The sequence below is a fragment of the Capnocytophaga sp. oral taxon 380 str. F0488 genome (assembly GCF_000318255.2).
GTDB classification, from domain to species: Bacteria; Bacteroidota; Bacteroidia; order Flavobacteriales; family Flavobacteriaceae; genus Capnocytophaga; species Capnocytophaga ochracea.
The window spans coordinates 23,470-69,578 of sequence record NZ_KB291174.1; the positions used below are offsets into that span (position 1 = coordinate 23,470).

At 39.6% G+C, this 46,109-nt stretch carries 42 protein-coding genes and 1 tRNA gene; 23 read left to right on the forward strand and 20 right to left on the reverse strand.

Annotated features, from left to right (window positions below; all coding sequences use genetic code 11):
- The first annotated feature begins 327 nt into the window (after positions 1–327).
- The 3 genes from HMPREF9078_RS01330 to HMPREF9078_RS01340 all read left to right on the forward strand — a co-directional run bounded on the left by HMPREF9078_RS01330 (position 328) and on the right by HMPREF9078_RS01340 (position 1,978).
- Entirely contained in the window at positions 328–759 is a 432-nt protein-coding gene (locus HMPREF9078_RS01330; RefSeq protein ID WP_009418916.1) for a 2TM domain-containing protein, read from the forward strand.
- Between the two features lie 27 nt (positions 760–786).
- On the forward strand, positions 787–1,281 hold the full coding sequence (locus tag HMPREF9078_RS01335; protein WP_009418917.1) for a dihydrofolate reductase: 495 nt from the start codon (positions 787–789) through the stop codon (positions 1,279–1,281).
- 130 nt (positions 1,282–1,411) lie between these two features.
- On the forward strand, positions 1,412–1,978 hold the full coding sequence (locus tag HMPREF9078_RS01340; RefSeq protein ID WP_009418918.1) for a 1-acyl-sn-glycerol-3-phosphate acyltransferase: 567 nt from the start codon (positions 1,412–1,414) through the stop codon (positions 1,976–1,978).
- A 66-nt stretch (positions 1,979–2,044) separates the two neighbouring features.
- Here HMPREF9078_RS01340 and obgE read toward each other — a convergent pair whose 3' ends face one another.
- The 7 genes from obgE to HMPREF9078_RS01375 form a co-directional block, all read right to left on the reverse strand.
- The gene (obgE, locus tag HMPREF9078_RS01345) at positions 2,045–3,043 is read right to left on the reverse strand and encodes a GTPase ObgE (RefSeq protein ID WP_009418919.1); all 999 of its coding nucleotides are present in this window, start codon (positions 3,041–3,043) and stop codon (positions 2,045–2,047) included.
- A 6-nt stretch (positions 3,044–3,049) separates the two neighbouring features.
- Positions 3,050–4,174 carry an adenylate kinase gene (locus tag HMPREF9078_RS11445; RefSeq protein WP_009418920.1) on the reverse strand — a complete coding sequence of 375 codons (1,125 nt, stop codon included), beginning with the start codon at positions 4,172–4,174 and terminating at the stop codon, positions 3,050–3,052.
- An 18-nt stretch (positions 4,175–4,192) separates the two neighbouring features.
- The gene (locus HMPREF9078_RS01355; protein WP_009418921.1) at positions 4,193–4,507 is read right to left on the reverse strand and encodes a type II toxin-antitoxin system RelE/ParE family toxin; all 315 of its coding nucleotides are present in this window, start codon (positions 4,505–4,507) and stop codon (positions 4,193–4,195) included.
- Positions 4,491–4,733, reverse strand: a complete 243-nt coding sequence (locus HMPREF9078_RS01360) for an addiction module protein (protein WP_009418922.1) — start codon at positions 4,731–4,733, stop codon at positions 4,491–4,493. The genes HMPREF9078_RS01355 and HMPREF9078_RS01360 overlap by 17 nt, the downstream gene beginning before the upstream one ends.
- 122 nt (positions 4,734–4,855) lie before the next feature.
- Positions 4,856–5,539 (reverse strand): metal-dependent hydrolase, encoded by a 684-nt coding sequence (locus HMPREF9078_RS01365; RefSeq protein ID WP_002673809.1) that lies wholly within the window; start codon positions 5,537–5,539, stop codon positions 4,856–4,858.
- A 76-nt stretch (positions 5,540–5,615) separates the two neighbouring features.
- Positions 5,616–6,530, reverse strand: coding sequence for a 1,4-dihydroxy-2-naphthoate octaprenyltransferase (menA, locus tag HMPREF9078_RS01370; RefSeq protein WP_369797099.1), 915 nt, complete (start codon positions 6,528–6,530; stop codon positions 5,616–5,618).
- A gap of 550 nt (positions 6,531–7,080) precedes the next feature.
- Complete coding sequence (locus tag HMPREF9078_RS01375) at positions 7,081–8,877, reverse strand: chloride channel protein (protein ID WP_009418926.1); 1,797 nt, start codon at positions 8,875–8,877, stop codon at positions 7,081–7,083.
- A gap of 433 nt (positions 8,878–9,310) precedes the next feature.
- On the opposite strand from HMPREF9078_RS01375, the gene accD reads away from it, so the two are divergent.
- From accD to cls, 10 genes are all read left to right on the forward strand, one after another.
- Positions 9,311–10,168 (forward strand): acetyl-CoA carboxylase, carboxyltransferase subunit beta, encoded by an 858-nt coding sequence (accD, locus tag HMPREF9078_RS01380; protein ID WP_009410329.1) that lies wholly within the window; start codon positions 9,311–9,313, stop codon positions 10,166–10,168.
- 52 nt (positions 10,169–10,220) lie between these two features.
- Complete coding sequence (locus HMPREF9078_RS01385) at positions 10,221–10,460, forward strand: hypothetical protein (RefSeq protein WP_009417173.1); 240 nt, start codon at positions 10,221–10,223, stop codon at positions 10,458–10,460.
- The gene (locus HMPREF9078_RS01390) at positions 10,438–10,725 is read left to right on the forward strand and encodes a type II toxin-antitoxin system RelE/ParE family toxin (RefSeq protein ID WP_009417180.1); all 288 of its coding nucleotides are present in this window, start codon (positions 10,438–10,440) and stop codon (positions 10,723–10,725) included. Before HMPREF9078_RS01385 ends, HMPREF9078_RS01390 begins: the two co-directional genes overlap by 23 nt.
- A gap of 98 nt (positions 10,726–10,823) precedes the next feature.
- Complete coding sequence (locus HMPREF9078_RS01395) at positions 10,824–11,852, forward strand: diphosphomevalonate/mevalonate 3,5-bisphosphate decarboxylase family protein (RefSeq protein WP_009418928.1); 1,029 nt, start codon at positions 10,824–10,826, stop codon at positions 11,850–11,852.
- A gap of 97 nt (positions 11,853–11,949) precedes the next feature.
- Entirely contained in the window at positions 11,950–12,771 is an 822-nt protein-coding gene (locus HMPREF9078_RS01400; protein ID WP_009418929.1) for an SDR family oxidoreductase, read from the forward strand.
- 76 nt (positions 12,772–12,847) lie between these two features.
- Positions 12,848–13,501, forward strand: a complete 654-nt coding sequence (gene fsa, locus HMPREF9078_RS01405) for a fructose-6-phosphate aldolase (RefSeq protein WP_009418930.1) — start codon at positions 12,848–12,850, stop codon at positions 13,499–13,501.
- A 30-nt stretch (positions 13,502–13,531) separates the two neighbouring features.
- A complete protein-coding gene (locus HMPREF9078_RS01410; protein WP_009418931.1) occupies positions 13,532–14,362 on the forward strand; it encodes a 1,4-dihydroxy-2-naphthoyl-CoA synthase in 831 nt (276 codons plus the stop codon).
- 20 nt (positions 14,363–14,382) lie between these two features.
- Complete coding sequence (locus HMPREF9078_RS01415; protein WP_009417275.1) at positions 14,383–14,802, forward strand: phosphoheptose isomerase; 420 nt, start codon at positions 14,383–14,385, stop codon at positions 14,800–14,802.
- A gap of 109 nt (positions 14,803–14,911) precedes the next feature.
- Positions 14,912–15,685, forward strand: a complete 774-nt coding sequence (locus tag HMPREF9078_RS01420) for a (Fe-S)-binding protein (RefSeq protein WP_009418932.1) — start codon at positions 14,912–14,914, stop codon at positions 15,683–15,685.
- Complete coding sequence (gene cls, locus HMPREF9078_RS01425) at positions 15,682–17,133, forward strand: cardiolipin synthase (protein ID WP_009418933.1); 1,452 nt, start codon at positions 15,682–15,684, stop codon at positions 17,131–17,133. The genes HMPREF9078_RS01420 and cls overlap by 4 nt, the downstream gene beginning before the upstream one ends.
- A 33-nt stretch (positions 17,134–17,166) precedes the next feature.
- Here the strand turns inward: cls and HMPREF9078_RS01430 are convergent.
- The 10 genes from HMPREF9078_RS01430 to ribD all read right to left on the reverse strand — a co-directional run bounded on the left by HMPREF9078_RS01430 (position 17,167) and on the right by ribD (position 29,148).
- Positions 17,167–17,237: transfer RNA gene (locus HMPREF9078_RS01430), tRNA-Gln, on the reverse strand.
- 271 nt (positions 17,238–17,508) lie between these two features.
- Positions 17,509–18,030: a coiled-coil domain-containing protein gene (locus HMPREF9078_RS01435; protein WP_009418934.1), complete on the reverse strand. Its 522-nt coding sequence runs from the start codon at positions 18,028–18,030 to the stop codon at positions 17,509–17,511.
- Between the two features lie 57 nt (positions 18,031–18,087).
- Positions 18,088–19,731: an Ig-like domain-containing protein gene (locus tag HMPREF9078_RS01440; protein ID WP_009418935.1), complete on the reverse strand. Its 1,644-nt coding sequence runs from the start codon at positions 19,729–19,731 to the stop codon at positions 18,088–18,090.
- 665 nt (positions 19,732–20,396) lie between these two features.
- The gene (locus HMPREF9078_RS01445) at positions 20,397–21,572 is read right to left on the reverse strand and encodes a M50 family metallopeptidase (RefSeq protein ID WP_009418938.1); all 1,176 of its coding nucleotides are present in this window, start codon (positions 21,570–21,572) and stop codon (positions 20,397–20,399) included.
- On the reverse strand, positions 21,572–23,401 hold the full coding sequence (locus HMPREF9078_RS01450) for a prenyltransferase/squalene oxidase repeat-containing protein (RefSeq protein ID WP_009418939.1): 1,830 nt from the start codon (positions 23,399–23,401) through the stop codon (positions 21,572–21,574). The genes HMPREF9078_RS01445 and HMPREF9078_RS01450 overlap by 1 nt, the downstream gene beginning before the upstream one ends.
- 4 nt (positions 23,402–23,405) lie before the next feature.
- Entirely contained in the window at positions 23,406–24,572 is a 1,167-nt protein-coding gene (locus HMPREF9078_RS01455) for a hypothetical protein (protein WP_009418940.1), read from the reverse strand.
- Between the two features lie 57 nt (positions 24,573–24,629).
- Positions 24,630–24,896 carry a hypothetical protein gene (locus HMPREF9078_RS01460; RefSeq protein WP_009418941.1) on the reverse strand — a complete coding sequence of 89 codons (267 nt, stop codon included), beginning with the start codon at positions 24,894–24,896 and terminating at the stop codon, positions 24,630–24,632.
- Positions 24,897–25,210: 314 nt separating this feature from the next.
- Positions 25,211–26,365, reverse strand: a complete 1,155-nt coding sequence (locus HMPREF9078_RS01465) for a carboxypeptidase-like regulatory domain-containing protein (RefSeq protein WP_009418942.1) — start codon at positions 26,363–26,365, stop codon at positions 25,211–25,213.
- A 371-nt stretch (positions 26,366–26,736) separates the two neighbouring features.
- On the reverse strand, positions 26,737–27,651 hold the full coding sequence (locus tag HMPREF9078_RS01470; RefSeq protein ID WP_009418944.1) for a hypothetical protein: 915 nt from the start codon (positions 27,649–27,651) through the stop codon (positions 26,737–26,739).
- A 480-nt stretch (positions 27,652–28,131) separates the two neighbouring features.
- Entirely contained in the window at positions 28,132–29,148 is a 1,017-nt protein-coding gene (gene ribD, locus HMPREF9078_RS01475; protein ID WP_009418946.1) for a bifunctional diaminohydroxyphosphoribosylaminopyrimidine deaminase/5-amino-6-(5-phosphoribosylamino)uracil reductase RibD, read from the reverse strand.
- 471 nt (positions 29,149–29,619) lie between these two features.
- Between ribD and HMPREF9078_RS01480 the strand changes: the two genes are divergently transcribed.
- From HMPREF9078_RS01480 to HMPREF9078_RS01500, 5 genes are all read left to right on the forward strand, one after another.
- Positions 29,620–30,774 carry a 5-(carboxyamino)imidazole ribonucleotide synthase gene (locus HMPREF9078_RS01480; protein ID WP_009418947.1) on the forward strand — a complete coding sequence of 385 codons (1,155 nt, stop codon included), beginning with the start codon at positions 29,620–29,622 and terminating at the stop codon, positions 30,772–30,774.
- A 22-nt stretch (positions 30,775–30,796) separates the two neighbouring features.
- Positions 30,797–31,483 (forward strand): tRNA (guanosine(46)-N7)-methyltransferase TrmB, encoded by a 687-nt coding sequence (gene trmB, locus HMPREF9078_RS01485; protein WP_009418948.1) that lies wholly within the window; start codon positions 30,797–30,799, stop codon positions 31,481–31,483.
- A 359-nt stretch (positions 31,484–31,842) separates the two neighbouring features.
- On the forward strand, positions 31,843–32,958 hold the full coding sequence (locus HMPREF9078_RS01490) for a glycoside hydrolase family 6 protein (RefSeq protein WP_009418949.1): 1,116 nt from the start codon (positions 31,843–31,845) through the stop codon (positions 32,956–32,958).
- A gap of 22 nt (positions 32,959–32,980) precedes the next feature.
- Positions 32,981–33,751: an alpha/beta fold hydrolase gene (locus HMPREF9078_RS01495; RefSeq protein WP_083477070.1), complete on the forward strand. Its 771-nt coding sequence runs from the start codon at positions 32,981–32,983 to the stop codon at positions 33,749–33,751.
- On the forward strand, positions 33,736–34,083 hold the full coding sequence (locus HMPREF9078_RS01500) for a phage holin family protein (protein ID WP_009418951.1): 348 nt from the start codon (positions 33,736–33,738) through the stop codon (positions 34,081–34,083). Before HMPREF9078_RS01495 ends, HMPREF9078_RS01500 begins: the two co-directional genes overlap by 16 nt.
- Positions 34,084–34,138: 55 nt before the next feature.
- Here HMPREF9078_RS01500 and HMPREF9078_RS01505 read toward each other — a convergent pair whose 3' ends face one another.
- Positions 34,139–35,560: an ATP-dependent RecD-like DNA helicase gene (locus tag HMPREF9078_RS01505; RefSeq protein ID WP_009418952.1), complete on the reverse strand. Its 1,422-nt coding sequence runs from the start codon at positions 35,558–35,560 to the stop codon at positions 34,139–34,141.
- A 126-nt stretch (positions 35,561–35,686) separates the two neighbouring features.
- Between HMPREF9078_RS01505 and HMPREF9078_RS01510 the strand changes: the two genes are divergently transcribed.
- The 5 genes from HMPREF9078_RS01510 (at position 35,687) to HMPREF9078_RS01530 (ending at position 40,327) form a co-directional block, all read left to right on the forward strand.
- The gene (locus HMPREF9078_RS01510; protein WP_009418953.1) at positions 35,687–36,349 is read left to right on the forward strand and encodes a hypothetical protein; all 663 of its coding nucleotides are present in this window, start codon (positions 35,687–35,689) and stop codon (positions 36,347–36,349) included.
- On the forward strand, positions 36,324–37,166 hold the full coding sequence (locus tag HMPREF9078_RS01515; protein ID WP_009410305.1) for a DUF3822 family protein: 843 nt from the start codon (positions 36,324–36,326) through the stop codon (positions 37,164–37,166). The genes HMPREF9078_RS01510 and HMPREF9078_RS01515 overlap by 26 nt, the downstream gene beginning before the upstream one ends.
- A gap of 9 nt (positions 37,167–37,175) precedes the next feature.
- The gene (locus HMPREF9078_RS01520) at positions 37,176–37,883 is read left to right on the forward strand and encodes a hypothetical protein (RefSeq protein WP_009418954.1); all 708 of its coding nucleotides are present in this window, start codon (positions 37,176–37,178) and stop codon (positions 37,881–37,883) included.
- Positions 37,884–37,964: 81 nt separating this feature from the next.
- Positions 37,965–38,678 (forward strand): DUF4197 domain-containing protein, encoded by a 714-nt coding sequence (locus HMPREF9078_RS01525; protein WP_002673868.1) that lies wholly within the window; start codon positions 37,965–37,967, stop codon positions 38,676–38,678.
- A 332-nt stretch (positions 38,679–39,010) separates the two neighbouring features.
- Positions 39,011–40,327: a DUF389 domain-containing protein gene (locus HMPREF9078_RS01530; protein WP_009418955.1), complete on the forward strand. Its 1,317-nt coding sequence runs from the start codon at positions 39,011–39,013 to the stop codon at positions 40,325–40,327.
- A gap of 480 nt (positions 40,328–40,807) precedes the next feature.
- Here the strand turns inward: HMPREF9078_RS01530 and HMPREF9078_RS01535 are convergent, their stop codons facing one another.
- Both HMPREF9078_RS01535 and HMPREF9078_RS01540 read right to left on the reverse strand, forming a co-directional pair.
- A complete protein-coding gene (locus HMPREF9078_RS01535) occupies positions 40,808–42,271 on the reverse strand; it encodes a RagB/SusD family nutrient uptake outer membrane protein (protein ID WP_034542518.1) in 1,464 nt (487 codons plus the stop codon).
- 12 nt (positions 42,272–42,283) lie between these two features.
- On the reverse strand, positions 42,284–45,559 hold the full coding sequence (locus HMPREF9078_RS01540) for a SusC/RagA family TonB-linked outer membrane protein (protein WP_009418957.1): 3,276 nt from the start codon (positions 45,557–45,559) through the stop codon (positions 42,284–42,286).
- Between the last annotated feature and the right edge of the window lie 550 nt (positions 45,560–46,109).

Genomic DNA, 46,109 nt, shown 5'->3' on the forward strand with positions numbered 1-46,109 from the left:
TGTTAAAAACGGGGTTTCGAGGCGAAAGAAAAGGAAAAGGCATTAGGCCATAGGCCTTAGGTGCTAGGGGGGAGTATGACGAAAAAGGGAAGAAATGACGAATGACAAGGGACGAATGACGGAGGTAATGTGAGGTTATAGCGGCGACGGGTAGGCGTAGCACGGCTGGTAAATTAATTAGCAAATTTATGTGAGGTACACAGGCGTTTTATTAATAGCAGATGAACAGATGAAAAGTGACAAAAATAATATAAATAGTGTATAATTCTTTCGTGGATAGCATATTTTTCTTACTTTTGCACCAAAATCTTAAAAACAGATAATAGAATGGCAGACACTCAACTCACTCCCGAACAATATGAACTTTTCAAAAATGCTGAAAATCGCCTCAAGCAGAAACGATTGTTATATCTTCACTTCTTTGTCTTTGTGTTAGGCTCTATCTTTTTTGTGGTAGCCAATAAGGTATTAGACTACGGAGCGACCTATAATTGGTATTTATGGGCGGTACTCTTGTGGCTTTTCATCTGGCTGTGGCACGCTATGAATGTATTTGTATTGCATCGCTTCTTAGGAAAGGAATGGCAAGAAAAGCAACGCGAACAACTGATTGCAGCTCAACAGAAGAAACTTATAAAGATGGAAGTCGCAGTAGAAAAAGAGCTTGCTACACAAAAGGAACAAGCAAAACGGGAATTGGCAGCTGAACAGGCTGAGAAAGATAACGAGCAAACCAATACGTCGTCTACAAACTTTTAACTGTTCACTTTTCACTATTCACTAAATATGATAACTCTTATAGCTGCTGTTGCCGAGAATAATGCTATTGGCAAAGGAGACCAACTGTTATGGCATTTGCCTGAAGATTTTAAGCATTTCAAACGCCTCACGACGGGACACTGCATTATAATGGGACGGAAGACTTTCGAGACTTTCCCCAAACCTTTGCCTAAACGTACACATATTGTTATTACGCGCCAGAAAGGGTATGCGAAAGAGGGAGCTGTGGTGGTTTCTTCAGTTGAAGAGGCGATAGAAAAGGCTTTGACAATAGACTCTAACCCTTACGTGATAGGCGGTGGAGAAATCTATGCGCAAGCCCTCCCCTTTGCCGATGCGATAGAACTCACACGGGTACATCACACTTTTGCCGAAGCTGATGTATTCTTTCCTGAGTTTAACCGTGAAGAATGGGAGTTAGTAGCCTCTGAGCGTTTTGAAAAAGACGAACGGCACGCTTATGGGTTTACTTTTGAAAGATACGTTGTAACACGGTCGTAGCACGACGGGTAGCCGTAGCACGGCGGGCAGTCGTAGCACGACAGGCAATTTTGTAGTGATTATAATATACCAATACTGATTGTAAAATAGAAAATATTACGCGTAGAAGCGAGTTATAAATAGAATAAAAATGAAAAAATGGATTGGCTCCTTTGCTTTATGGATAATGGGGTGGAAGATAGAATTACAAGGTGATTTGAAAACTTTAAATCGCTGTGTGTTAGTAGTAGCACCACACACTACTAATTGGGAGTTTGTTTTGGGTATTTTGGCTTATTGGAAGATGGAAAAACCGATTAAACTCATTATAAAAGATGCGCATACTAAAGCGTGGTACGGCTGGTTAGTGCGCAAGTTAGGAGGGATTGGTATCAATCGTTCACAGCGCAATCACTTGATAGAATTTGTTACTGAACTCTTTAAGAAAGAAGACTTTAGCTTGGTAGTAACCCCTGAGGGCACGCGTTCTAAGGTGAACAAGTGGCGTATGGGCTTCTACCATATAGCTCTTTCTGCCCAAGTACCCATAGTTTTAGGTGCTGGTGATTTTAAGAAGAAAATGATATACATCGGGAAGACCATTAGCTTAGAGGACTTACAAACGCTCCCACAAGAGCAAATAATGGAGGAAATACAGAACTTTTATAAGGATATTACTCCTAAATACCCCGAGCAGTGGAACCCTAAAATTTATTGATGTGAAAGCAGTCGTTATAAGGAATTGAATAATATAAAAAGTCAGCTATAAAAGCTGACTTTTATATTATTGTATCATTTCCCAAAGTTTGTCTTTCAGTTGCTGAATACCTTTGCCCGATACCGACGAGATAAACAAGAAAGGCGTACCGCCTAATCCTGTTGCTACTTCTTGCCGAATGGCTTCGGTGAGCTCGTCGTCTAACATATCCGATTTTGAAATGGCTATGAGGCGGTCTTTGTCCAGTAGTTCAGGGTTGTATTCTTTGAGTTCGTTTAACAAGATATGATACTCAGCTATGATATCCTTGCTGTCAGCGGGAATGAGGAATAGCAATACCGAGTTGCGCTCTATATGTCGCAAGAAGTAATGCCCCAAGCCTTTGCCTTCGGCAGCTCCCTCTATAATCCCAGGTATATCGGCTACTACAAACGATTGGTAATCGCGGTTTTGCACAATACCCAAGTTAGGTTTGAGGGTTGTGAATGGATAGTCGCCTATTTTTGGCTTAGCAGAAGTAATTACCGATAGCAATGTAGATTTGCCCGCATTGGGGAAGCCTACAAAACCTACATCAGCTAATACTTTCAACTCTAAGAGCAACTCGCGTTCTTCACCAGGGAGACCTGGTTGGGCGTAGCGCGGGGTTTGGTTGGTAGCTGTGCGGAAATGCCAGTTGCCTAACCCACCTTTGCCACCGCGCAAAGCGATGATTTCTTGTCCATCTTCAGTAATTTCAAAGAGTACTTCCTCGGTTTCAGCATCTTTAACAATGGTTCCTAAGGGGACTTCCAAAGTGATATCTTTACCGTCGGCACCAAAACTACGGTTGGCTCCTCCGGCTTCTCCGTGTTCGGCACGAAAGTGCTGTTGGAACTTGAAGTGTATGAGTGTCCAAAGGTGTTTATTGCCACGCAAGATGATATGCCCTCCACGACCGCCATCGCCTCCATCAGGACCTCCTTTGGGTACGAACTTCTCGCGGTGTAGGTGCATCGAGCCTGCACCTCCTTTACCAGAGGCGGCGTATATCTTTACGTAGTCGGTGAAATTGCCTTCGGTCATTGGGGATTATTCAGCTTTTATTTTGTCAATGGTCTCAGAAAGGCGAGTAGTAATTTCTTCGATAGTACCTATACCATTAATAGTGTGATATTTACCTTGCGTTTGATAGAAAGTGATAAGAGGAGCTGTTTTTTCGTTATATTCAGTGAAACGGTTGCGTATTTTCTCTTCGTCTTGGTCATCAGTGCGACCGCTTACTTTACCGCGCTCTACCAATCGTTTGATGAGCACCTCGTCATCAGCTTCCAAGGCAAGAGTACCGTGAATGCGCATTCCTTTACTTTCTAAGAAAGCATCAAGAGCTTCGGCTTGTGCAATAGTACGAGGGAACCCATCGAAGATAAAGCCCTCGGCATTAGGGTTCTTTTCAACTTCCTCTTGTAGCATTTGTATAGTAACTTCATCGGGTACGAGGTCACCTTTATCCATATACGATTGAGCGAGTTTGCCGAGTTTGGTTTCGTTCTTGATATTATGACGGAAAATATCGCCGGTAGAGATGTGCACTAAGTTGTATTTGTCTTTCAAGAATGCAGCTTGGGTGCCTTTGCCAGCCCCTGGTTTGCCGAAAAGTACTAAATTTGTCATAGTTAATGAAGTGTTTAATTGATATACTTGGGGTAGGTTGCGCGCTATCTCGTCAAAATCCAATCCATAGCCCACGATAAAGCGGTTAGGGATAGGTTTGCCTACATAGTCTATTTTGAGGTCTTTTTTGTAGGCATCGGGTTTGAAAAACAGGGTAGCCACGCGGAAAGAGTTCACCTTTTTATCTTCGAAAATGCGGTAAATTTCTTCTAAAGTGTTGCCGGTATCGATAATGTCTTCCAAGATTACCACATCGCGTCCTTCCACTGGGGTAGAAAGCCCTATGAGTTGGTGTATTTTTCCAGTAGACTGAGTACCTTTATAAGACGCCATTTTTACAAATGATATTTCACATTCGCCTTTGTAGTGCCTTAGGAAGTCGGCTGCAAACATAAAAGAGCCATTCAGTATGGCAATGAAAATTGGGCGTGATTCTTGCAAATCTTGATATACCTCACTTGCCATTCGTTCGGTAATTTGGTTGAGTTCCTCGGCAGATACGTAAGGCTCAAAAGTCTTATCGTGTAATTTTATCAGTTCCATTGTTTAGTCTTTAGTCGTTTAGAAATTGATTCTGTTGAATACTTTTGCAGAGTTTTCTTTTTGATGTGAAAAAGAATAAATGATTACATTCCTCATCTCTTCTTCAATAATGTAATATATGGCTATTTTATACTTTTTGGTATATAGTATTCTTAAAGCTTTATATTTTTTCGGACATATAAAGGGCATAAATCTAAGGTAGTCCAAATTATGCTGAATATCATCATAAACTTTATCAGCTAACCCTTGTTGTAGTATATCGTATTTAGCAATAATACTTTTCAATTCTTTCTTAGCTTCTTCAGAAAAAAATAAGTTATATTCCAAATTCATCTCTTATTTCTCTTTTTACTTCTTCATATGGAATTAATAACTCTGGGTGATTTTTATATTTTTCAATACGTTCATCTAACATCTGTTTTTGTGCTTCAGGAATGTCATATTCTTCTTCCTCTTCCCAAGTAGCTCTTTCACGTAAAAAGCGATATTCCTCAATAGGAATAACGGCTAATATGTCATTCCCTTGGAAATCTTTGATATATTGTACAGCTGAGTTCATAACAAACTATTTAATTGTGGATTTAAATTGCAAAAGTAATCAATTTTAATGAATGAGCAAAATCTGTTTTTTTTAAATATTGTAAAGAGCAAAGCTATAATAAACGTCGCTTTTCTCATAATTTATACAAAAATAGATTGTCCTATATCTGTTAATATCAGCTCTTTGCCTTTTGCCTTAAAACTCCTCTTTGCTAAATCCTTATCATCTAACTTAATGAGGTTAAAAGTGTCGTAATGATACCCCAACACCTTGTTGCATTTCACAAAGTCCGAAGCCATAATAGCGTCTTCCACGTCCATTGTAAAGTTACCTCCAATGGGCAATATAGCTAAGTCCAACTTATAACGCACTGGTATAAGTTGCATATCAAAATACAAAGCCGTAGCCCCCGATACGTATACCGTCTTTTCCAAAGTTTTAATCACAAACCCACAAGCGCACCCGCCGGCAGTGCCATTTTCAAAGGTAGAAGAATGCAACGCTGGTACCATCTTCACCGACCCAAATGGGAAACTGTACAACCCTCCCAAGTCCATAGGGTGCGAATTTTCAATTCCCAAATTAAAAAAGTAATTAGAGATTTCAAAATTCGAAATGATTTGCGCTTTCGTGCGCTTAGCTATCTGCTCCACGTCCGATATATGGTCTTGTTGCGCCGAGGTTATCAAGATGTAGTCAGCAGGAATCGTATTGATATCTATATGGCTTGCCAAAGGATTATTAGCAATAAAGGGGTCTACAAGCAAATGTGTATCGCCTATTTTGATGCTCACACACGAGTGTCCGTAATAAGTTACCTCCATAGTTATTATGTTTTTTAGTGTATTTATTTAATATATATAACGTCCGTTACTATCTCCTTCTTTCGTTTAACTCTCCTTAAAATATATGTATCAAAATCCCCACAAAAAAGAGTACCGAAAGCAAAAAAGTACTCAGGGCTACTATCTTTAATTCTTTATCAAGCTGTTTGAGTTCGGTATTTCGTTTTACAGTGAGCAAATGTCCTATTAAAGGCAGAAAAGCAACTAAGTACAGAAGCTCCCAGCGCATTTGCAAACGCATCACCGAAAAACCCAACATTGCCACCATCGCCAATATAACTAAATAATAATGATAATATTTAGCCATCGGAATTCCCATTTTCACTACCAATGTATGTTTGCCCGAACGCTTATCGTTCTCATAATCGCGCATATTGTTTAAGTTCAGCACTGCTACACTCAGCAAGCCAATAGCAATAGCGGGCAACCATATAACCTTATTCAAGCTCTCTGTGTATAAGAAATAACTGCCTACCACACTCACTAACCCAAAGAACACAAACACAAATAGGTCACCCCAACCCCGATATCCATAAGCCGATTGCCCCACAGTGTACTTGATAGCCGCTACCACACACAGCACTCCTAAAACAAAAAACACCGAGATATATAACAGATTTTCTCTTCCAAAAGCCGTATAAATAAGCACCGTAGCCGAAAATAACGACAGTAAAGCAGTGATAAGTACAACCCTCTTCATCTGCCTACGCGTAACTCTCCCGCTCTGCAAAGCTCTTGTAGGACCTATGCGGTGCTCATTGTCCGTGCCCTTTACCCCATCGCCATAATCATTGGCAAAGTTCGAAAGCACCTGAAACAAAATAGTGGTAAGCAGTGCCCAACCAAAAATCTCCCACCTAAAAGCGTAAGGGTCTTCGCGAAATGCCAAAGCACTCCCCGTGATAATCCCCGCAACCGATAAGGGTAAGGTGCGCAACCTCGCAGCTTTCAAAAGAGTTATGATATCCATAGAGCCTGCAAAATTACAAATACTAATGACAAATACAATAATATATTCTAATAATTCTTTTTGCTTTATACTTTTCTCTAAAAATGATTTTAATACCTCTACCTCAACTTTCAAAGCCCATAGAAGTTACTAAAAAAGATATTTATTCCGTTTTGAAGATAATTTTCAGAATGTTTTTCTATAAAAACAGTGTTTGTGTAGAAATGTATAGATATAGCTATCGTCCAAGATTCGTCCAAGGTTTGTATAAGGTTTGTATAAGATACCTATAACAAGAACTTTTTTCTGTTTGGTTTCTCTATATTATAGCCTATCCGAATTTACGCGCCACACTTTGGCAAAGTTTGAAACTTTGTCAAAGTTGATTGTACTGATAACCAACCACTTTTTCGGTATTCGTAGGGGTAAAGCTTGTGATAGTAGCGTATGTGAGGCTATTTGTCCCTCCAAAAAACAAGCCTTTTTATTGGCAATCTATTTTTGTTTGACTATAAAAACACTTGTATTAGCTTAATTCTATATCTTGATTTATCTTTTACCTTTTTAGCTCTTACTGCGTAAAATATATCAATTTCCTTCTATAAATGCTCAACAACTTCGATTTGGAGATAAACCCTACGTACTTACCGTCCTTCACTACGGGCAAGTTCCACGCACCAGTATGCTGAAACTTATCCATTACGGTGCTCATCTTGTCCTTGCCCATTTCTATGATGGCAGGTGGTTTCTGCATTAGTTCTACGGCAGGAATCTTGTCGTAATAGTTCGTTTCAAAAATCAAGTGCCGTATGTCGTCAAGCAGTATCACACCTTGTAGCGTACCTTTTTCTCGGTCAAGCACAGGGTAGATATTGCGGTTCGATTCGCGCACAGCATTGTACACCACCTCACGAAGTTTCATATCGGTATATACGGGGGTGAAATTGTGTTCCACCACTTGGTCAAAATCCATTAGGGTGAGTATCGATTGGTCTTTATTCTGCGAGATGAGTTCTCCTTTTCTGCCTAATTCCATCGTATAAACAGAATATTTGTTAAAGTATTTGGCTACCAAAAACGATACCGCAGCAGTGAGCATCGCCGGTACTAACAGCGAATAGCCTCCCGTTACCTCGGCGATGAGAAAAACAGCCGTAAGGGGTGCGTGCAATACCCCCGTCATCAGGGCAGTCATTCCCACCAAAGTGAAGTTGGGCAACTCTGCTTTGTAGCCCAAAATAGGAAACTCGTTGATGATGCGCGCCAAGCAGTTTCCCATCACTCCCCCCATAAACAGCATAGGCGAGAAGATACCTCCTACCCCTCCCGCACCAAAGGTGAGCGAGGTGGCAATAACCTTTGCAAAAGTGAGGGCAGCCAAAAGTAGGATAATCACCCACGCATTCGATAAGTCCCAACCAAAAATATTACTACTCAGTGATAGTTCGGGGTGACCTTCTTTTAGGTGATTGATAATCTCGTGTCCTTCACCGTAAAGCGGTGGCATTATGTAAATAAGCAAACCCAAAAGACCTCCGCCTACTACTATTTTTAGCCAAGGCGAAGTGAGTTTCTTAAAAGCAGCATTTATTTTCTCATAAACATAGGTAAAGTAAGCCGACATCAATCCGCCTACCACGCCTAAAAGAATATAAAAAGGAATACCTTGCAATGAAAAAGCTCGCGTGATGGTTATGGGTATCAATACTTCACTGCCAAAGAAGAAATAAGAAGTGAATACCCCACAAAGGGAAGCGATAAACAGCGGTATGAGTGACGAGAGCGTCAAATCCAACCCAAAAACCTCAATAGCAAACAGTATCGCCGCAATAGGCACTTTAAAGATAGCTGCTAAAGCCGCCGCACAAGCACACGCCAAAAGCAACATCCGGTTAGATTGATTAATGTGAAAGAACCTGCAAATATTGGAACTAATACCTGCCCCCGTTACTACCATCGGACCTTCTAACCCCACCGAACCTCCAAAACCAACGGTAATAGGTGCTGTGAGGATACTGCCATACGCCTGAAAGCGTTTCATTATCCCTTTTTGGTGGGCTACTGCATAAAGAATCGAAGGGATTCCGTGGTTCACATCGTGCCGTATCACGTATTTTTTTACCAAATACACAATGGCAAAGCCTAACATTGGGAGGATAAAGTAAAAACTATAAGTAATAGTTTGAGCGAGCTTGTCGTCTAGCAACCACTGAATAAGATGTGTAAACGAGCGCATTGCCAAGGCAGCCAATCCCGTAGCAATGCCTATTATTCCGCTGAGAATAAGGATAAAACGCCTATCCGAAATATGCTTTACACGCCATATCAAAAGGCGTTTGAGAAGATGTTGCTGGTGATGGGTCGTCATTATACTTTTCTTAAAAACGGTGCAAAAATACAAAACAAATCTCAATACACCAATTATTCTTCACCTTACCTTCTCCATAGGTTCAATCATTCTCCGTTCATTTTTCATCTGCCTATGTGGCTCGCACCGTCTTTTGTTCCTCTTTCCTTCACTGATTCTTAATCTATTAGTCAGCGTAGAGCCACTGTAGAGCCACTGTAGACCCACTGTAGACCCACTGTAGAGCCACTGTAGAGCCACTGTAGAGCCACTCATCGTTCGCCTTACTTTCGCCTTTCTATCGCTACATACTTTGCCAAAGTTGAAAATCACTCAAAAAACTTATCTTATTTTCACCATTAATCATTAACCATTAACCACTAATCATTAATTCTCCTTTTTTGCTATTTCAAAAAAACTTTGTACTTTTGCACTTTACTAAAACAGAATAATTATGTCTTGGTTTAAAAGAACAGCAAAAGGAATACAAACCTCCACTGAGGAAAAGAAAGATATCCCCAAAGGATTATGGTTTAAATCACCCAGCGGTAACATCGTCGAACAGGACGAGTTAGCTTCCAATTTCTATGTAAGTCCCGACGATGGGTATCACGTGCGCATAGGTAGTAAAGAGTACTTCCAGATATTGTTTGATAACAACGAATTTCAAGAACTCGATGCCAATATGAGCTCTAAAGACCCTTTAGAATTTGTCGATACAAAACCCTATACCCAACGTTTGGAAGAAGCTACTCAAAAAACAAACTTAAAAGATGCCGTGCGCACTGCCGTAGGAAGCTCTAAAGGTAAGTCTATTGTAATAGGCTGTATGGATTTCGCTTTCATCGGTGGTTCTATGGGAAGTGTGGTAGGTGAGAAGATTTGTCGTGCGATTGATTATGCTATCAAACACCGATTGCCTTTCTTGATGATTTCTAAATCAGGAGGCGCACGTATGATGGAAGCCGCTCTTTCACTAATGCAAATGGCTAAAACGTCTATTAAACTCGCTCAGTTAGACGAAGCCAAACTACCTTACATCTCGCTTTGTACCGACCCTACAACGGGAGGTATCACTGCATCGTTTGCGATGCTGGGCGACATCAATATAGCCGAACCAGGGGCTCTTATTGGTTTTGCAGGACCTCGTGTAGTGAAAGACACAACAGGGCAAGACCTCCCCGAAGATTTCCAAACAGCAGAGTTCTTACTCGAACACGGCTTCTTGGATTTTATCGTAAACCGCAAAGAGCTCAAAGACAAAGTGAATTTGTACATCGATTTGGTGATGAACCGCGCCGTGAGAGCTTAAAATATAGGCGGCTCGCACCTTCGGCAAAGTTGAATCCCTAAAACCTAACAATGTGAACACACTTATATTAAATAAAAATATCGACTTTGAGCAGTATCAACAAATAGTTGATTACTTTGCTACCATAGGAATTGAGGTAACCAATCCTTACGAATATCCTTCTCTAATAACAAATGAGGATAAACAAGCTATTGCCTTAGCCCGTGAAGACGTCGAAAAAGGTAATTGGATAGACGGAAAAGAATTATTCGATAACATCAGAAAAAGATATGCGAGTAAGGTGGTCGGGTAAAGCTAAGACAGAGCTAGAAAACACTTTAGATTTCTGGAGTGAGAACAATAAATCTGACTCTTATTCTGAAAAGATAGCAATTGAAACTGAAAAAGTTCAGAAAGAAATAGAAGAAGACCCTTATTTTTTAGCTAAATACATAGAGGAAGATAATGTTTATCAGCGAATTTTCTTTAAAGGAAGATTTTTACTCTACTATGAAATTAAGGGAGATAGTGTAATAATTCTCAGATTCAGAAGCACTAAACAAAAACCCTTGTTTTAATTCTTAGTATTGTAATAAAAACTAAAGTAATATGAGTCAGTAGTTTCCTACTATTGCCTATACCCTAACGCCTATGGACTAAGTCCTATTGCCTAAATATGATTTCTTTCAAAGCACCGAGTAATATAGCCTTAGTAAAGTATTGGGGTAAGAAGGGGGAACAGCTCCCTGCGAACCCTTCTATCAGCTTTACACTCACGCATTGTTATACCGAAACTTCTATTGAATATGAACGTAGGAGTGAATCTTCTATTGCCTCAGGCGAACCCTTTTCATTCGATTTTAGCTTTGAAGGACAACCCAAACCTTCTTTTCACCCTAAAATCCATACTTTCTTTGAGCGGATTGTAGCTTACTTACCTTTCTTAAAGGACTATCATTTTAGTATTGCCTCACATAATTCTTTCCCTCATAGCAGTGGTATTGCGTCTTCTGCAAGCGCAATGGCTGCCCTCTCAGTATGCTTAATGCAAATTTCTAAAGAGTTAGGAGAGACTTCCACAGAAGAAGCTTTTTGGCAAAAAGCCTCTTTTTTGGCGCGCTTGGGTTCGGGCAGTGCCTGCCGAAGTGTACAAGGCAATATAGTCGTATGGGGCGAACACTCTGCCATTATAGGAAGTTCCGATGAATATGGTATACCCTATCCCCTCCCCGTTCACGAAGTTTTTCAAAATTATCAAGATACTATTTTGCTCATCGATAGAGGTCAGAAGCAAGTCAGCAGTACCGTAGGTCATAACCTAATGCACGGTCACCCTTTTGCTGAGGCGCGTTTTGCACAAGCCAATGAGAACATCAATAAACTTGTCAGAAGTTTTGCTTCCGGTGATGTAGAACGTTTCATAGAAGTAGTGGAAAGTGAAGCTCTCACTCTGCACGCAATGATGCAAACCAGTATTCCATACTTTATTCTGATGCGCCCCAATACGTTAGAAGTGATTCAGTGCATATGGCAATATCGTAAAGAAACGAATATCCCGCTTTGTTTTACGCTCGATGCAGGGGCTAATGTACATCTGTTATACCCTAAAACTTCTACTACGGAAGTAAAATGGTTTATAGAAGAGGAATTAGCTCAATTTTGTGAAGGACGACAATATATTCACGACGAAGTAGCTACTATTTAGCCCGATTTCTTCTCCGTTGGTTTTAGCCCTTTTTTGATAATTCACATATTTGCTAATTGGCAAATTATTCCTACCTTTGCACAAATTTCTTAAACGAATGAACAAAACTGTTCTCATCACTGGTGCTACATCGGGCATAGGCAAAGAAACCGCCTTGCTACTTGCCTCCAAAGGCTTTTTGGTCTACGGAACAGCGCGCAATGTAGAAGGCAAAAACTTGCCTTTTCGTCTCTTGCCAATGGACGTGCGAAACGAAGCTTCTATCAAAGAAGCAGTACAGCAAATCCTCACCGAAGTAGGTCGCATCGATATACTCATCAATAATGCAGGTGTAGGTGTTACGGGTGCCGTAGAAGAACTCCCCGCTGAGCAGTTGCACAACGTTTTCGCTACCAATCTCTATGGTGCTATAACTGTGATACAGCAAGTCCTCCCAGCAATGCGCTCTCAAGGAAGCGGACGTATCATCAACATTGCCTCTATTGCAGGCTATATGGGCTTGCCTTTTCGCGGGGCTTATTCAGCCAGCAAAGGTGCTCTCCTCCTGATGAGTGAAGCTCTTCGTATGGAAGTTAAGTCTTTTGGCATAGAAGTCTGTACCATTTCCCCAGGCGATTATGCTACCGATATTGCCTCTCGCCGTTACCACACCCCTGTAAACGAAGGTTCTCCTTATGCCGAAGTCTATGAAAAACAACTCCGTCTGATGAACGAGCACGTCGATAGTGGTGGTGACCCCAAAGAAATGGCAGATAAAATACTGAAAGTCATCAATACCAAACACCCAAAAGTACATTACAAACAAGGTAGTTTCTTACAGAAGTTCTCCATTGTCCTCAAACGACTTTTTCCGAGCAAATCCTACGAGAAAATGCTGATGAAACACTATCAATTAGGTGCGACTCGCACAGGCAATTAACCATTGCGTCACACACTTTGCCAAAGTTGAATAGCATTAATTGTCAATTATCAATTATCAATTATAAAATAACATTATGAAATTTTTTATCGATACAGCGAATTTATCGCAAATTCAAGAAGCCCAAGATTTGGGCGTGTTAGACGGCGTAACCACTAATCCGTCGTTAATGGCAAAAGAAGGTATCACCGGCAAAGAGGCGATCCTCAAACATTACACTGATATCTGTACTATCGTAGAAGGCGATGTTTCTGCCGAAGTAATCGCCACCGATTTTGAAGGCATTGTGCGCGAAGGCGAAGAACTCGCTGCCCTTCACCCTCAAATCGTAGTAAAAGTACCGATGATAAAAGACGGTATCAAAGCCATTAAATATTTCACCGATAAGGGTATCCGTACCAACTGTACGCTGGTATTCTCGGCAGGTCAGGCGCTTTTGGCAGCCAAAGCAGGGGCTACTTACGTGTCGCCTTTCATCGGTAGACTCGACGATATCTCAACCGACGGACTTTCTCTCATCGAGGACATACGTCTCATTTACGACAATTACAATTTCGAGACTCAAATCCTTGCTGCTTCTGTCCGTCATACAATGCACATCCTCGAATGTGCCAAAATAGGTGCCGATGTGATTACCGCACCGCTCAACGCCATCTTAGGGCTTCTCAAACACCCCCTTACCGACAGCGGTTTAGCTCAATTCTTAGCCGATGCAAAGAAATTAGGATAATTTAGTTATCGCACTAACATCTAATAATAAATGAACTGGATAACTGTAAAAGAATACGAAGATATTACGTATAAAAAATGTGATGGCGTAGCGCGTATCGCTTTCAATCGCCCCGAAGTACGCAACGCTTTTCGCCCTAAAACTACTTCCGAACTTCTCGACGCGTTTAAAGATGCTTATGAAGATATCAACATAGGTGCCGTATTGCTCTCTGCCGAAGGTCCCTCCCCAAAAGATGGAGTGTGGAGTTTTTGTAGTGGTGGCGACCAAAAAGCACGTGGTCATCAGGGGTATGTAGGCGACGATGGTTACCACCGCCTCAACATTCTCGAAGTGCAACGCCTCATTCGCTTTATGCCCAAAGTGGTGATTGCAGTAGTCCCCGGTTGGGCTGTTGGGGGCGGACACTCATTGCACGTAGTGTGTGATCTTACCCTCGCCAGCAAAGAACACGCTATTTTCAAACAAACCGATGCCGATGTAACGAGTTTTGATGCTGGTTATGGGTCAGCTTATCTCGCCAAAATGGTGGGGCAGAAGAAAGCCCGCGAAATCTTCTTCTTAGGGCGCAACTATTCTGCTCAAGAGGCTTTCGAGATGGGAATGGTAAACGCCGTAGTCCCTCACAGTGAGTTAGAAGCTACCGCTTTTGAGTGGGCGCAAGAGATAATGGCTAAATCGCCTACCTCTATCAAAATGCTGAAATTCGCGATGAACCTCACCGATGATGGTATGGTAGGGCAACAAGTATTCGCTGGTGAAGCCACCCGTTTAGCGTATATGACCGATGAAGCCAAAGAAGGACGCGATGCCTTCCTCGAAAAACGCAAACCTAACTTCGAAAAGAAATGGATTCCTTAACAATTTGCTAATTCAATATTATGACTGAAAAATTTACCTTAAAAGAAGATGCTCAAGGCAATAAAAATCCTATATTGCCAGAGGGAGTAAAAAACTACCTCATCGACATTGATGGTACGGTAGGCGAGGATATCCCCAATGAAGAACCCGAGCGTATGGCTACTGCCGAGGTATTTCCCGATGCCTTAGCACAAGTAAACAAATGGTATGACGAAGGTCACGTGATTTACTTTTTCACCTCACGTACCGAAGCCCACCGTAAGGTTACTGAACAATGGCTCAAAAAGCACGGCTTTAAATATCACGGCATCATCTTTGGCAAACCCCGCGGAGGCAACTATCATTGGATAGACAATCACATCGTAAAAGCTACCCGCTATAAGGGCAAATTCACCGATTTTGTTCTCAAAGAAGAAACCGTAGAAGTGTTTAACGATTAGTGCGAGCCACACAGGCAATTTTCCTTTCGCTGGTGCGAGCTTGTAGCTCGTGCCAAATTAACAAATTACCAAATTACAGCCCGTGCGACTCGCACCAAATTAGATTATTATGATTCCAACAATGGCAGAACTCTCAGCTCGTGGCGAAACCCCCGAAGTACTCTTCTGGGTAGGCTGTGCTGGTAGTTTTGACGACCGCGCCAAGCGTATTATCAAAGCCTTTGCTCACCTCTTGCAAAAAGCAGGGGTGCGCTTTGCCGTACTCGGCACCGAAGAGAGCTGTACCGGCGACCCTGCCAAGCGTGCAGGCAACGAATTTCTCTTCCAAATGCAGGCAATGATGAATATCAAAGTGCTGAACAGCTACCATATTACTAAGATAGTAACCGCTTGTCCACATTGTTTCAACACTCTTAAAAACGAATATCCTGCCTTAGGCGGACACTATGAAGTCCTCCATCATACCGAATTGCTCAAAGCTTTAGTGCAGGAAGGCCGACTTACCATTGAGGACGGTGTTTTTAAAGGGAAACGCATCGTCTTTCACGACCCTTGTTATTTGGGCAGAGCTAACAAGGTGTACAATGCCCCGCGTGAACTCTTACAAAAACTCGATGCTGATTTGGTAGAGATGAAGAGTTGCAAGGCACGTGCTCTTTGTTGTGGAGCAGGAGGCGCTCAGATGTTCAAAGAAGCTGAAAAAGGCGATAAGGATATCAATGTTTTGCGCACTGAACAAGCCCTTGAAGTGCATCCCAATATCATCGCTACCGCTTGTCCGTTTTGTAACACTATGATGACCGATGGTATAAAGACAAAAAACAAAGAAACACAAGTAAAAGTATACGACATCGCAGAATTGCTTGACAATAGTGAAAAATGAAGTTCCTTCTGCTCTATGAAATCCTCTACGTCCTACTGATAATCGTTATTTGTTTGCGCATCGTGTGGGACACCCGTTCAGTAAGTAAAGCCTTAGCGTACTTGCTCTTGGTTATCTTTGTGCCTATATTGGGAGCTATCTTTTACTTCTCATTTGGTATCAACTATCGCAAGCATAAAATATACCACAAAAAGCTCACTATCGACCAATCCTTTCGTCAGCGATTAGAACAAATCTATCCGCAGATACGTGCCCATCTAAACTCGCTTGATACTGCCTTCATCGCCCCTTATGAAAAGAGTTTACGCTTCCTCTCGAACATAGAAGAGCGCTTGTCTATTATCCCTAACGAAGAGGTGAAGGTGATATGCAATGGCGAAAATCTCTTCCCTGAACTACTCGACGCCCTACGCGCAGCAAAGCATCATATTCATATAGAGTATTACATCTACGAGAATGACCACATAGGCAATGCTATTAAAAATATCCTTATTGAGAAAGTGCGGGCAGGGGTAGAAGTGCGTTTTATTTATGATGATTTCGGAAGTCAGGGCATTCGCAAGAATATAGTAAAAGAACTCTTAGCCAATGGCGTGCCTGCTTTTCCTTTTTACAAAATCAACTTTGTAAAACTCGCTAACCGTATGAACTACCGCAACCACCGCAAGATAGTGGTAGTGGACGGCTATACCGCTTTCGTAGGAGGCATCAACATCAGTGATAAGTACAACAACGAAGAGCCTAATGCTCTCTATTGGCGAGATACTCACCTAAAAGTACGAGGTTACTCAGCTCACGTATTGCAAGCGGTATTCTTACAAGATTGGAATTTTTGCAGTGAGGAAAACGTAGCTATCGATGCGCCTTACTTCCCCATAGTCACACAGCCCTACCCTACCGATTATTTTACACAAATCGTCTCTAGCGGTGCAGATTCTGACCTATCTAACATTCTCTTCGCTACCGTACAACTCATCTACGCTGCCAAGCGCGAAATCCTGATTACCACTCCTTATTTTATTCCCGACACTTCGCTACAAGAAGCTCTCATCATTGCGGCACTTAGCGGGGTAGAAGTGAAATTACTTGTACCAAAAGAAGGGGATTCGGTGTTTGTACATACGGCTAGCGAGTCGTTTTTTGAAGAACTACTAAAAGCAGGGGTAGAAATCTACCGATACGAAAAGGGCTTTGTACACGCCAAGACCTTTGTGATAGACGGCGAAGTAGCGTCAGTAGGGACAGCTAACCTCGATGCGCGGAGTTTCGACCTTAATTTTGAAGTGAATGCCTTAGTGTACAACAAAGAAGTTGCAAGTGATTTGCGCAGGATTTTCTACAAGGATTTGGAAGACGCAAGTTTGTTAAGGTTAGAAGCGTGGGAAAAGCGGAGTAAGTTCAAACAACTCATAGAACGTATCGTGCGGTTATTTTCTCCCTTCTTGTAAAACAAAAAAGGCTTCCTTATAGGAAGCCTTTTGTTGGTCTACTAGGACTCGAACCTAGAATAACAGAACCAAAATCTGCTGTGTTACCATTACACCATAGACCAATCACATTTCATTTTTGCGGTGCAAAGGTACTGCTATTTTTCTAATCTGCAAATTTTTTAATAGTTTTTTTACGAAAAATCTATTAGAAACAAATAAAACACTTTATAATTAAGCAGTTAATTAGAGTTCTTTCCTAATAGTATTCTATTTTTTAACGAGTAAAAGCACTAATTCCTTCCCGTTCTTCTTTCGTATTCCTTCATCTGAACTACACTCACTAAAAAGCCTCATTGCTGTGCAATGAGGCTTTTTTTATAATATTTATCATTATTACCTATTAAAATAAAGTGTTAATATCAGAATTACTAATGAAGTAAAGAATCCTATAAGCCATTGTATAAAGATACGATTCATCTTAGCAAAACCGTCTTTCATTTCATTTTGTAAATCTGCTCTTAATGCTACAATCTCAGTACGCAATTCGGCGATATCTTGTTTGTATTCAGAGCGTAGCTCTGCAATATCTTGTTTGAGTTCTGAGCGTAACTCTGCAATATCTTGTTTAAGTTCTGAGCGTAACTCTGCAATATCTTGCTTGAGTTCTGAGCGCAACTCTGCTACCTCAGTATGTAACTCTGCAACATCTTGCTTGAGTTCTGAATGCAATTCGGCTATATCCATTCTTATTTCTGCTATTTCTTTATGAAATTCTGTTTTAGTTACTAAGTTATCAATATTTGCCTTTACGCGTTCATCAGTAAATTTAGAAAGATAACTGGCTAACGCTGCAGCTCCTTCCTTACCTATTTTTTCACTTACGGTATCGTATAATTGTATGAGTTCAGTTGTCATAATTCTGTGTGTATTATTTTCGGGCAAAGATAATAATTTTTATCTACATAGCAAATACTAATTATCAATTCGCCACGTTTCTTCTACTTCCCAGTTGGCGCGGAGCTCTATAAGTTGTGGGAAATACCAGACTCGCTCGGGCTGGCGTTGTTCAAGGAAACTACCTGTGTCCCACTCTCGGTTAGCATTCTTGTCTTCTATCAGCCGTAAGCGGAACTTACTGGGGTTTACGTTCTCGAACACATATTGCTCTTGTGGTTTTTCAACATAAAGCTCTCGCACTACCTCGGTAGCTTTTTCGTTGGTGAGTTGCAAAATAACAGGGTATTGCAAGGTCTTCTCATCGGTGTTGAGGTGTAGCTTAAAAATGGCTACTTCTTCGAGTTTTTTGGTATGTAGGTTTACTTTTAGCGTATCGTTCGTATGTCCAAAAAAGTCGATGAGCGCATTAGGGAGTGCTTCTATGCGGTAGGTCTCGTCGTTCTTTTTATCGAATAGTACATAGTATTCTAAGCGATTAGGTGCTAATTGCGTTTTAAACGGAACAGCTACTGCCGTAGAATCTTTGCCTGCAAACACTTTTAGCTTAGTGCTATCAGTCTTTACTATGGGGATATTACTCCTAAAACCAAAGTCTTTGTACATCGGCAAATCACCTGAAAAAAGGTTCTCTATCTGCAAACTGTCGTTTTTCATTTCCTTTATACGGACTTTAAATGTATCAATTTTTTTCTGTTTTGCTACTGTAAATACCAAAGAATCTTTCTGTTTAGGGCTATACCATAGGTTGAGCGTATCTTTCTTGGGGTCTTTGGAGACGATATACTTAAAATCTTTACTCACCGGTGATATGGGCTTGATGTTCACACTATCGGTTTTACCTTCGAAGCCAAACTGTATGTGGTTGCCCGCCACTTGCGTAGGGCGGTGTGCTTTATAAGGAGGCACTTCTTTAAACAAGCGCAATTTGGGGTAGAAACCCTGTGGATTCCCCTTTAAATAGGCAACGGTGATAGGTTCTTCCATAAAGGCAATTTTGTCGTCTTTGGGATTGAACAGATAGTTGGCACTCTTCTCTTTCAGCGCAATGAGCTTGTATTTGCCTTCTTTAAGGTATTCGAGCACAAAGCTATCGAGACTATCGAGCGTATTGGTGACGTAAGTAGGTTGCGTTTTGTACACGAGCGAATCGTTATACTGCTCGTTATAGGGGTAGAGCATCACCGTTACAAAGTTATCGGGTTTAGGGGCAATGGCATCGGCAATATCACCTTCATACCAAAGCGAGTCGAGCGCATCGCCAGTGGAAAACACGTATTTAAAATCGGGCAAAGGATTGCCTTCGTTGTAATCCTGAATACTATTACCGAAGTTCAGCACGTAGGTAGTATTGGGTTTTAGGGTATCGATAATGTTTATTTCCAACCATTTCGAAGCTGAAGTAGGCGAAATAGTAGGGAAGGTTTTCATCGGGGGGGAGATGATAAGCTGTTTGCGCACGTCTTTGGTAACCACAAACTCATCGAACTGCAAACGTATTTTCTTGCCGTGGAACTTCATTGCTCCCGACCTTGGCACCGACTGCAAAAGCACAGGTGCAGTAGTATCTTTGGGACCTCCTGTAGGCGAACCACGACGGGCGCATTGCCACAGCAGTAAGGCGATGAATATAGTGAGCAATATGGGGAATCTATGTTTCATATAATAAGTTACAACGTAATTTTCGGCAAAAGTAGTAAATAATTAGTGAATTGGCAAATTCAGGAAATAGAGCATTGGCAAATCTATCCATTAATAAAAATGTTAATACTTGTTAAATGCTTGCATTTTCTTCAGATTTAAGAGCTGAGTATCTTAAAACTTTTTAAAAACTATAAATATATAATAGTCAATATATTGTCTTTATTTTTATATTTTACTTTTTAGCTACTTTAACCGAAGGTAAGACGAACCTAAGGCGAATCTAAACCGAAGCTAAGGCGAAGGAAAGGCGTTAGAAAACTGAATATCAGATGGGTAAAAAAGGCTGAAATTTTTTGAACAAAATGCAGGTAAAAGTGGTTTTTTAACAAAAAAACCGCAAAGTATTTCATCTGCAAATTGTCTATTCTGTTAATTAGAAATTATTCTTACCTTGTTCCTCACAAGCTTTTCATTATTCAAACATTCAGTTTTACCTTTTAACTATGACGCTTTTGCCTTTAAAAAAACACTTTATTAAATATGTTTTTGATGAAACTGAACAAATAGCCAATCTCTGCTTATTAACGAGAAAAACCTCAAAAAGAAAGTGAGACTTGTAAGTAAAATTAGGGAGAAAATTATTTGTCGTTAGAAAAGTTCCACTAAAACCTGATAATTAAACCCTAACCTCTTTTCTTCAACATTCCTTTTAAGAAGCTGAACAACAAATAGAAGAATAACATTGGTACAATCAGTTCGCCGAATGAGACTAAACTAATAGTAGCATTCTTGTCCCATAAACTTTTGAGGAAATGATATAAGTTCTGTGGAAAGTTTAATATAGAATGTGGGTTTTTAAAGAGTACGTAATACACAAACAGTACAATAAAACTATAGCTTATTAAACCGTAGACTAATAAGAGAAAATCTATTTTCGTCCACTGTACTTTTTTACCTTTGATCATTCTGAAAACATCACCTATTTTGCGGAAAGAGTGTTGCAAAAGGTTAGGTTTGTTAGTAATATCTGAGAGTATCCAATAGCCATCGCTTCTGAGAAATGGATTGAGATTAAAAAAAGTGTGTAGGCAAACAATAATAGCAATGAGAGTTAGGCTCATTTGCCCTAATAGAACGCCTATAACCGACAAGATAGTGCAAAAGATGATTTCAAAATACATTCCTGCACAATTTACCACTACCCGTTGCCATTTCTTGAGTCGCCATACATCAGTAACATCGGCAAAATAAACGGGAGTAAATAGGTAGAAACCACCGCCAATTCCTCCGTGTTCTGCCCCAAAATGGCTTGCTGCAGTAGCGTGCCCCAATTCGTGAAAGGTAACGCTTATAGCCATTACTACCAAAAAGAAAATAACACTTTCCTGCACTTTAAAACTCTTATAGCCGTCTAAAAGTAAATAAAGTTCTGTTCCTATCATCACTGCGCATAATATCAAAAGAGGAAAAGCTATTTTCTTATGAAAAAGAAAATGTAGTGAAGGGGTGATTTTAGCAATAAAACGCTTGCTAAAAATGATAAAACTCAGCTTGAGATAGGAAGGCTTTTGATAAGGTTTTATTTGTTCTTCTTCGCCTACTAAGAGTCCATACTTCGAGAGTTTGTCGTAAAGAAGAAAGTGCAGAGCATTTACTGTAAGTTCCTTTTCAGATTGCTGGTTGTGTAGTTCACATATCTCTTGGAGAGAGCGCTCATTGTCTATGAGTGAAAGGAGGTTATAAGTATCTTTATTGATTTTCAAATAATGCTTATGCAGGGTATTACAGAGAATAAACTCTTTATCATTGAGCTTATTGAAAGTAACAGAGGGATTAATATGTGGAATTTTGTTTTGCATTAGAAGCAAAGGGCTTTAAGGGCGTAAGCAGTAGTGAGCGTCTCGCTTTTATAAGGTTCGTACGCTTTAGGTTTGATAAAGTTCATAGCTTCCCACCCTCCTGAGGTATTTTGAGTAGCAAGCAATTGTTCTTGTAGGATTATAGCAGTTTCATCAGTGTTGAGCCCCACTGTTTTTAAAGTGAGTAAAGCTAACGCTGTAGAAAGGGGTTCAGTAGGTATATGGGTTTTGATATAATTGACAGCACGCTGTATCTGGTTTGTATATTGCTCACCAAAGCATTGCAACAAGCGCACACAAACGTAGGTACCGTAATAATTACCGTAATACCAACGACTCTCCCAATAACCTTCTTCTTTTTGTTGAGAGAATAAATAACTAATTCCTTTTTGGATAACAGACAAATAGGCTTTTGGGTCATAAAGATAGAGCGCATACAAGAAGTTAGCTACTACCTCCACATCGGGACCTGTCCCCCATTTGTTTTCGTTGAAATACTGTTGCTTTTGCTGTAGAGGTGTTAGGTTGTGCTTGGGGAGTATCCACGTTTCAATGCCCCCATTAGTACAACTTCTACTATTGATAGCCGTATCAATAGCTTTTTGACACTGCTTAGCAATCTCATCTTTTTTGCCAATATGAATAAAGAACTGCATTATTTGCGCCAAATCGTCAATATCAGGAGCTATTTCTTGTACGGTGGGGAAGTATTGCCAAGCGCCTACTTCGGGATTGATACGCTCCATAAAGTAGTGGTATTCCTCCTCAAAGAAAGATGTAATGGGCAACTGGTATGTTTGAGCAATAGTGTACAAGCAATCGTCTAATAGTGCACGCTGAAAAGTATCGGAAGTATGTACCTGACAAGTGTTCTCAAAGCCTTCGGCATTACCTAAGTACATAGTATGTTTCAGTTCAGCGTAATGCTGACGGAAATCTTGCTCTATAAAATCTAAGCCTTTGTGTATGCTCTCTTCTTTTACTACTGAAAAATTGAAAAAAGGGGCAGTGTTTCGTTCTTTTTTAAGAGCAAGAGTAGTTTTTAGCACAGCCAAATAACCTTCGGTAGTTTCCAAATAGCTTTGGATAGTGCTAATCATCTGCTCAATAGTTTGCAACCACCCGCTGGGAATATTCAGCTCAGTTACTACAGCTTTTGCCTTTTCAAACTGCACAATAGCTTCTTTTAGCAAGTCTTGCCCCACGCCTTTTACAAACAAATATTTGTGAAGGGTGTTAGGCTCGTGTTGTGCTTCTGCAAAATCTACTTTTTGTTGTAACTGATAGACCGCCCAATTGAATTGCCCACGGCATACATCACGTGCAAAATCCTTTACATCGTCATAGAGTTGAAACCCTACTGAAAAATAGCGATGTGACAATAATAATTTTTCGTACACAGCCTTGTTTTGAGTGTTGCTTTGTACCCAAAGGCTATCTATAGCTATCTTGCCAAAAGCCGACTTATTATCTGCTAAGCTACTGTATTGTTCAAACGATACTTTAGGGGTAGTAAGTAGGCGTTTTTCGGTTTGTATAGCCTTAAAGTACTCCTCTTTACGCTGTTGCCAAAGCCCCCAAAAAGGCGATTTATAACCGTAAATACTCGTGAGAATTTTAATTGTTTCCTCTTGCAAGGCAAGCATTTCCACCAATGCTTTTGTATCGCCCTCATCTACTAAGGCGTCTAAACAAAGTACTGCATTGTAATAGGTATAACCCGCTTTGCAGAGCAAGCGCAAGGTTTCAGCACTTACACTAGGAAAATAAGCGTGAAACAACGCAGGGTAATGCTTATAAAACTCTGGAGACTTCTCGGTAGTGGGCATAAGGCTAAAAATTAGATATCACGCGGTGTTCTTTTGTGTTGTGGGTTTTATTGATAAAGTTGCGCATTTCATTGGTAAGAGGCAATTGGTTTTGAGCCTCCCAAAACTCCTTGTTATAAGGCACCTCTAATTTAAACAGTTCTTTTTTACCATTTACATTGGCTTTAAAAGTACTAAGATCTGAAAAAGGGTGAGTAACAATGAGCTCGAAACTTACATCATATACTATTCTTTCACCTTGTGTGTAGAGTTCTACCTTTTGAGTCATTACTCCATTAGAAATAAAATACTTATTATTCTTAGAATCTTTTTCGCATTTCTCTCTCAGATAGTAATCAATAGCTCTATACTTTCCTGCTAACTTTTTAGTAAAAGGTATTTTGTCAATCACTTTAGGATTGATTTTATAAAGACGTTCTTTGATAGCATAATCATCAGTACTGATGATAAAATGACCTATTCCTTTTTTGTAATCCTCTTCATTTTTAGAGGTATGACTTACCTGATGATGTGTTTCATCTATGACTTTAAGGTATGAAAAACGGTACTCCTTTGGATCTAAGAAGAAGTAATTACTATACCAATCAAAAAGACCATCTAAGGAAAGAAGTTCAAAATCATCTGCCCGTAATCCTTTCTTTTCTATACCGAACTTCCTCATATTGAGGATCTGAAAAGCATATTCTTTTTTCACACCAAACAATTTATCTCGTTTGATACGTCCGCTAAGGTCTTCAATTTTTACAAATTCTCCATTGCGTTTGAGGATACAACGCAAGAAGAAATCTTCAACAAAAGGTTCCATAGGATAATTAATGCTAGCGTGATTATAGGCTTCTTGTATAATGTTTTTGTTGGAAAGGGTTAATTCGTCTAACTGAAAAGGTTTTGGGGTAAGGTACAAGGTGTCTTTTGTACGACTCAGCGCTTTGAAAGTAGTTCTGAGGGTTTCATAGCCTAACATTTTGATAGTAATACTATCATTAGCAGAATAGAATACAAAAAGCCCGTCGTCATTAGTGATAGTATAGTTGCTCGCATTATGGATAGTAGCAGACCGTAAAGGAACTTTGGTATCTTTATCTACAAGATATTTAGAGATATTGTTTTGTGAAAAAGATAATGTTATAATAAAAACACATATAAAAAAAGTGAATATATTTTTTTTCATAAGCCTTATTTTGCTAGAAAAGACTACTCATAAAAGAGTAGTCTTTTATTTAGAAATTTAATGAATCTCTAAATCGGCGGTTATATCCACTCCTTCAGGTGTTACCTGATGTTGTGGATAAGTTAAGGGACCATAATTCTCTAAAGGAACATCTTCTCCTGTTTGAAGATTCCATCCTCTATCAGCTCCTTGAACCCCTCCTTTCCAAGTGGTGCCAAACCACCCCATTTCATAGCGTTTTTCAAGTTCTTCAACTTCAAACGCATTTACTAAGGCTTTTTCGTCAAGTTCGCAAACTTGCTCTTTGTTGAATTTTGTTTCCATAGCTATTTGTATTTTTAAAATGGAAAATCAAACCTTCTTTGGGTAAGGCATCGGTTACTTCCTTTTTCTGGCACAAAGATATATATAAAAAAAATACGTGTCAATAAGCAAGTGTAATTTTAACAAAACTTTAACTATACTAACATTATAAATCAATACGTTACAATCTTTGTACTACAATTCCTCCTTTAAACTGTTAATTTTTTTTGAGGTGATTGAGGTATTGAGAAATGCTTTTTGCTTATTGAAGCTTTAGTATTCTAACAGTTAAAAATTAGAAATTACACGGTATTCTTTTTGGGTATTGGACAAGGTTATTGGTTTATAAATTCTTGTTCTTCCTTGGTAAGTAAAAACTTGGCTTCACCTTGTTTGTGAGGGGTAATGTATTCGTGAAAAGATTTTTGAATGTCTATTCTATCTTCTTTTTTAATATGTTTGTTCTGTACTCCTGTACGCAAAAAACTATGCTCTAAAAAGAGTTTATCTCTTTTCCCTTTATATTCAACAGCTCCTATGAGTCTTACATAATAAGAACTAAACAATAACTTGCCTTTATAGTCAGTTAAAGTAAGTTCCAAACGACAGTTATCTGTAATAGACTTATAAGGCTTATTCGTTTTCTCAGAAACTTTATCCTTTATACCTTGATGTATGTCGTTAAAAATGACTTTTCTCACAGCATTAGTAGTATTGTCAAACACCAATACCGATTTTTCAAGTTTTAGAATTAGTTTTTTATTGATTACAATATCAGCATTAAATGTTACTTTAGTAACATCTTTACTTTTCTCTACTTTTTTAATTTCAATATTTTCACCAAACTGATTTATAAATGACAAATAGGTGTTCACAAAAAGATACATAAACATTGGGGTTCTTTCTAAGTGAGCAGAACGAGCCGCGACTTCATCTTCACTTAACATTTTAGAGTAGTCAACATTCTTAAGTCGGATTTGTAATAGTTTTTCTAAAGGTTGATTGAAAGAAGCATAACGATAACTCTTGCTCCACCAATCTAACTGCACTTGGTAGAGCCTTGTTAAGGTATCATTTCTTATCATCTTTTCTCGATAGGTACACTCCAATATCTTAGCCTTAGTATCATACAGTTTGAAGTAATTATCTAAAACATACTTCATCTTTTTCTTCAAATCAAAATTATACAGTACTACTTCGTCAAGTTGTATTTCCTGAGGATTGAGATAGACAGTTGCTTTGGCAAAGGTTTTATCTGTAAAAATCTTTTTAGTTGCATAGCCTATATGGCTTAGGGTAAGGGTGTCGTTCTCCACCGCAATACGCAATTTGCCTTCCTCATTGGTAATAGTGCCGTTGAGGGAGCGTGCGTAATAGGCTTCAACGTTGGGGATAGGCTGCTTTGTAGAGGCATCAAGCAGGGTGAGTTCGGCTACTTGGGCAGGTAAGGTAGTAGCTGTGAATAATAGGATAAGGAATAGTGTTTTCATTTTATTATATTTTTGCGCCAAAGATAGTAATAATTAGTAAATAACGTACCTTTGCACGGCGAGCTTTTGCTAAATATCCCTATACCCTAAAAACTATGGTCTATGTTTTATTGAACTTGTCCAATGCAAATCCCTTTCCCTTTACTACCGAAAAACAAATGGTATAAAGTTACGAACTCACCAAGCAGAAAAATTTTCCCGAGTTTCTCAAAACTCAAAGTCATAAACTGTCTACCGTGCTACGGTTGCCTGTGTGGCTAACACTGCCCGCCGTGCTACAATCTACGGGCTTAAATAAGAAAAAAGCTCCTCTTATAGGAGCTTTTTCTGAAAGAAATTTCAAACACAAATACAATGTAAAATCTAACTAACTAATATGTGAATTCTATTGTTTTTACTTCTTTACCGTTTTCCTTTACAGTAGCTTTAAGTGGGTATTCAGTTTTAAAGTAACTGTAAGCGGTTTCTTGCTCGTAACTGCGTCCTGTTGCATCAGAGTCCTTCACTGTTTTTTTGGTAATGTTGTTTCTAGCGTATTGTTCATTTAAGAACACTTCGGGGTGAGTAGCTCTATAAGACAAATGCAAAAACCAAGGATTGGTTCTACCATCATACTGGTAGGTTGTTACCGAAGTCTTATTACCTGCCGTGTGAGTGTGTTCTCTTACCGTTTCGTTGTAGTTCAACACATAAGTATCTGTAGCAGTAGTAGTAGCGGTACTCTTCACTCCACTCGTTTCAGTGTATTCGCTTGTTACAGCCTTTATCTCATTGAGTACTTCACGGTTGTAGACTACCACTGTATACTTAGTTACATTAGCCGATAACTTTTCACTTTTAGTATGTTTTTTTAACCTGCCACCATCATACTCATACTCATCTACGGTTGGCAAACTCTCTTTGCCTACCACAGTAGTTGTTTTCTTAAGCAAGCGTCCTCTTTCACTGCTATACTTGTCATACACAACTTCCTCTTTTTTCACATTGCCTTCTGTGTAAACCGTTTTGATAGGAAAAGTCCCGTCATACGAAGTCTCATACACTTTTTCCACAGTTCTACCGGTGCCATCTGTCACTTTTATTGTGTGTTTACGTACCAATCCTAATACATTTTGTACATACTCAAAAAGATTTTCAGTAGTTTGTGTTTGGGTACCTTGTGCAGGTAGGGTCGTCTCCACTATCTTATCTGCAAAATAGATAGGATCTGAAGGTGGTAAATCGTCGCCTTTATCACAAGCTGTGAATAAGCCAACTGCCGAAAGTAATAAAATAACTCTTTTCATTGTATATAATTATTTTGAAGATTATCTATGTTTGTAATGCTCGTACTCTCTAAAATCCGTGCGAGTCTTTCCAAGCCAAAGACTTATATGCTAATTTTAATGTGTGTGCCGTGTTACACTCCTTATAAAATAACTTTTGTGCTAAAACACTGCAAGACACGCTTATTTACATCATATTTATACTAATTCTACTATCAAAAATCTTGCCATAAAGCTCTTTTTCTCCTAAAAATAACCTCTTTTTAACATTTATTCGATATACCCCAAGCCTTCTCTCATCGTTTTTTAGTAATTCCTGCAATTTCTACCTCTTTTTACCTTTTACTCACTTTCCCAACTGTGAGCCCTCGCTGACTTTACCTTTCCTTTTACGCCTGTGCGACTCGCACCTTTTACCTACTCATACGGCTCACTCTGCCCGTCGTGCTACAATCGTCCGTGTGACTCGCTCTGCCCGTCGGCTAGAATCGCCCGTGTGGCTCAAACCTGCCTGTGCGGCTCGCACCTGAGAATAGGCGTCTTCACCCCTTCTCCAAAGCAAATATCCCCCGTAAATACAACCGCTTCGTCCCATAACCCTTCGTCGATAAACTGCTGTAGCGTATAAGCCCCTCCTTCCACAATCACACTTTGTAAATTCATTTCATACAGTTTAGCACAAATTTGTTCCAAAGGTTTATGCTTAAAATCTATCGTGAAAAAATCAGTGTGTATCATCTCCGGAACAGACGTCTTTTCAGTGAAAAACAAAGTAGTTGTACGGTCGTTCCATACCGCAAATTCCTTCGGACTGCGTAACTTCGGGTCAATTATTATCCTCACAGGATTGCGCCCATACCAGCTACGGCTGTCCAACGAAGGATTATCCGCCAATACCGTTCCTACTCCCACCACTATACCTTGTTCCTCAGTGCGCATTTGGTGCGCTGTCTGGCGCGCATAAACGTCGCTAATCCAGTGCGGAGCAACCTCCTCTTTATGCAGGGGAGCGATAAACCCATCGCGCGTTTCAGCCCATTTTAGGATAATATAAGGGCGATGTTTTTCGTGAAAAGTAAAAAACCGCTTGTTCAGTTCCCTACATTCAGCCTCACACACCCCCACTGTCACCTCACACCCTGCATTGCGCAGTTTTTCAATCCCTTTGCCGTGCACTTTCGCAAAAGGGTCAGTAGTGCCAATCACCACACGTCCTATCTTGTGAGCAATGATAAGGTCAGCGCACGGAGGCGTTTTCCCAAAATGGCAACAGGGCTCTAAACTCACGTAAATCGTACTTTTCGGTAGCAGACTCTTATCCTTCACCGAGGCAATCGCCCGTACCTCAGCGTGTGCCTCACCCGCTTTCTGGTGCCACCCCTCCCCTATGATACGCCCTTCGTATACGATAACACTACCTACCATAGGGTTCGGATAGGTACTTCCTAAGCCATTATAAGCCAACTGAATGCACCTACGCATATACCACTCATCAACAGTTAATTCTGAGGTTGTCATAAGAAAAAAAATAACTTTTGGCGCAAAGATAATAAAATAACTCCTAAGTATAAAAACGACAAAATGTTTTATACAATTTTAACAATTCATAACCCATTGAAAATAAACAATCTATATACCCTTTCTATACCAATCGTCCAAGATTCACACCCTTTCTATACCAATCTTCCAAGATTCGTATAAGCTTCCTATAAGCTCCCTATAAGCTAAGACAGCACTTTTTCCGTAGTTTCCTTTCATATTAGTATTCTGACGATATTATGCCAATACCCTTCGAAATCTTCCGAAAGCTCCAATAGGTTACCCCTCTGGCATTATTTAGTTTTTTTGGCATTGTTGGCATTAATCAGTATTATTGGCATTTCTGGCATTTTTTGGCATTAAAAAATAATTTCGTACCTTTGCCTCCTCATTAACCATTAACCATTAACCATTAACCATTAACCACTAACCACTAATCATTAAAGCAATATGCACCATTATTTCTCTTCCGATTTTACACTCGGAATCCTTGGCGGAGGTCAGTTAGGCAAGATGCTCCTTACCGAAACCCGCAAGTTCGATATCACCACCAAGGTGCTCGACCCCTCCCCTGATGCTCCTTGTCGCATTGCCTGCAATACCTTTGTGCAAGGCAACCTTACCGACTTTAATACCGTGTATAACTTTGGTAAAGACGTAGAGGTACTCACCATTGAAATCGAAAACGTAAACGTAGAAGCCTTAGAGAAACTGCAAACCGAAGGGGTAAAAGTATATCCCAGCCCTCAAACTATCAAGAATATCCAAAATAAAGCCACTCAAAAACAGTTTTATGTCACTCACGGTATCCCTACCGCTCCTTTTCAAGTTTTTCAAAATACCGAAAGTCTGAAAAAGGCAATCAATGAACAACAGCTCACTTTACCTTTTGTGTGGAAGTCAGCACGCTTCGGGTACGACGGTAATGGCGTGAAAATTGTCCGCCAGCTCACCGACCTGAATCTTTTACCTAACGACCAGTGCATTGCCGAAAGCTTAGTGCCTTTCAAAAAGGAATTGGCAGTAATCGTAGCCCGTAATGCAAAGGGTCAGGTGCGCACCTACCCTGTGGTAGAAATGGAGTTCCACCCCGAAGCCAATCAGGTGGAGTATGTCCTCTGTCCTGCGCGCATTGAAGAGGCTGTCGCTCAAAAAGCACGTACTATTGCTATACAAGTAGCCCAAGCTTTTGAAGTAGTAGGACTCTTAGCCGTCGAGCTCTTTCAAACAAAAAACGATGAGATTTTGGTAAACGAAGTCGCTCCTCGCCCACATAACTCAGGGCATTACAGTATCGAGGCAGCTTATACCAATCAGTTTGAGCAACACCTGCGCGCTATCTTAAACCTGCCCTTAGGAAGTACTGAAAGTAAGGTCGCAGGCGTAATGGTGAACCTTGTAGGAGCAGAAGGCTATCAAGGAAAGGTAGTGTATGAAAACATCGAACAGATAATGGCAATGGAAGGTGTAACCCCCCATATCTACGGCAAAAAAGAAACACGCCCTTTTAGGAAAATGGGACACGTAACCATTGTAAACCCCAATATCAACAAAGCTCGCCAAATAGCCGAACAAGTAAAGAACACCATACGCGTAATCGCCTAACTTTTCTCTATTCACTCAATCTATGGGAAGCAAAAACAAACTGAAACGCTTTGAAGAAAATAAAACCTTTGCCAATGTAATCCAACCTTCACGCGAAGAGCTCCTTAACGGTGCTTTTGCCTATAAAGGTCGGTGGAATGAACTCTTTTTTAAGAACAATCACCCTATTGTCTTAGAATTGGGTTGTGGTAAAGGCGAATACTCAGTGGGCTTAGCCAAACGCTACCCTCAGAAGAATTTTATAGGTATCGATATCAAAGGAGCACGCTTTTGGCGAGGTGCTAAAACTGCTACTGACGAAAATATTACCAATGTAGCCTTCTTGCGCACCCAAATAGAACTCATCGAATGTTGTTTTGCCCCTCAGGAAGTAAGCGAAATATGGATTACCTTCCCCGACCCTCAAATCAAATACAAGCGCACCAAGCACCGCCTTACAAACGCCGATTTTCTAACGCGGTATCAGCATATCCTTGCACCTGAGGGTTATATCCACCTAAAAACCGATAGTGAGTTTATGCACGGCTATACGCTAGGATTGTTACACGGAGCAGGGCATAAAGTACTCTATGCCAATCACAACATCTATAACAGCGACGGTGTACCCGAAGAAGTAACCGAAATTAAAACTTTTTATGAGCAGTTCTATTTGGAGCAAAACAAACCTATTACCTACATTCGCTTTCAGATAAAAAAAGATAATAATTAACAATTATCAATTGTCAATTATCAATTGTCAATTATCAATTGTCAATTGTCAATTGAAAGAGTATCTGTGTAATTTGTGTGTAGTCTGTGAGTTGGCATAACAGAGTATGTGTTTAAAGGCAACTTGTTGCCTATTTGTTTGATTTTTTAAAGATTTATAAGATTTCTGTAGCGCAAGCTACATTTTTCTTACGTCGAACTCACGTTAACTAACATTGAAAACCCTAAAAAGTCTCTTTTGCATTCCACTTCCCCCTCAAGGAAGGCTATGAGCAGCTTACCTCTCTTTACGGGTTGTCTCCCTTTGGGGGAACGGGGGCTTATAGAAGAATAACCATTAATCATTGATTATATTATCCAATGAAAAAGAATATTATTTTAACGTATGTTTATCTCATCATTGCGATATCCTTCGCAATCATCTCTTGTAACAAAAACAGTAACACTGAAGAGATTCTACAAAAAGAAAATCCTAAAAAAGAGAACCCTAAAAAGGAAGAACCTAAAAAAGGAGACACTTCTTTATTAGCTTATTCCAAGCCTTTCTATCTCTTTACGGAAACTAAGGCTTATGAAATGACTAAGCAAGAAAAAGACCCTTACTTAAAGAAACTCTATTACCAAATAGCCGCTACTCCCACAGCTGAATGGTTCGAAGGCGTAAAAGCCTTCGACGATAGTACCTTAAAACGTCTCATCGAAGGCGCAAAGGCACAACAAAAAACACCTATCATCACACTCTACGGCATTCCTTATAGAGATTGTGGTTCGTATTCAACTGGAGGTCATAAAACGGCTGCTTCTTATAAGGCGTGGATAGATCGCACCAGTGCTATTATTGGCAAAACCCCTATAATAGTGATTGTAGAACCCGATGCCCATAACTTTTGTTTAAAGAAAGGCTGGAAATACAACGATGCAAAATACAAAGAACGCGCTGAACTCCTCTCTTATGTAGGAAAGACTTTTACTGATAACAACCCAAATGCGTTGCTGTATTTGCATATTGGCGGAACAGAACTCAAACAAGAAGAAGCTGCCCAAGCGGTAATAAATGGAGGTATTCGGTATATGCGTGGCTTTGTTACCAACGTCGCCGACCACAGAGGGACTCCTCGGGCTGAAAAGTGGAGCGAAGAGTTCGTACAAACGCTCCAAAAGAAAGGCTTGGGCACAAAATACTACGTGATAGACACCTCCCGCAATGGTATCGATAGTCCTAAACAAACCAATAAGGCTTATTATTACAGTTGTAACAATTTCAACGCCGCTTTAGGAGTACGCCCTACCACCAAAACCTTTGCTCCTCACGCCGACGCTTATTTGTGGATTAAACATCCTGGCTTATCCGATGGTACTTGTGCTAATGGCGATCCTAAGGCAGGCTCTTGGTATCCCGCAGTAGCAAAATCATTAGTGCAAAAAGCTATTGAAAAAGGAATTATAGAAGAGTGGAAAGTCCCTAACAACTTTTAAATTATCTTACTAAATAACTATGATGTTACATTCTCAAATTATAGGCGAAGGCACTCCCTTCATTATCCTGCACGGCTTTTTGGGTATGTCAGATAACTGGCGTACTTTGGGGCTCAAATATGCCGAAGCGGGCTTTCAAGTACATTTAGTAGACCAACGCAATCACGGTCGTAGTTTTCACAGCCCCGATTTCAGCTATCCTCTAATGGCACAAGATTTGCTTGCATATGCTGACGCTCACGGATTAAAAGTCTTTCACCTGATGGGGCATTCTATGGGAGGCAAAACAGCAATGCTTTTCGCTACCGAACACCCCGATAGAGTGCTTTCTCTCATCGTTGCTGATATGTCGCCTAAATTCTTTCCTGAGCATCACGGAGCTTGTTTACAAGGTTTAGCGTCCTTAAATTTCGATGTGATACATTCACGTGCCGAAGCCGATGAAGCGCTCTCGGCTTATGTAAGCGATATTGGAGTGCGACAGTTTCTACTGAAAAACCTTTATTGGGAAACCAAAGACCGATTAGGTTTGCGCCTGAATCTCCCTGCTTTAATTGAGAATGAAAGCGAGATAGGAGCTGAACTCCCTGATAGCAACGTGTTCGAGGGTAAAACACTCTTCTTAAAAGGAGAGTATTCTGAGTATGTAATGCCCGAAGACGAAGCCCTTATTCACACTCACTTTCCGCACGCTATTATCGATACAGTGAGCAAGGCAGGACACTGGTTACACGCTCAAAACCCTACTGAATTTTACAATAAAACCATACATTTTCTATGCGATACTTTATAAGCTTATTCATCTCCGCAACCCTTGTTTTTGTATTGGGCTACCTAAATATGGGGGCTCATATCGAGAACTTCTTCACAGCACTCGTGGTAGCCTTTGTGCTCTCACTTCTCAATGGTATTGTACGCCCTATATTAGAGTTCATTGCCTTTCCTATTACCTTTATGACTTTTGGGCTCTTTTTATTTATCATCAACACTGTAATTGTGCTCCTGGCAAGCAAATTAGTAGGTGGCTTTGTAGTACACGGCTTCTGGGGCGGACTGATGTTCAGCACTTGCCTTTCGTTAGCTCAGGCATTAGCTCTTGCTCCTCTTGGGAAAGTAAGAAACTAATTATTGCCAAAGTTGAAGTCACTCAAAAAACTTATCTTTCTTCAACTCTTAATTCTTAACCAAAATCCTCGTCTTTAAACCCTACCAAGTAGACCCTTTCTTTAGCACGAGTGATAGCCGTATAAAGCCATCGCAAGTAACCTTCATCTATGATATCATCAGGTAAGTAAGGTTTCTCCACAAACACGGCGTCCCATTGCCCCCCTTGACTCTTATGGCAAGTAATCGCATACGAAAACTTCACCTGCAAAGCATTGAAATAAGGGTTTTCTTTCACTTTCTGATATCTTTTATAAGCCGTAGGTTCATCAGCGTAATCAGCGAGTACTTCTTCATAAAGCTGATTGCTTTGAGCCGGTGATAAGGCAGGAGCTTCACTGTTTAAGGTGTCTAATAATATAACCGTATCAAACGGAGGTACTTCGGGATAATCAATAAGCTGAGCCGATACCTCAGCAAAGCGGAAACCATAGGCTTCTGTGAAGTCATAAAGCTGTAATACCTCTATAGTATCACCATTGGCAATAAAACTTACTTGCGAATTATCTTTACACCAAAAGTAATTATTCTTAACCACCATTAGCAAGTCTCCGGCAGCTATTTCGTCTTCAACGTCTAAAATCACCCTGCGTATTTGGTTGTTCCAAGCCACCGCGCGCTTGTTGGAGCGCACTATCACCGTAGTTTCTTCTGAACCATAATCGTCATACGCCTCACTGATAGCGTCTTGTATTTCAGCCCCGTCAGTAAGTCGTATTATATCAGGGTGATGATTTATCTTAAAAGCGAACTGTTTTTCAGCAAGCGAAGAGAAAATGTGTTTGCGCAAACGGGTAGCATTGCGCAATATCCCCGACTTCTGTCGCTGGCGTACCACCTCAGTAAGCGTAACCGTAAGTACTTCTTTTTGAAACTGATATTCTAAATAAGGAATATTCAGTGCAGGACTTTCGAGGGTATTAACAGGAGGCAATTGCGCAGTATCGCCTATAAGTAATAGTTTGCAGTTTTTCCCAGAATACACAAAGCGCATTAAGTCGTTTAATAATGAAGGGCGCTCAAAGAGTTGATAGTCGTTATCAGCAATCATCGAAGCCTCATCTACTATAAATAAAGTATTTTGGAGCTTATTGGCACGCAGTTTGAAGGATACATCAGTACCATCGGCTTTGGAGTAATAAATATATTTGTGAATAGTGAAAGCCTGCCTTTGGGTGAAATAGGTCATCACTTTGGCTGCTCTACCGGTAGGTGCTAATAACACCGATTGGTGGTTTATGAGCGGTAAAGTGCGGATAAGACAGTTGGTGATAGAAGTTTTTCCAGTTCCAGCAAAACCTTTTAGTAAAAAAAGTTTATCAGAAGCATCTGCTGAGAACAGATATTCTGTAATCTTTTGTAAAGCAATATCTTGCGAAGGAGTAGGCTCGTGCTTAAAGGCACTAATAAGGGCACTAAAAAAGGCTTTTTCATTCATAATAAAAACAGTTCTGAGAGCAAAATTATAAAAAAAAGTTAAAATAATTTTTTTGTTTCAAAAAAAGATTGTAGTTTTGCGCAATACCAGTCAAGAAAGTTATTATTAATTTATAGAATTAAAACGATGAAAAAAATTGTAACTATTGCATTTTGGGCATTAGGTTTAGTATTTTGCTACCTAATTTACAGGTCTATCACAGGCCCTATTGAGTTCAAAAAAATTAAGGAGGAACGCTACACCGAGGTAATTAAGAAACTAAAAGATATCCGTGCAGCGCAAGATGCTTATTTGAGACTCAACGGCAAATATGCCGATAATTTTGATGAGCTTACTAAGTTTATCGAAACTGCACAATTTACTATTACTTCACAACGCGACACAAGCTGGAATGCTTTCGATGAGACTTTTAAAATTACGGTAATGCGCCAAGGTGTAGTTATTGATACTTTGGGGCACGTATCAGTAAAAGATTCATTGTTTAAAAACGATAATCGTTATTTGCATTTGCGCGATTTACCTCCTATCAAAGGTAAAATTCCTGGTCAGTTTATAATGAAAACAGGAGAAATTACCGACAAAAACAATGTAAAATCTTCCGTTTTTGAAGCGTATGTGCCTAAGAGAGTGGTGCTACAAGGTCTTGATGAAGACTTAGTAGAAAAAGAAATTGCAAAAACATCGGTAGAAGATGTAAGAGGTCCTAATATTCAGGTAGGTTCACTCGAAGAGCTTACTGTAAACGGTAACTGGCCAACTTCTTATGACGCAAAAATTGCAAAGCAATAATCAGTTTAAAACGTACTTTAAGGAATTGTCCATTCAAATAAACTTGGATGGACTTTCTTTTTGTGTGTTTAACCCTGTACTCCTGTGTGTAGAGGCTATTTATAATTTTCCTATCAACTTCAGCTATAAGAGCAAAGAAGATATCGATAGGCAAATCTATTTTGTGATACAAAGTGAAGACGACCTCCGCCAAGATTTCGATACTATTAAGGTTTTACACAATACTCCTTCCTTTGCTTTTATCCCACAGTCTCTTTACGGCGGAAAAGACGAAATGCTGGAATACCTCAAATACAGTATAGATGTATCGGAGGCGGAGCCCTATACCGTGGAAATTGATAGAATCATATCTATTGAAACGGTGAATGCTTATTTGCCCAATACAATAGTAAATAATTCACTACTTTCTTATTACGGTAGGTTCGACTACCAACACTTTGCTACCTCACTACTACGTATGTTCCTCAAACACTACTCTTCGCACGCTTTCGAAGTGATGTATATCTATGCCGAAGTAGGCTCTTTTTACTTTGTAGTGTTTAGAGGTAAAAAACTGTATTACTTCAATAGGTTTAGTTATGAAACCATTGAAGACTTCTTGTATTACATTCTTTTCTCTATTGAACAATTGGACATCGATACTGAGCAAGTGCCTCTTTATATCACAGGGGAAGTAGAACCCACAGCACTGTTTTATAATAAGGTAAGGCGTTATGTGAGGTATATTTACCTCCTGAAATACCATAAGGAACATTTTGCTGCAGGAATGGACGAAGAGCTCATTCGTCGGAATTTTGTGCTCACCCAATCTTTTTAACCTATTGCTATGAAATTTTTGAATATATTGCGCAATACTTTTAAACTATACCAAAGTACTTTCGGAGTGCACCTTTTGGGCTCTCTTATTTTATTTACAGTAGTGTTTTTAGTTTACGCTTCTCTTATTACTACTATCTTCGGAATGCCTTTAGAGGATATCATTGCTCTGCAAAGCAACCCCGAAAAGCTCATCGCTTTAGTCAGTAGCCGGAGTTTTGTTATTAAATTTTGGTTCTTCTCGTTACTTGTAGATGGCATCATTACCCCTTTTACAGCAGGTATTTACAGGAACTTCGCAGCGGTAATTCAAGGGGAACGCGCTACTTTGGGCAACCTATTCACTTATTATCGCGCTCCTGAAACAAGTGCTATTTTAAGCCACGTTATTCTGCAAATGTGTCTTAAAACTTTTATATTAGTAGGCTTTTCTGCCGTAGGAATGTACTCGTTAGGACTTGCCTTTAACACTATCATCTCGTTAGTATTTGTGCTTACTATCCCGATTATTATTTTGGAAAGCAAACCTCTTTTCAAGGCTATGGGAGAGAGTTATAGAAGAATAATGCTCGCACCTTTCACTGCCCTTATCATTACCTTCTTGGGTTGTGTTTTTGTGTTAGCAGGCTTTCTTTCTTTTGGTATAGGCATTGTGATTACCTTCCCGATACTTTTTGCGAGCATTTTCAGTATATACCTTTCAATAAATAAAAGGTAAATAATAAATTTGTGCTATGATTTACGCTACTTATACAGATGAAATAAGAAAAAGACTGTTGAAAATTAATAAAACAAATATATGAAAAAAGTAATGCTTTTGGGGCTCTTAACAATGGGCTCTTTTACTCTGAACAGTTGCGATGAATTGCAACAAGTTATGGGCAACACTACCCAAGGCGGTAGCGGATTTAATGTAGCCAGCGGACTCAAACAAGCCCTTGAAATGGGGGTAAGTAGTGGGGTGGATTTGCTGAGCAAAGACGGTGGTTATTTTAAAGACCAAGCGGTGCGCATTCTCTTACCCGAAGAACTTCAGAAGGTAGATAAAACTTTGCGTTCGGTGGGGTTAGGTTCTTTGGCTGACCAAGGGCTAAAAGTACTAAACGAAGCAGCCGAAAATGCTGTAAGTCAGGCGAAGCCTATCTTTTTATCGGCGATACGAAATATGACCTTTACCGATGCGATGAACATCTTAAAAGGTGACAATACCGCAGCGACTACCTACCTAAAAAACAGTACTTATAGTTCTTTGGAGACTGCTTTTGCTCCCAAAGTGCAAGCCTCGCTTAGTGAAGTAGGTGCCGATAAGGTATGGGAAAACATTATCAACAAATATAACCAAATACCATTGGTAAAGCCCGTTGAACCGAACCTTACTAAATACGTTACCCAACAGGCTATCAATGGATTGTTTGTGAAGGTAGGCGATAAGGAGAAGGAAATACGCACGAACATAGCGGCGCGCACTACCCCTCTACTAAAATCGGTGTTTGCGATGCAGGATAATAAATAATAGCAAATCCCTTATAATAATCGCCGTGTGGTATGAATACCGCACGGCGATTTTGTATTCCTATATACGCCGAACCTATACCGAGCATATAGTGGCTTTACAGTGGCTCTACAGTGGCTCTACAGTGGGTCTACACTGAACAATAATAGGTATTAAACTGAATAGCAGACAAATACATTTGCTACTTCATTTAATTATTTATAGCTTTGCGCCACTAATCGACAAATTGACATATTGGTTAATTGATAAATTATGCTTATCTTTGCACTTCACATAAAAAGCATTAGTCGTTTGTACTAATGACTAAAAACTAACATCTAATATCTTACATTATGAGTTTTTTGAAAAAACTTTTCAATTTACATCAGGGTGAAGAGAAAAAGGAAAAAGTAATTGAAGATATCCTTAGCAATATCTCTTTTCGTGGCGCTAATCTATGGATTTTGGCTTGTGCTATCCTGATTGCTTCTATTGGGTTAAACGTGAATTCTACTGCTGTAATTATCGGGGCGATGCTTATTTCTCCTTTGATGGGACCTATCGTAGGGGCAGGATTTGCATTGGCTACTTATGATTTCGACCTGTTGAAGAAAACTGGCAAGAGTTTGCTCATCGCTACTGTGGTGAGTCTTATAGTATCGTTTATCTACTTCTATATCAGTCCGTTTAAAGATGTACAGTCAGAGCTTTTGGCACGTACTTCGCCTACCATTTATGATGTGCTTATCGCCTTTGTAGGTGGGTTGGTAGGAGCTATCTCCCTCACCCGAGAAGACAGAGGGAACCCTATCCCAGGGGTGGCAATTGCTACTGCTTTGATGCCACCGCTTTGTACAGCTGGATTTGGCTTGGCTACGGGCAATATTAGTTTTTTTTTAGGAGCTTTCTATCTATATAGCATCAACTGTTTCTTCATTGGGATTGCTACTTTCCTCATCATCAAATACCTGAAATACACTCCTAAAAACACGGGTAACGAAGCGCTCAACAAGCGTTTGCGCGTTGTTATCACCACATTGGTTATCCTTATTGTTACCCCTAGTTTGTATTTGGCATATAGCCTTTTGAAAGAGAAGGAATTCCACGAGAATGTAGCTCATTATATCACTGCCGAGTTTGAAAACAGCGGTTATACCATTATTTACAAGAAAATACACTACAATGCCTCGCCTAAAACCATTGAATTGGCTTTTTTAGACAAGAAATTTACCGATGAAGAAGTAAAAACACTACAAAGCAACCTCAAAAACTTCAAATTACATAATACCGAACTCATCATTAGGCAAAAAGAGTCGGATATTGACAAAGAGATGCTATCGGAAATCAACAAAAACAAGGCGTCGCTCTCTAATAAAGACATAAAGATAAATCAGCTAAAAGAAGAGTTGGCGCAATACAAATATACCGACCCTACTTTTGCTAAAGAAATAAAAGTATTGTTCCCTAATATTGAGAGTTTTTATTTTGGAAAACTGACAGATTTTTCGGGAAAAGGCAACTCTTCTCTCACTACGGTGATGCTCTACACGCCTAAAAATGAAACTGTAAAAGGCAAAGAGGTCGCCAAAGAAGTGGATCGCCAAAAATTGCAACAATGGCTCGCTGAGAAGTTTGGCGATAAGAAAGTGATTTGCAGATTAGCAGATTAGGGAATTAGAAAATTAGCATATTAGAAAATGAGAAAATGAAATCCCCGTGGTGTGAGCTGTACGGACTGTTAAATTAACGTGAGTCCGACGTAAGAAAGGTGTAGCTTACGCTACAGAAATCTTATAAATCTTTAAAAAATCAAACAAATAGGTAGCAAGCTACCTAAAAATCTCGCACAGATCTTACGGATAGTCTTTCAATTGATAATTGACAAATGTGATGCGCACGGATTAGTAGCTTTGTTACTGGATTTATACAGATTGTAATACAAACATAGGCGTGACTTTGGTAGTTTTAAAAACTTTTAGATGGCTTTTGGTAAAGCAGTGACTAACTAATTTCTTTAACGCAATAGACTGGGATAAAGTAATGATGCTTTATAGCCAACACTAAATAAGTAGTATAAATTATAACAACATTCGCTGCAATGCCAGAGGCATTGCAGCGAATGTTTATTTATAAGATAGTTTAGCTAAATATTAAAGATTTAAGTTATTGATACTTTCATTTTGAGGAATTGCGAACGTAAGACGTGGATTATCATAACTAAAACTTTTGTTCTTTAGTTCTAAGTGGTTGCCCCCTCTGTTTACCGTTTTGTGGTTACGTTTTAAGGCGAGGTAACTTTTCCCTTCACCCCATAGCTCAATACGAGTATTGAGATAGATGTCGTCTTGTAACTGAGTATTAGTAAGTCCATCAACATAAGCAATATCGGTAGCAGCAGTAGCTTCAGGATAACGTTGCATTAAAAGTTTCTTATAAATAGTTTTGGCTTGGGCATCTTGCCCTAACTTAGCCAAGGCTTCTGCTGCCAATAAATAAAACTCATCTACACGCATATACACGTAGTCGGTAGTGATATTTCTTTGTCCACCTAACACTCTATCGGGTGCAAAAAACTTGTTTGAAGGAACTAATTCGGCTCCCGCAAGAGGAGTGTCAAATTGTTTTTTGCGAATGTCGTTAGTGCGTATTTGGGCATAGAGTTTATCATCAATAGCCTTAGGGTCACCTGCCCAAGCATAACTATAGGTATAAACGTCCATCATACCCCACCAAGAGTTTAACGTAAAATCATTATCAATAATCAGGTCGGCACCCCACATCCAGCTGTCGGTATTTACATCATTAAAACCACCGCCTTTTCGGGTAGTAGCATCGTATACAGTTTGCTCGCGAGAGGTAAGTGGAAAGCCACTATTATTAATGATATCTTGTGCTAACTCGGCTACTTTTTGGTTTTCGCCCATAGCCGCATAGGTATAGGCAAGCAAGCCTTTGGCGACGTTTCTATTAATCATTCCTTTGTTGGCACGAGTAAAGCCATTTAAGTTATCTATGGCAAATTTCAAATCGCTTATGATTTGGGCATATACTTCTGATTGTTTTACACGTGGCTTGCTAGCTATATCGGCTTCTGTATATAGTGGAATAGAGTTCTTACTTGATTCGGGTTCATACTTGGTAGTGAATATTTGCATCAAGTAAAAGTAAGCATAACCACGTAAGGCGTGAAACTGTGCTAAGACGTACTTCTCACTATCGTTTTTAGGGCTTGCCAATTCGGCTATTGATTTATTAGTTTCGTATATCATACGATAATAATAGCGCCAAGGAATATAGTTATAGTCATTGCTTGGACGTTCGGTAGCGGTTAAATTAGCTATTGTTTGGTAACGTCTGTAATTTGCTGCTAACAAAGCCATATCTCCACAGAGCATATCTGTACAGATATCTACTTGTTTTTGTCCAAAATCTACTTGATCCTCAGTTCCTCCTGTACCCCATTTGTAGGTCATTAGGTATAAGCCATTAAGACGAACATCGGCAGGAGCTGTAGACACTACTCGTGTAGGAGTGGTATCAAGAAAATCTTTTTGGCAACCAATAAATATTGCTATTGTTGCTAATAATATACTATAAGTTAAATATCTTTTCATAGTGTTTTTCATTTAAAAAGTTGCTTTTACTCCTAAAGTAAAAGTAGATAGAGGGGAATAAGTATATCTATCAGAATTACCTGATTCGCTAGTAGTAGGGTTGAATCCTTTACGAGCAGTTTTTAACCATAAGTTATCGCCACTTAGGGTAAAGGTCAGTCCTTCAAATCCTATGGTTTGACATACTTTTTTATCTAAGCTATAAGCTAAGGTAACGTTGTTCAGTGCTAAGTAATCAGCTTTGACTAAGAAACGTGAAGATCGGCTATTCACATCGGTATCGCTACTGATATTATTGCCATATCCTGATGATAATCTTGGAACATCGGTAATGTCGCCAGGTTGTTTCCAGTGATTTTCTATATCGGTATGCCAATTATTACCACCTACTTTTTCATTACCCATTAGGTCAGCATACACTGCATCGTAAGCGTAACCTCCTAAGCTGTATAAGAGTTGTGCACTGATAGAAAAGCCCTTATATCCGACATTTAAGTTAAAAGCACCGCGTATATCGGGGATAGCTGATTTACCTATGTATTTTTGTGTAGCTTTACTGTACACTTCGGTTATTCCTTCCTTAATGTTGGCATTAGGATATTGTACTTGGTATTCGCGCAATGAGGATATCTCTTCGTCTCCGCTATCGAACACATTGTTGTTATTGTTATCCGCATAGTGCATTGTCCATTGGGCAGCTCCTGTTTGAGGATTTACGCCACGATATTCACGTGTATAAAAATCAAAGAGAGAGTGGTCTTTACTTCTACCAAAAACGCTTCTTATATCAAGAATTTTTTCATCTTTTATTGATTTATCGTAAGGCATTTGGATGAGTTTGTTAGTAAGCATTTCTCCATTTACGCCTACATCTACTTTCCAATCGTTAGTATTAACTAAATGGGTTTGTAGATTAAACTCGAATCCAGTATTAATTAATTTACCGTCGTTTACTTTCCAGATTCCATTACCGGTAGAAGGAGCCAAGCGACTATCAAAAATCAAATTACTGGTAGCTTTACGATAGTAATCTACTTGTAACTCAATAGCTCTTGATTTTAAGAAGGTAAACTCAGCTCCTACTTGAAATATTCTCGCTTTTTCCCAAGTAAGATCAGGGTAGCCTATTCTGTTAAACGTAGCCGAAGGTAGCCCCATAAAGTTACCTAAATCGTATACATCATAACCTGGATAGTATGAAACGTTATCTCCTTCTGAATCAACTGATTGGTCGCCTACCGTACCATAGCTAGTTTTGAGTTTGAAATAAGGTAGCCATTGTTTATCTTTCAAAAAGTTTTCTTTACTTACTACCCATCCTAAACCTGCTGAAGCAAAAGTCCCCCATTTGTTGTTTAAGAAACGGGAAGAACCATCACGGCGCACAGTACCTGAGAACAAGTATTTACCTTGATAATCGTAGAGTAACTGACTGAAATAACTTTCCATACGGTAGCCATAAATATACGAAGTTAAACTTCCTACTTTAATAGCGTTTTCGAATTCAGTACCTTTAGGGTCTACTAAACCGTTCTTATCTCCTTCCAAAGTGTAATAATCGTACACGGTACTTTCGTGAGCTACAAAAGCTTGTAGATTATGGTCTCCAAATTGGCGAGTATAACGCAACATTTGTAAAAAAGTGTAGTTTAGTAGGTCATATCTAGCTTTATAAAGATAACCTTTTTGTGAGGCTGAACTACCATAATAAGGATTGGTATAGTTGTTATATGCATTATTGTAATACTGTCCTCCTAAGCGAGTTTCAAAGCTCAATCCTTTTACTATATCGGCACGTAAGAAAATATTTCCAATGACATCATTACGCGTTCTGTTTCTTTTATCGTAAGTAGCTTGAGCTACGGCATTAGTAAGGGAACCAAAACCACGCCCTCTACCAAAATCGTATTGATAGCCACCGTAATAATTATCTTTCACTTTGTTACCTTTAGCATCACGCAAAAATAGCGGATAAATAGGAGGAATATTATCAGTAAACCAAAACAAGCTATTAGAGCTTTCTGCCTGACCATTTGCTTTGGTTTCAGTATGTACATAGCTTAAATTAAACTCACCTTTCAGCCAGTTTTTGGGCTGATAGCTTAGGTTAAGACGACCGGTATAGCGTTCAAAACCGGTATTAATAGCATAGCCTTCGTCTTTAAGGTAGCCTATACCAGTGTAATAAGTAGTTTTACTACTACCCCCACTCATACTTATGTTGTACTCTTTACGTATAGCTGTTTGGAAGGCGTAGTCGCTCCAATCTTCAGGGTCGTACTTACGAGTCACACCATCGTTTATCTTACCTGTAGCGGGGTTGATAAGATTTGTTCCGGCTACATTCCACATATTATATTTGGGGGTAATCCCTAAATTACTAAATATATTTTTATTAGCATAATCTACTGCACTAGTATAACCCTCGTTGGCAAAAGCTGTAGCGTCTTCAGCTTGCAATAAAGCTCCACTTTGGCGCAAAGCCTCCCAACTGAGTTCGGCATAGCGTTCAGGACTTTTAATCATATCGTAACGAGGTAACAAGCGCATATTGAAGCCTACTTTTGATTCTATTTGTATACGTGATATATCGGAACGCCCTTTTTTGGTTGTAATGAGCACTACCCCATTGGCACCACGAGAACCATATACTGAGGTAGAGGTAGCATCTTTCAATATTACTAAATTCTCGATATCATCAGGATTGATAGAAGACACCGCTCCTTCATAAGGTACTCCATCTACTACATAGAGAGGATCACGACTACTATTTACTGAACCAAACCCACGTATACGAATAGTAGCCCCAGTACCAGGTTGTCCCGAAGTATTGATTACACGAACCCCTGCTACTTCTCCCGCAATAGCTTTTGATACGTTTGATACACTTTTCCTTTTAAGAGCTTCTTTATCAACAGTAGCAGCAGTACCTACATATTGGTCTTTCTTTACGGATACGTAGCCTACTACTTCTACCTCGTCAATCACTTGGGCTTCTTCTTGCATTACTACATCAATGCGACCTGAAGTGCCTACTTTGCGATTTTGGGTTTTCATTCCTAAGAATGAGAACTCCAAGGTCTTACCTGGAGCAACCTTGATGCTATAACGACCATTAAAGTCGGTTTGAACACCGTGTTGTTCTCCTTTTACTATTACAGCTACGCCCATCATTTCAGTTCCACTAGCATCGCGTACTGTTCCTGTCACTTCTCGTTCCTGCGCCCACGAGAAGCCTTGCACTATTAGTATTAAAAATAGTGCGAAAGATACTTTGTTTAATCTCATCTTCTATAACATTATTTTATAAACTGGTGCAAAGGTAGAAAAGTTTTCTGTTAAGTTCCAAATTTATCCTTAACAAATTTACTCATTTTGTTTGTAAAAAATAGATGAGAAAAAAATCATAAAAACGCGATTTCTTTGCGTTTTTTGCAATAAAATAGCCATTTCTTTGATGAAAACGCAAAGAAATGCCCTCTATACACTGTTTTTATGCAAAATTATTTCGGTAGAAAAACACTATTTTTGTTACAAAATAACTAATAGAATGTTACAAATATCACAATGAGGAAATAAGGAAATGAGAGAATGAGAGAATGAGAAAATGAGAGAATGAGAAAATGAGAAAATGAGGAAATTTGGAAATTAGAGAATGAGAAAATGGGGGAATGGGGAGGTAACTTTTTGGAACATCAACTTTGCCAAAATTTCAAACTTTGGCAAAGTGCGTACCGCAAAAGCGATGTGTTAGGGTTGTTAGGAGTGCTCGAAAGAGAACGGAGAGATTCGGAAGAAGGTTAAGAGGGATTTTGATGAAAAAAGGGTATTAGATGGG

Excerpts from the sequence above, each read along its gene's own strand:
- HMPREF9078_RS01330 (WP_009418916.1), top strand. The coding sequence starts at position 328 with ATGGCAGACACTCAACTCACTCCCGAACAATATGAACTTTTCAAAAAT.
- HMPREF9078_RS01335 (WP_009418917.1), top strand. The coding sequence starts at position 787 with ATGATAACTCTTATAGCTGCTGTTGCCGAGAATAATGCTATTGGCAAA.
- HMPREF9078_RS01340 (WP_009418918.1), top strand. The coding sequence starts at position 1,412 with ATGAAAAAATGGATTGGCTCCTTTGCTTTATGGATAATGGGGTGGAAG.
- obgE (WP_009418919.1), bottom strand. The coding sequence starts at position 3,043 with ATGACCGAAGGCAATTTCACCGACTACGTAAAGATATACGCCGCCTCT.
- HMPREF9078_RS11445 (WP_009418920.1), bottom strand. The coding sequence starts at position 4,174 with ATGGAACTGATAAAATTACACGATAAGACTTTTGAGCCTTACGTATCT.
- HMPREF9078_RS01355 (WP_009418921.1), bottom strand. The coding sequence starts at position 4,507 with ATGAATTTGGAATATAACTTATTTTTTTCTGAAGAAGCTAAGAAAGAA.
- HMPREF9078_RS01360 (WP_009418922.1), bottom strand. The coding sequence starts at position 4,733 with ATGAACTCAGCTGTACAATATATCAAAGATTTCCAAGGGAATGACATA.
- HMPREF9078_RS01365 (WP_002673809.1), bottom strand. The coding sequence starts at position 5,539 with ATGGAGGTAACTTATTACGGACACTCGTGTGTGAGCATCAAAATAGGC.
- menA (WP_369797099.1), bottom strand. The coding sequence starts at position 6,530 with ATGGATATCATAACTCTTTTGAAAGCTGCGAGGTTGCGCACCTTACCC.
- HMPREF9078_RS01375 (WP_009418926.1), bottom strand. The coding sequence starts at position 8,877 with ATGACGACCCATCACCAGCAACATCTTCTCAAACGCCTTTTGATATGG.
- accD (WP_009410329.1), top strand. The coding sequence starts at position 9,311 with ATGTCTTGGTTTAAAAGAACAGCAAAAGGAATACAAACCTCCACTGAG.
- HMPREF9078_RS01390 (WP_009417180.1), top strand. The coding sequence starts at position 10,438 with ATGCGAGTAAGGTGGTCGGGTAAAGCTAAGACAGAGCTAGAAAACACT.
- HMPREF9078_RS01395 (WP_009418928.1), top strand. The coding sequence starts at position 10,824 with ATGATTTCTTTCAAAGCACCGAGTAATATAGCCTTAGTAAAGTATTGG.
- HMPREF9078_RS01400 (WP_009418929.1), top strand. The coding sequence starts at position 11,950 with ATGAACAAAACTGTTCTCATCACTGGTGCTACATCGGGCATAGGCAAA.
- fsa (WP_009418930.1), top strand. The coding sequence starts at position 12,848 with ATGAAATTTTTTATCGATACAGCGAATTTATCGCAAATTCAAGAAGCC.
- HMPREF9078_RS01410 (WP_009418931.1), top strand. The coding sequence starts at position 13,532 with ATGAACTGGATAACTGTAAAAGAATACGAAGATATTACGTATAAAAAA.
- HMPREF9078_RS01415 (WP_009417275.1), top strand. The coding sequence starts at position 14,383 with ATGACTGAAAAATTTACCTTAAAAGAAGATGCTCAAGGCAATAAAAAT.
- HMPREF9078_RS01420 (WP_009418932.1), top strand. The coding sequence starts at position 14,912 with ATGATTCCAACAATGGCAGAACTCTCAGCTCGTGGCGAAACCCCCGAA.
- cls (WP_009418933.1), top strand. The coding sequence starts at position 15,682 with ATGAAGTTCCTTCTGCTCTATGAAATCCTCTACGTCCTACTGATAATC.
- HMPREF9078_RS01435 (WP_009418934.1), bottom strand. The coding sequence starts at position 18,030 with ATGACAACTGAACTCATACAATTATACGATACCGTAAGTGAAAAAATA.
- HMPREF9078_RS01440 (WP_009418935.1), bottom strand. The coding sequence starts at position 19,731 with ATGAAACATAGATTCCCCATATTGCTCACTATATTCATCGCCTTACTG.
- HMPREF9078_RS01445 (WP_009418938.1), bottom strand. The coding sequence starts at position 21,572 with ATGCAAAACAAAATTCCACATATTAATCCCTCTGTTACTTTCAATAAG.
- HMPREF9078_RS01450 (WP_009418939.1), bottom strand. The coding sequence starts at position 23,401 with ATGCCCACTACCGAGAAGTCTCCAGAGTTTTATAAGCATTACCCTGCG.
- HMPREF9078_RS01455 (WP_009418940.1), bottom strand. The coding sequence starts at position 24,572 with ATGAAAAAAAATATATTCACTTTTTTTATATGTGTTTTTATTATAACA.
- HMPREF9078_RS01460 (WP_009418941.1), bottom strand. The coding sequence starts at position 24,896 with ATGGAAACAAAATTCAACAAAGAGCAAGTTTGCGAACTTGACGAAAAA.
- HMPREF9078_RS01465 (WP_009418942.1), bottom strand. The coding sequence starts at position 26,365 with ATGAAAACACTATTCCTTATCCTATTATTCACAGCTACTACCTTACCT.
- HMPREF9078_RS01470 (WP_009418944.1), bottom strand. The coding sequence starts at position 27,651 with ATGAAAAGAGTTATTTTATTACTTTCGGCAGTTGGCTTATTCACAGCT.
- ribD (WP_009418946.1), bottom strand. The coding sequence starts at position 29,148 with ATGACAACCTCAGAATTAACTGTTGATGAGTGGTATATGCGTAGGTGC.
- HMPREF9078_RS01480 (WP_009418947.1), top strand. The coding sequence starts at position 29,620 with ATGCACCATTATTTCTCTTCCGATTTTACACTCGGAATCCTTGGCGGA.
- trmB (WP_009418948.1), top strand. The coding sequence starts at position 30,797 with ATGGGAAGCAAAAACAAACTGAAACGCTTTGAAGAAAATAAAACCTTT.
- HMPREF9078_RS01490 (WP_009418949.1), top strand. The coding sequence starts at position 31,843 with ATGAAAAAGAATATTATTTTAACGTATGTTTATCTCATCATTGCGATA.
- HMPREF9078_RS01495 (WP_083477070.1), top strand. The coding sequence starts at position 32,981 with ATGTTACATTCTCAAATTATAGGCGAAGGCACTCCCTTCATTATCCTG.
- HMPREF9078_RS01500 (WP_009418951.1), top strand. The coding sequence starts at position 33,736 with ATGCGATACTTTATAAGCTTATTCATCTCCGCAACCCTTGTTTTTGTA.
- HMPREF9078_RS01505 (WP_009418952.1), bottom strand. The coding sequence starts at position 35,560 with ATGAATGAAAAAGCCTTTTTTAGTGCCCTTATTAGTGCCTTTAAGCAC.
- HMPREF9078_RS01510 (WP_009418953.1), top strand. The coding sequence starts at position 35,687 with ATGAAAAAAATTGTAACTATTGCATTTTGGGCATTAGGTTTAGTATTT.
- HMPREF9078_RS01515 (WP_009410305.1), top strand. The coding sequence starts at position 36,324 with ATGACGCAAAAATTGCAAAGCAATAATCAGTTTAAAACGTACTTTAAG.
- HMPREF9078_RS01520 (WP_009418954.1), top strand. The coding sequence starts at position 37,176 with ATGAAATTTTTGAATATATTGCGCAATACTTTTAAACTATACCAAAGT.
- HMPREF9078_RS01525 (WP_002673868.1), top strand. The coding sequence starts at position 37,965 with ATGAAAAAAGTAATGCTTTTGGGGCTCTTAACAATGGGCTCTTTTACT.
- HMPREF9078_RS01530 (WP_009418955.1), top strand. The coding sequence starts at position 39,011 with ATGAGTTTTTTGAAAAAACTTTTCAATTTACATCAGGGTGAAGAGAAA.
- HMPREF9078_RS01535 (WP_034542518.1), bottom strand. The coding sequence starts at position 42,271 with ATGAAAAGATATTTAACTTATAGTATATTATTAGCAACAATAGCAATA.
- HMPREF9078_RS01540 (WP_009418957.1), bottom strand. The coding sequence starts at position 45,559 with ATGAGATTAAACAAAGTATCTTTCGCACTATTTTTAATACTAATAGTG.